This window comes from Actinoplanes sp. CA-252034, assembly GCF_050956125.1.
Lineage (GTDB): Bacteria > Actinomycetota > Actinomycetes > Mycobacteriales > Micromonosporaceae > Actinoplanes.
Window position 1 is genome coordinate 57,672 of sequence record NZ_CP191846.1, and the last position, 57,430, is coordinate 115,101.

The window sequence follows — 57,430 nt, forward strand, 5'->3', positions numbered from 1 at the left end:
TGCACAACTCGCGGCCGACGAGCGCGCCGCCGAACCGTCCCCAGTCGGGTGGGCCCACTTCGGGCGCCGCGCGTGCGGCGGTGCCACGGCCGGTCTCCGGTGCTCGGGGTGCGGCGTCGGTGCCGTCCGCTCCGCCGGTCGCTCAGCCGATGTCGCCGGCGCCTCCGCCGTACCGCCCGCAGTCGGGGCCGCCGGCGAACGCCTACCACCCGCAGCCGCCGGCCGCCAAGCCGGAAAGCTCCTTCGGACGTCAGGTGCTGGTGGTCCTCGCCGTGGTGCTGGCTCTGCTGGTGTTGCTCTGCGCCGGGGTCATCTCTTTCCTGTTACGACATGGCAACAGCAACGCCGCCCCAAGCAGCACGCTGGGTCATCACAGCAGCTCTGGGGCTATCCTCCGCTCGGACGTGGTCGTCGACCCTGTGTCGGTGGCGTCGTACCGTCTAACAAAGGCCGATGCCCAGCTCGGCTGGATCCGACCGAACGAAGGACGACAGACGCTATGACGGCTCAGGCCCGCCTGCTCGGTGGCAGGTATCAGGTCGGCGAGCTGCTCGGCTACGGCGGCATGGCTGAAGTGCACAAGGGTCGCGATCTGCGCCTCGGCCGTGACGTCGCGATCAAGATGCTGCGCACTGATCTTGCCCGTGATGCCACGTTCCAGGAACGGTTCCGTCGCGAAGCACAGAACTCGGCCGCACTGAACCACCCAGCGATCGTCGCCGTCTACGACACCGGCGAGGAGATCTCGTCCACCGGCGAGAAGCTTCCGTTCATCGTGATGGAGTTCGTCAACGGACGGACCCTCAAGGAGGTCCTCGCCCAGGAGCAGCGGCTGCAGCCACGCCGCGCCCTCGAGATCATCGCCGACATCTGCGCCGCCCTGGAGTTCAGCCACCGGCACGGGATCATCCACCGGGACATCAAGCCCGGCAACGTGATGATCACGCAGAACGGCCAGGTCAAGGTGATGGACTTCGGTATCGCCCGGGCCCTGGCCAGCGGCGCCACCACCATGACACAGACCAGCGCGGTCATCGGCACCGCTCAGTATCTCTCACCCGAGCAGGCGCGTGGCGAGTCCGTCGACGCCCGGTCGGATGTGTACGCGGCGGGCTGTGTCCTCTTCGAACTCGTCATCGGGCACCCGCCGTTCGTCGGCGACAGCCCGGTCAGCGTCGCCTACCAGCACGTCCGTGAGGAGCCGCGCGTTCCGAGCTCGGTCAACCGCGAGGTCCCGGCGGACATCGACGCGATCGTGCTGAAGGCCCTCGCCAAGAACCCGCTGAACCGTTACCAGAGCTCCCAGGAGATGCGCGCCGACGCGCTGCGTGCCGTCTCCGGCCGCCCGGTGATGGCGACCCCGGTGATGAACCAGGCCGAGACCGTGGCGATGCAGGGCGGCCCCCGCCAGTGGCAGCCGCAGGCCGCCACCACCATGCAGCGGCCGATCCCGGCGTCGATGGGCGCCCCACAGAAGCCGGAGAGCCGGTCGTCGTGGGTGATGGCCGTGGTCGCCGGTCTGGCCGTCTTGGTCGTGGTCGTCCTCGGCGTCGCCCTGGCGATGTCCAAATCCGGCAACAACGACAACAAGACCAACACGCCCGACGTCGTCGCCATGCCGAACCTCGACGGCATGAAACCGGCGGAAGCCGAGGCCGAGCTCACCCGGTTGGGTCTGACCAACTTCACCGCACAGACCCCGGATACGAAGAACGACTGCGATGGCACCGTCGTCGACCAGGACCCGGAGAAGGGCGCGACGGTCGAGAAGACCGCGAAGGTCAGCTACAAGGTCTGCAACGCGCCGGACCCTGTGGAGGTTCCGGGAGACCTGGTCGGTGGGCCCGCCAGCACCGCCGAGTCGCGTCTGACCAGTCTCGGTCTGAAGGCCGACATCCAGCCGGTGAACAGTTCTGCCGAGAAAGACCGGGTGCTCAGCGTCGAGAAGGCCGGCTCCCAGGTCGACCCGGGCACCACGATCACCGTGAAAGTCTCCAACAACGCGCTGGTCAAGGTGCCGGACGTCGAGAACAAGCCGTTCGACGGCGCGCAGGCTCTCCTGGAGGCCCAGGACCTGATCGCCGAGCCGAGCTTCGTGCAGGCCGATGGCGTGCCCGGCACTGTGATCAGCCAGGACGTCAAAGCCGGCAAAGAGGTCAAGCGGAACACGAAGGTCAAGCTGACCGTGATCGGCGAGCCGGACCCGAACCCGAGCACCTCGACCTCCACCGGTACAGGTGAGGGCGGCGGCGAGGAAGAGCCCTGATCGACTGATACGACGAAGGCCGGTGACCCGCGAGGGGCACCGGCCTTTCTCGTACGGTCGGGGCGTTACGCCGTGGCGAAAGCGGCCCGGCGGCGGCTCTCCACCTCGGCGGCCAGCGGCGGCGCCTTCTCCAGAGCCGACGGCAGACCGCAGGACGCCAGCCAGTTCGCCAGCATGGTGTGACCGCCTTCGGTCAGTACCGACTCGGGGTGGAACTGGACGCCCTCGATCGGCAACTCGCGGTGCCGCATCGCCATGACGACACCCGAGTCGGTCGTCCCGGTCACCTCGATCTCGGCCGGCAGCGTCTCCGGCAGCACGGCCAGCGAGTGGTAGCGGGTCGCCGTGAACGGATCCGGCAGCCCGGCCAGCACACCGGTGCCCTTGTGGTGCACCTCGGACGTCTTTCCGTGCAGCAGTTCGGGGGCACGGGCCACGGTCGCGCCGAACGCCGCCCCGATCGCCTGGTGGCCGAGGCAGACGCCGAACATCGGGATCCTCCCGGCATACTCCTTGATCACGTCCATCATGATCCCGGCGCGGGTGGGCTCGCCCGGCCCCGGCGAGAGCAGGATGCCGGCCGCACCGAACCCGGCCACGTCGGCGACCGAGATCTCGTCGTTGCGCCGCACCTCGCACTCGGCACCGAGTTGACCGAGGTACTGCACGAGGTTGAAGACGAACGAGTCGTAGTTGTCGATCACGAGAATGCGCACGTCGTCACCTGCTGGGGCTCGGATGGGGCTGGTTGGTGGTGGTGTCGTAGGGCACCTCGTCGGGCCCCTCGTCACCCGGGACGGTGGAGCCGGCGTCCTCCCCGGTGCCGGCCTCGACCTGGACGTCGTCGAACGGCAGCAGCGGGGTCGCCCACGGGAAGACCTGATACCAGAGCAGGGCGCCGGTCGCGGTGATCAGCACGAGCGAGATGGCCAGCTTGCTCCAGACGCCGCCCGGCAGCTTGCGCCAGATCCACGCGTACATCGTCGTCAGGACGCTTTCATCTCGGCCGGCATGCCGGCGTCGGGCAGGGTCTGGTCGCGAGGGACCGTCTTGACCAGCTCGGCGTGGATGATCAGGCGCTCGTAGTTGTTGAACTTCGGGTTGCACGTGGTGAGGGTGAGCAGCGCCTGGGTCGGCTTGGCCTTCGGCTTGCCCGGGACCGGGGCGACCACCTCGACCTGGTTCGGCTTCACCACTTCCTGCTTGTAGACGTGGTAGATGTACCAACTCTCCCGGGTCTCGACACCGATGACGTCGCCGTCCTTCAGCTCGTCGAGCCGCCAGAAGATCTTGCGGACCCGGTGGCCGGCCACCGAGAAGTTGCCGACCTGGCCGGGCTTCGCGGTGTCCGGGTAGTGGCCCGGCGCGTACCGGATGTCGTCGGGCTGGACGCCGTCGACGACCACCCACTTCTTGTCCAGCTTCGGGATGTAGAGGCGGCCCACCAGGTCGGCGCCGGGAGCCTTCGGGCCCTTCACCGAGCCCGCGGTCGGTGCCACCGTCGGATCGGCCCACGCCTGGTCCAGCTCCGAGCCGAGAGTGTCCTGCTCGGCGTCGACCGCGGCCGAGTTGCCGAAGACCTGGTAACCGGCGAACAGCAACACCACGAGACCGAAAGTGATCATCAGTTCGCCTGAGGTGCGGATGCCGGTGCGGATCCGGGAGCCGATGGTCGGCCGGGTCAGTTCGGAGTAGACGCTCTTGTAACCCTCGTCGGTCTGCTCCGGGCGCAGCTTGACCACGCGCTCCCCGCGCTTCGCCGACGTGTCCTCGGCCGAGTCGTCCTCGCTCTCCGCCGGCACGCCGCCGGAGCGAGCCGCGGCCGGCGACACCGACGCGGCACCCAGCACGACATCCGGTCCGGCCGCCTCACGCGCGGCCTGCGCCGCGGCGCCCGGCGGGGGAGGTGCGGGCGAGGCCGGACGGGCGGGGGTCACCGCGGGCAACAAACCGGTCGGAGCATCGATGGTACGGATGACAGCGGTCACGCTCGGATCCCGCGTGGGCCCGGCCGTCCATGCCGGAGCCGACTCGACGTGCCTGTCACCGGCCTGCCTGTCACCGGCCAGCCAATCGGCCGGAGCGGCTGGATTGCCGGAGTGCTCCGGGGGTGGCCAGGCCGTTCCGGTCCCGTGGTCGGCGCGCGACCAGCCCTCCTGGGTGCGGGCCTGATGGTCGGTGGTGGGCGCCCACGCGGTCGTCGCGCCGTCATAGGAGCCGGACAACGCCCCGGCCGCCTGATGCTGAGCGATCTCGGGCGCTGCCAGAGAGTCCGGCGCCGAGGACGGCGCCGACGCGACCTGGCTCCGCGACGGAGCGGGAACCGGCATGCTCAGCGCGCCATGAGCCGCCGACGCCCCCGAATGTCCGTTGGCGGCGACCAGCCCCGGATGACCGTTGGCAGCGGCAGAGGTCGAGAAACCTACCGGCCCGCCCGAAACCGGGGGCCCGTAAGCGATCGAAGCCGGGGACCCGTGAGCGATCGAAGCCTGCGCCCCGTGAGCGGCGATCGAAGCCGGGGACCCGTGAGCGATCGAAGCCGGGGACCCGTGAGCGGTGGCCGAAGCCTGCGACCCGTGAGAGATCGAAGCCGGGGACCCGTGAGCGGCGATCGAAGCCGGGGATCCGTGAGCGGTGGCCGAAGCCAGTGGGCCTGGCGCCGAGGATGAGAGCGGAAGCGCCTGCGTGGCGGCCGAGACAGCGGAACCGTGAGCACCGCCGGATGCCGGGGGCCCGGACGCCGCGGAGGCGGCCGCGAATCCGTGAGCGCCGGCGGAGGCCGACGGTCCGGCCGTCGCAGACGTGGCTGGGAATCCATGAGCGCCGCCGGTAGCCGGGAGACCGGCCGCGGCAGTCGGGGCAGGGAAGCCGGGAGCAGCGGCAGCCGGGGCCGCGAATCCGTGCGTGGCGGCCGGAGCGGAAGACCCGGCCGCGGCGGTTGGACCCGAAAAGCCGTTGGCTGCCGACCCCGAGGTGACCTGCTGGTCAGGGGCGCTGGACCGGAGTGACGCGGCGGCGACCGAGGTGTCGATCCGCGCCGTCGGGGTCGCGTTCCATGAGGGCTGCGGAGTGGACGGCGACACCGGCTCGGAGTGCGGCGCGGCTCGACGTGGCGTGTACCGACCCGCCTGCGCCCCGCTCAGCGGCTCGCTGACCGGCGCGGACGGCCGAGGTGGGGTAGCTGGAGGGCCGGCGACCACAGGGCCGCTCAGATCGTCTCTGGGGGCCGTCGAGCCGACGGCCTCCTCGGCCGCCCGCCGCCGGGCCGCAGCTGCCGCAGCGCTGATCTCATTCCCGCCGGACGACGGGGTCGGGGAGGGACGCGTGGCCGGCCCCAGAGCGGGGGGCGGCGCTGGACGCGAGACCCTGCCGGGTGAAGGAGACGGCGCGGCAGGCCCGAAGGGCGGAGACGGCGCGGACGGCGCGGCAGGCCCGAAGGACAGAGGTGGCGCGGACGGCGTGGCGGGCCCGAAGGATGGTGACGGCGCGGAGAACTGATCCGGTGCGGTCAAAGGTGACGGTGACGGTGACGGCGATGGCGTGGACGACGGCGATGGCGCGGACGAGGTCGCCGAATGGGGATCGACGTTGCCGCCGGGCCCGACCGGCGACGCGAGCGGCCCACCGGGGACACCGTCGGGTGCGGCGTCGGTGATCCGCGGGATGTACGCGGTCTGGGCGTCGCCGTCGGGCGCGCGGTGCCGGCCCGAGCCGGACGGGTTCGCGGGGTACTCCGGAGGAACCATCACCGGGCAGCCTGCGCCGATCGGAGGTCGGTCGATCCGTCGTACGCCTGCACTGTCACGTTCTTCTCCACCTTTTCCGTGTAACCGAGCCCGAAGTCGGCGACGGCCTCCCGGAACTGCCTGACTCCCTCTGACGAGTCCAACGCGCGATCAAGCGCTGTGGGTTCGCCGATCGCGGTGATCTTGAAAGGCGGTGAGAAGACCTGGCCGTGAAGGAGCAGCGTGTTGCCGACACAGCGTACCGCGCTCGTGGAGATCACACGGAGATCCATGATCGTCATGGCTTCGGCCCCGCCGGCCCACAACGCGTTCACCACGGCCTGGACATCGCCCTGGTGAACGACCAGATCGTCGTTGTCCGGGGCGTTGTCGCCGAAGTCCGTGCCGCGGCGGGGCGAATCGTTGAGCGTCACTGTCATGCCGGGTCCCTGCAGCTCCGAGAATCCGGCCGTCTGGCGTAACGCGTTCGCCTGGTCGAGGGCCGGCGGATCGAGCGCGGCGAGACGGCTGGTCCGCTCGTCGACCTCGGTGAGCAGGCGGGCGGCCTTCTTCTCGTTGGTGGCCAGCCGGTCCCGTTTCTCGGCGATCAGTTGAGTCAGTTGCGGGCGGCGGTCGTCGCGCAGTGCCGTACCGTCCGCGGTGGTCGCCGACGTCGTGAACAGCAGACCCGCCGCCAGCGCGATCAGTGGCACCCCCGCGGACCAGATCGATCTGCGGCGGTCACGCCGTGGCCGGAGGCCGCGTGCGACGCGCCGGAGCACCAGTCGCCAGGAGGCCCCACCGGCGTCGTTCTGAACGCCGCCAACCCCTCGAAAAGCCACCCAGCCCCCTCAAGAACAGACGCTCGGGGTATTTTCTCGCCCCGGCGGGTGCCTGTCTGCGTACCGCCTTGACTACGCTAGCGGTCGAACAGTATTCGCCACGGGCAGCATTCGGGAGTTCCGGAGCCGCTCAGCGGTGGGTTGTTCACCACTTGTTGCCCTCAGGAGAGCACCGTGCCCAAGTCAGTGGTTCGCAAGAAGAAGGTCTACACCCCGCCGTCGGACATCAACCCGGCGGTGAAGGGTGCGTCCAACAAGCCGAGTCCGTTGTGGGTGCCCGTCAGCGCGGTGGCCCTGATCGTCGTCGGCATCGCCTGGCTCGTCGTCTACTACCTGTCATCACAGCAGTGGCCGGTCGCGAGCTGGGAGTACTGGAATCTAGCGGTCGGCTTCGGCTGCATGGTGGCGTCGCTGGGCCTGCTCTCTCGCTGGCGTTGAAACGCTGTTCCATTCTTACCGCGGATACATGAAAATCTCCGAAAGTTAGCGCACCCCCGCCTGCCGTGGGGTGCGCTTTCGGCGTGGGGCGCTTCCCCTTGACCGGTTGGCGCGCACCCTCTATTACTCGTGGGTAACATGGGTTGGCGCACCGCCGACCGAGGAGGCACCACATGGGCATCGCGCAGATAGTCGCCACCGTCTTAGCGGGGGCCATCACGGTGGTGGCCGTCTACCTGGCGGTCCGCGCCGTCATGACCATCACCGCGGTGATCCGTCAGGGCCAGCCCGATCCGGCCCGGTTCACCGAGCCGAAGACACGGACGAAGACCATGCTGGTGGAGACCGTCGGTCACACCAGGATGCTGAAGTGGTCCGCGATCGGAGCGGCCCACTGGTTCGTGATGTTCTCGTTCCTGATCCTGTCGTTGCTGGTGCTCGAGGCCTATTTCGAGGTCGCGGCGCCGGCGATGGGCCTGCCGATCATCGGGCACTGGACGATTTTCGGGCTGGTCACCGAGTGGTTCGGGATCCTGGGCACGATCGGCATCCTCTACCTGATCTTCGTACGTCAGCGGAACAAGCCGGGGGCGGTCAAACGGAGCCGGTTCCTGGGCTCGACGATGTGGCAGGCGTACTTCGTCGAGGCCGTCATCGTCGGCGTGCTGATCTTCGGCTTCCTGATCCGGGGCTTCAAGGTCGCCACCGACCACTTCGAGTACCCGCTGTGGGCCACCCCGGTGAGCCACGCGGTCGGCTCGATCCTCCCGGCCTGGGAGGACGGCGCCACCTGGATGGCGCTCATCAAGATCTGCATCTCGATGACCTGGCTGATCACCATCTCGCTGAACCCGACGATGGGCGTGGCCTGGCACCGCTTCCTGGCGTTCTTCAACATCTACTTCAAGCGCAGCCCGGAGAAGCCGGCCGGGTCCGGTCTCGGCGCGCTGAAGCCGATGATGAGCGACGGCAAGCCACTGGACTTCGAGGAGGCCGACCCGGAGAAGGACCTCTTCGGTGTCAACCAGGTCGAGCAGTTCACCTGGAAGGGCCTGCTCGACTTCTCCACCTGCACCGAGTGCGGCCGCTGCCAGTCGCAGTGCCCGGCGTGGAACACTGCCAAGCCGCTGTCGCCGAAGCTCCTGGTGCTGTCGCTGCGCGATCACGCGTACGCCAAGGCTCCCTATCTTCTCGCCGGCGGCGGCAAGGACCTGATGGGTGAGGAGAAGGCCACCGAGGCCCAGCTCGCGCACATGGACGTCCTAGCGCTCGCCGAGGCCGGCCGTCCGCTGATCGGCACCGCCGAGGAGCAGGGTGTCATCGACCCGGACGTGCTCTGGTCCTGCACCACCTGCGGCGCCTGCGTCGAGCAGTGCCCGGTCGACATCGAGCACATCGACCACATCGTCGACATGCGCCGTTACCAGGTGCTGATCGAGTCGAGCTTCCCCTCCGAGGCCGGCGTCATGCTGCGCAACCTGGAGAACAAGGGCAACCCGTGGGGTGCCCCGCAGAACACCCGGGAGGACTGGACCAAGGGCCTGGACTTCGAGGTGCCGCGGGTCGGCGAGGTCGACGACTTCGAGTACCTCTTCTGGGTGGGTTGCGCCGGTGCCTTCGAGGACCGGGCGAAGAAGACCACCCGCGCGGTTGCCACGCTGCTCAACGAGGCCGGTGTCTCCTACGCCATCCTCGGTGAGGGCGAGACCTGCTCCGGCGACCCGGCCCGGCGTATCGGCAACGAGTTCATCTTCCAGATGCTGGCTCAGCAGAACGTCGAGACGCTGCAGGAAGCCAACGTGAAGAAGATCGTGGCCACCTGCCCGCACTGCTTCAACACCCTGGGCAACGAGTACGAGCAGCTCGGCCTCGAGGTCGAGGTGGTACACCACACCCAGCTGCTGGCCCACCTGGTCAAGCAGGGCAAGCTCACCCCGGTCCAGCCGATCGACGGTGACGTGACCTACCACGACCCCTGCTACCTGGGCCGGCACAACCGGGTCTTCGACGCGCCCCGCGAGGTGCTCGGCGAAACCGCGAACCTGATCGAGATGCCCCGCAACCAGGAGCGCTCCTTCTGCTGCGGCGCCGGCGGCGCCCGGATGTGGATGGAGGAGCGGATCGGCAAGCGGATCAACGTCGAGCGCACCGAGGAGGCCCTGGCCACCGGGGCGAAGACGATCGCGGTCGGCTGCCCGTTCTGCTACACGATGATCGGCGACGGGGTCACCGGCAAGGGCAAGCAGGAAGAGGTCGAGGTGGTCGACGTGGCCACGGTCCTGCTCCGCTCGCTGAAACAGGAAGTCTGATCGACATCTCGTCCGTGGCCGGCAGCCCCGCTGCCGGCCACGCCTGTCTCCGCCGGACCGGTGACGGCACGGTTGGTGGCGAATGGCCCCAGTCCGGCACAATGAGGTCCGAGGTGAAGCGATCATGGACGGCCTGTTCCTGACCGCGGTGCTCCCGTTGGTGGCCTTTGCGCTGCTCACGGCGGGCAACGCGTTCTTCGTGGCGGCCGAGTTCGGGTTGGTCACCGTCGATCGGGTGGAGATCGACACCAGGGCCACGGCGGGTGACCGTCGGGCCCGCCGGGTCCGGACGGCGCTGCAGGAGCTCTCCTTCCAGCTCTCCGGCGCGCAGTTGGGCATCACGCTCACCGCGCTGCTCACCGGATATCTGGCCGAGCCGGCGCTCTCGGAGCTGTTCATCCCCCTGGTCGAGCCCATTGCCGGCGACTCCACCGACACCGTCACGCATGTGCTCGCCCTGGTGGTGGCGACCCTGATCTCGATGCTCTTCGGCGAGTTGGTGCCCAAGAACGCGGCGCTGGCCCAGCCGATGGGCGTCGCCCTGCGCACCGCCGCGCCCCTGCGTGGCTTCTCCATCGTCTTCAAATGGCTGATCGCCGCGCTCAACGGCACGGCGAACTGGCTGGTCCGCCGCCTCGGCATCGAGCCGCAGGAGGAGCTGGCCAGCGCCCGCTCGCCGGAGGAGCTCGGCCTGCTCGCCGCGATCAGCGCCTCGGCCGGTGCGCTGCCCACCGAGACCGCCATCCTGCTGCGCCGGACGATCCGGTTCGGCGAGAAACGGGCGGCCAAGGCGATGACCCCGCGCGTCGACGTCGTCGGCCTCAAGACCACCGCGACCGTCGCGGACCTCATCACGGTGGCGCGCGAGACCGGCCACACCCGTTTCCCGGTGTACGAGAGCACGCTCGACGTGGTCACCGGAGTGGTCGGCGTGAACGACGCTCTCGGCGTGCCACCCGAGCGGCGGGCCGTGACGCGGGTCTCCACCCTCGCCCGGGAACCGGTCTGGGTGCCGGAGAGCCTCAACCTCGACAAGGTGCTCGAGGTGCTGCGGACGGCCGGGGCCGACCTTGCCATCGTGGTCGACGAGTACGGCGGCACCGACGGCGTCGTCACCATCGAGGACCTGGTCGAGGAGCTGGTGGGCGAGATCGCCGACGAGTACGACACCGACCTCGACGAGACCGGCACTCAGGAGCTGACCGCCCCCGGTGGGGAGAAGTCGTTCCTGGTCGACGGGCTGCTCCGCGAGGACGAGGTGCACGAGCAGACCGGGTTCCGGCTGCCCGAGGGGCCGTACGAGACGCTCGCCGGGTTCCTGCTGGCCCGCCTCGGTCACATCCCGGTCGCCGGGGAATCGCTGGAGGAACACGGGTGGGAGTTCACCGTGCTGGAGGTCGACCGGCACCGCATCGAGCAGGTGCGTGTGGTCGCGCCGCCGGAGCCGTCCGATGACTGAGCTGCTGTTCGTCGCGGTTCTCCTGATCGGCAACGGGCTTTTCGTGGGTGGCGAGTTCGCCCTGATCGCGAGTCGGCGTACCGCGCTGGAGCCGTTGGCGGAGACCTCGCAGGCCGCCCGCTGGGCACTGTCGGCGATGAGCCAGATCCCGCTGATGATCGCCGGCGCGCAGCTCGGCATCACCATCTGCACGCTGGTGCTCGGCGCGATCGCCGAGCCGACCGTCGCACACCTGCTGGAGGGTCCGTTCCATGCGATCGGGCTGCCCGACAACGCGATCCACCCGATCTCCTTCGTGCTCGCTCTGATGGTCGTGACGTTCCTGCACACGGTCGTCGGCGAGATGGTGCCGAAGAACATCACGCTGGCCGGCCCGGAGAAGTCCGCGCTCGTCCTCGGCCCGTTCATGCTGGCCTTCTGCACCGCCACCAAGCCGCTGCTCAACGCGATGCGCTGGGCCTCCCGCAACATCCTGAAGCTGTGGAAGATCGAGACGACCGACGCGGTCAAGACGGTCTTCACCGCCGAGGAGCTGGCCGGCATGGTCACGCAGGCCCGCAGCGAGGGCCTGCTCGGCTCCGAGCAGTACGCCCGGATCCACGCCGCGCTCGGCCTCAGCAACCGCACCGCCGCCGACACCCTGCTGCCGTGGTCACGGGTCACCACGGTGGCCGCCGACGTGTCACCGGCGACGCTCGAGGCGGTCGCCACCCGCAGTGGCCGCTCCCGGTTTCCGGTGGTTCAGCGTGACACCCGGCGGGTGCTGGGATTCGTGCACGTCAAAGACATCCTGGGGTATGGGGGCGCCCAGCGCCGCCTTCCGGTGCCACCCGAGGTGATCCGTCCCCTGGCCGTGGTCCCGCCGGATCGCAGCCTCGCCGACCTGCTGCTCACCATGCGCCGCGACCGGCTGCACATCGTGCTGGTCAGCGATGGGCGGCACCCGCTCGGGGTGATCACGCTGGACGATGTGCTGCACGCGGTGATCGGGGAACCCTATGGGGCCGCGCATCCGGCGTCACGGATGCGGTGATCTGCGTTACCCCGTATCGGATTCGGTGGTTCGGTCTACCGCGTTCGAGTGCTTTTTCGCCGTTGCGGTGCGCCAGTTCGCGACTTAGGCATCATTCCGGACAATTGGCACATGCTTCACTTTCGGCGGCGTTTACCGCTCGGTGTCCTGTGGGCGGCCCTCATCCTGGCCGGGGTGTCCCTGATCCTTCAACACACCCCGTCCGTCGCCGGGCCACCCGTCGAGGCCAGAGCCTCCGAGCCACCGAGCCCGGCCGTGCCGTGGCACACCTCACCGACGCCCACCCCCGCGACCACCCCGAGCCGGCCCGCGCCCGGCTTCCTCAACAATGTGAGCGCCTTCTCGGCACCGGTCACGCCTGGGCAGATCCGTATCGCCGGGGCGCCGTACGACGTCCGGTACGACTTCGACGGCGGTGTCGGCCGGCCGATCGCCGACAGCCGGGGCGGGCACGAGCTGCGGCCCCTCGGGCAGAACGGGGGCGCGCTCCGACTCGTACCCCAGGGGTCCGGTCTTGCCGTCGCCTATCCGGACCGATGCACCCTGCCGCGAGAACGGGATTGCCCCCGGGCGATCCTCGAAGGCCTGCGTGACGACAGCCTCAACCCCGGCCGCCGCACCCTGCACTACGGCGCCTCCATCCGGATGACGCACGCCGACCTCGCCGACGGGGCGAACGTGCTGCAGAAGGGCTACTCGGTCGGCGGCGTCAGCCAGTACAAGCTGCAGGTCGACCACCGGCAGGGCCATCCCAGCTGCGTGATCGCCGGGCCCCGCGGAGGCATCTACCGGGCCGAGCCGTGGATCAACGTCGCCGACGGCCAGTGGCACGACCTGGAATGCCGCCGGACCCTCACCCGCCTGATCATGATCGTCGACGGCGTGCCGCGCGCCTGGGTGCCGGTCCCGTCGCAGCTCTCCATCGCCAACGCCGAGCCCCTCCGCATCGGCGGAAAGGGCCCGGCCCCCGGCAACGACCAGTTCGCCGGGGCGATCGACGACGTCTTCGTGACGATCGGCAGCTGAGCGCGTGATCAGGCGCGAACGCTCACCGTGACACTGGTCGCACGGCCGTCCAGATGGCCGGCCTTACGGGCGATCACCGTGACGGTCAGCTTCTTGCCGCGCATCGACGACTTCAGCTTCAGCGTCGCCGCGGTCGCGCCCTTGATCAGCTTGCCGTTCAGTCGCCATTCGTAGCGGTAGGAGTCGGCCTTCGGCGACCACGAACCGGCCGCCGCTCGCACGGTCCGGCCCACCTTCGCCTTGCCGGTGACCTTCGGACGGGCGGTGGCCTTCGCGGCCGGGCCGCGGGCGACGACAGCCGACGAAGCCGACGAAGAAGACCCCGACGGATGCCCGGCGCGACTCGCGGTCACCCGAACGGTGAGACGTTTGCCCAGCACACCAGCAGTGATCTGGTACGCCGTACCGGTCGCGCCCTTGATCGCCGCCCCGTTGGCGTACCACTGGTAGGCGTACCCGGTGGCCGCCGGAGACCAGGTGCCCGCCGCCACCCGGACCGTCGAGCCGACCCGGACCGTCCCGCTGACCGACGGTGCCTTGGTAGCCCGCAGCACGGCCGCCGGGGCCGGGTCGCCGACGGTCAGCGCCGCACCCTGCCCGTCCGCGGGCTGCGCGGTGAGCCCCCAGGTGAAGGTGCCGTCGGCGACCGGCTTCCCGGCCGAGTCCTTTCCGTCCCAGGTGGCCCGGATCTGGCCGGTGGCCGCCGATCCGGACAGTGTCCGCAGCGTCGCGCCGGCCCGGTCCCGGATGGTGACCTGCCACGACGCGGCCGGCTTCGACAGCCACCAGGTGCCCGCCCAGCTCGCGGCGGCCGTGGACACCTCGGAGTCGATCACGGTCAGCGGTGACGCCACGATGCCGGTCGGCACCACGTGCACCCGCTGGGCGTCGTCGGCGTAGGCGACTCCGCCCCCGAACCGGTCCACCGTCCAGCTCGTTCCCGCCTCGTGGTGGGCGCCCAGCGCCGCCTCGGTGACCAGGGTCCGTGCCGGTGTGCCGGCGACCAGATCGGTCAGCTGGAGACCGGCTCCGGCCACGTAGGCGACCAGGAAACCGTCACCGAGCATGACCTGACCGGCCGGAGCGGCGACGGCCTTGCGAACGACCCGGTCGTAGACGCCGGAGCCGTGGTGATCTCCCCAGTAGTCGACACAGGTCCAGTACACCCACCGGCCCACCGCCTGCAGCTTCGACGGAATGCAGCCGTTGGCCGTCTGGAAGCTCTCCCCCGCCGTGCCGGACGGCAGACTGACGGCCTGGATCGTGCCGTCCTCGGTCGACGCGTTCCACAGCGTCGAACCCCACACCGCGGAGCCGGTCCCGTTGCGCTGCTGGAGCACGGAGCCGGCGCCGGTGGCGGGGAACCGGACGATGTGCTGCCCCGGCCCGACGCGGCTGTTGACCACGCCGTAACGGCCGGACAGATCAGCGAGGTACGGGCTGCTGGTCCCGGTCTCGACGCTGGGGCCCCAGACGGTGCTGCCGTTGGTCATCAGCATGGTCAGACCCTGCTCGGTGGCGTCCTCCCGCCCGTGCAGCCCGGTCCCGTCGGCGAACATCCGGATGCACCGGACCCGGTCGCTGTCCGCCGAACAGAACCCGTCCCGGCCACTGGCGTAACCGTCCACGGTGCTCCGGACGACGCTCGGCGCGCTCCCCGGCGCCGGAGTGGTCAGCCAGGTGCTCCGGTACGCACCGATGATCGTCGCCGGCGCGTAGGCGGTGCTGTCCGCGACCGTGGTGAGCACGCCGGAACCCAGCGAGAGACCGTGGACCTGGGCCGGCATGGGCTGCACATCGGTCAGCCGCTCGCGTACCACCGAACCGTCCGCGGTCTGGCGCACCCGGTAGATGCCCAGGTCGGTGTCACCGTGCCACACGTCCTCCTCGGCGCCCGCCACCAGCACCGAGCCGTCCGGGGCCTGCACCAGCCCGTGCGCGCCGATGGCCAGGACCTGGAACATGTCCGGGTCGTCGACGGTCGTCGGGACGGCCCAGACCGGCTCACCACGGAACCGGCTGTTGCCGATCGCCATCCGGTCCATGGCCAGCAGATGGGTGCCGACCACCGCATACGAGGAGTCGTACGCGAACGCGCCGGCCTCCACCGCACGGGGCTCCGCGCCCAGACCGTCCCGCGCATAGACGTCGATCGCGCCGCGGCCCATGCGGAGCCGGAGCACCGAGTCCGGGGCGAGCTTGAAGCCGGAGACCTCCCACGACTCGCCCGAGGGCAGCCGGTCGGGCAGCGCCACCGCGACACCGTTCGCCAGCCCGGCGAGCGACCAGTGCGGCCCGTCCCCGGTCTCGTAGCGCAGGATCAGTGACGTGCCGTCGCCGTCCTCCACGGTGATGCTCGTGGCGTCCGCCGGAAGCCCGGTGACCGGCGTGCCGGTGACGCCTCCGTTGGTCGAGCGCCACAGGTGGTACGCCGCCGGAGTCGCGCCGTCGTTCGCGGTGACGACGACACCGCCGTACGTGCCCCGGTAGGAGTGGCCGTCGGGAATCGGCACCTCACCGACCGGTCCCGCTCCCGCGGTGAGCAGTGTCACCTTCGGCGAGGGAGAGGCGTAGTAGAGCGCCACGGTGTCCGACCCGGTCCCACCGATCTCGAAGTCGGAGTCGATGTTCCGGAAGTACCCGGTGTTGATGTCATAGCCGAGCGGCGACCGAAGCCGCTGCTCCAGAGCCGTGGTACGCCCGGTCGAGTAATCCGTCCACAGCAGCCGGTCGTCGCCCTCCTGCAGCCAGAGGAACCCGGTCGTGCCGGCCGTGAAGATCTGTGTGGCCCGGGGCACCGCCCGCGCCGACGCCGGGATCACCAGCTGTGCGTCACCGGCCGCGGCGAATGCCGGCGGGACCGGCAGCACCGGCGAGATCCCGAGCGCCCCGCCCATCCCCGCCGCGGCCACCATGGCCACCGCGACCCGAACCCGCAGATATCGATCGATCGTCCTCAAGGCGCGGCCTTTCCTGCCCCCGGAAGCGCGGCCCCGGCCCGGCACCTCACGACGCTACAGACCCGTCCCCACGCAAAGATGCGCGCAGCTTATCCGACATAGACAGCCGGCGCTGCCCCGTTTCCCGCCCCGCCGATCATGTCCGACGCGAGGCGGGAAGAACCCGGGACGATCGATGATCATGACCGGATCATTCCGCCGGCAGTGGCCCGATCTCGTCGACTCGGCCCCATGTGTCCGACGGCGGGAAATCGGGGGGACACGGGATGACCTCGACCTGCGGTGCCGGGTCCGGAGACGGTACTCCGGTCAGGGACGCGCACGTCACCCAGGAGAACTCCTCGTACGTGCCGCCACCACCGCCCGAGCCCCGCCCGTTCACGGCGAACTGCGCGGTGATCTGGCGTCCGTCCGCCGTGATCGCGAGCAACCGGGAATCCCTGCCGCGGTCCCGCAGGCCGGGCTCGATCTCATCACGAAGCTTCTGACCGGTCCATGTCTCCCCGGCCGCCTGACGCAACTGGTGCCTGAACTCGCCACGGAAGTCGTCCAGGTGCTGACGAGCCGACTGGACGGCCGCGGTGCGAGCGTCATCCTTCGCGTCGGGGAAGTCGCACCCGGCACCGGCCACCATCAGCCCGACCGCCAGAGCCGCCAGGCCGTACCGTCGTCCGGTAGCTCTCATTCCCATCGTTTCCTGTCCTGGGTGTGGCACGAGGCGCCGGCCCGGCGCCTCGTGCCCATCGTCCTAGAGGCCCATCTGACGCAGCGACGCGCTGGCGACCTGAGAGTAGATGGTCGCCCCCTCGAGCTTCGGGTGGAAGCTCTGGGCGGACATCAGCGCGCCCGGCGTATCGCTCGCGGTCAGTCCCCTGACGATCCCGTGAATGCGTTCGGGTTCGCCGCAGATGCCCTTACCGTCGAACGCCTGCTCCGGGTTCGCGAACGTCACCGGGATGCCGGCGCCCACACTCTGGTCCGCCCCCAGCTGCATCTGCTCGTTCAGCAGTCTGCCGGTGTCCGCCAACCACTGCGTCTCGTCGTCATCGATGCCGGCGATGCAGTAGTTCCATCCGTTGGTCTCCAGCAGTTGCGGGTACCCCATCAAGAGGATCTTCGCGTGCGGCGCCAATGCGTGGATCTCCTCCAAGGTTCTGTTGATCGATGCGCGCACCTCGTTCCTGATGCGGGCCGGCTCTGCGATGCCCAACGGGTCGTTGTCGCCATCCATGGTGCTGTCCTGGCAGTCCTTGACGCCCGCCCACAGCACGCATTGCGTGACGACCTTGGTGAACTTCGCGTCGTTGCCCCCGATGGAGAGGGTCACCAGGGTGGTGTCCGCGTCGACCCAACCGCTGTCCAACTGCGCGGGCTCGGTGTACTGGCCGTCCTCGCCCGTCGTCGACGCCGACCGGACGTCTTTCGTCGTGGCGCCGGAACAGGCCGTCATGTGGTAGTCGATGTCGGCGGACCAGCCGCCGCTACGGATACCGACCGATTGGGTGCTGTCACTGAGCTGCATCTGCCGCGACCAGGCATGCCTCGATCGGTGGCAGGCGTTACGCCACGGGCCGCCGCCGTCGACGTTGCTCTCCGGGAAATAGTCGACGCCGGCGTTCGCGGTCGCGCCCTCACCCGAGGAGTAGGAGTCACCGAGCGCCGCGACGATCTGCTTCGGCTTCGCGTTCAGCGGCAGAACCGCCGCGGCGTCCCACGCGATGTCCTCGTCGCCGTTACCGTTCAGGCCCGTGGTGCTCAGGGAGATCACCGGTTTGCCGGCGAACTTGAACGAGCCGAGCGAGACCCAGCTGTTGGTTCGGATCCGCTGCTGCACGGTCCGGTGCCGGGTCCCTTGACCGGTGTCGATGACGTATTTCGCCTCTCGGGTGTGCGCACCGTGGTCGGGAATGTGCACGTACACCCGGGCCCACTGGTCCAGGGACTGGTTGAATCGCCATGTCCCCGTGATCTTCATCTTCTGGAGGCCCGGGTCGTCCTTGCGGGTGTGCCCGAACCAGAAGTGCGAGCCGAAACCGCTGCCGAGCTGGTGGAGATCCACCTTGGACGTCTCGTTGCCCTTGGCGTCCTTGCCGAAGCTGAGGTCGAACGTCCCGGCATTGGCAGGCCGCGCGCAGTCCTGCCGTACCGGCTCCATGCTGTTCGGCAGGTCGTCGACCACCAGCAGCCCGGAGGGCTTGTCGGTGATGCTGCAGACCGGTGGGTTGCTGTTCCCGTCCTCGGGCTCCTTGCTCGCGTACGTCGAGTCGTACCGGATGAACTCGTTGCCGCACGTGGTCGCACAGTCGGATTTCCACGTGACCGGCTTGTGCCACCAGCACTTCAGGTCGAACTTGCCGTTCGTGGCCCTGTGCGCGCAGGGCCCGGCCTCCTCCCCCAGGACGTTCGTACCGGGCATGCCGTTGCCCTCATAGGTCGGCAGGTGCTCGGCGCCCCACTCACAGTCGTTGTCGGCGGTGCAGAAAGTGTCCGTCGCCGGGGTGGCGTGCTCACGGCGGTAGGACGCCCGCTCCGACGGGATCGGCCAGATGTCGTCCCTGCCGTTCCACCAGGCCGGGCGGAAGAGCGGAACGTACACGTCGGTGGGGTTGTTGCTCTCCAGCACGGACGGCGGGAGGGCGGCGAACCCGATGATCTTCTCCGGGTAGCCCCAGTCCTGCGGATCGGCGAAGTCCTTCGGGTCCAGCCCGAAAAGCTTGCGGTTCGCCCGGTAGCGCGGGTTGGCCGGATTGTTGCCCCAGCCCAGCCCGTATGCGCCGTTGGTGTCGGCCTCACCCGCCGGGTGGTATCCGGCGTTGTACGCCCAGGCCGCGAGGAACCAGTTCTCGATCTTGGAGGGGTCGTTGTTGTTGACCCGCAGACCCTCCGCCTGCATCTGGTTCCACTTGGAGATCAGAATCTGCAGACCGGCGGCGGCGTTGGCGACGTAGTCGGTGGCCACGGCGACCTGCTTGTCGTGGCTCAGGATCTTCTCGTTCGGCTTGGGGTGCGAGGCCTTGCGCATGCCATCGGTCGTCTGGGAGACGCCATAACCACAGTCCGCCTTGTCCCAGGTGATGTCCCAGTCGACGGCGCCCTTCTCCCGGTCGACACCGTAGTAGTTGCCGATCAGCGGGTTCCCGTACTCACCGGGCAGGGTGTTCCCACTGGCCTGCCACAGGTTGGACTCCTGGCCCATGATTCCGAGCATCACCTGGGCCGGCACCTTGCCACCACCGGTCAGCGCAGGCGTCGGGAACATGGTCACCGGGTTGTAGGCGTCCAAGCCGTTGTGGTGCCAGCCCGCCTTACGGGTGATCGCCAGGGTGCCCTTCACCAGCTGGTTCGCCGCCCACTCGATCTGCTTGGGCTTGGGCTGGTAGACCTGCAGCTCGGGGTTGTTGCGCTCGACCGAGCAGTACCCGTTCGGGTCCCAGGTCGGCTCAGCGTCGGACGCCGCGGCGGTCGCGGCCGCCGCGTCGACCGTGAAGGACAGTGCCTTGCCGGTCTTGGTGCTGAGCGCGTCGATGCTGACCGGCACCGCCGTCTCCGGGTCGACCGGAGCCGTCCGCGGGTCGGCCCCGTCGGCACGCTCCTGCGACGTCACCACGGTCTCCCCGCGGGTGGAGACCGTCGTGTCGGTCGGTGCGGTCAGCCGGCCGACCGTGGCCGGCAGCCCCTTGACCTTGGCCGGCTCGCCGACGATGAACACCTTGCCGCTGGCGGCCCGGGCGATCCCGAAGTCGGCCGCCCCGCCGGTGGCCAGCGTGCGGACGTCCACCTTCCGCTTGGCGCCGGATCCGCTGACCGTAGCCCGCCGGACCTGTGCCTGCGTTCCGGCCTTCTCCTGGTAGACGACACCACCGGAGGCATCGGCGCTCAGGCTGAACGGAACGCCGCTGGTCTCAGCCAGCTTGCGTCGCGCGCCCTTGCGGTCGATCGTCACCACCGCCCCCGCATCCGCGCCGACCAGCCCGAAATCAGTGGGGACCACCGAGGTCAGCTGGCCGGGGACGTCGATCGGCGCGGCCGTCTCACCGGTCGCCGCGTCGAGGGTCAGAATCCGGGTCTGGCCCAGGTCGAGGTCGCCTTCCTGAGTCAGCGCCACCTGCTCGCCCGAGCCGCAACCCGGGTTGAAGTAGGCCAAGCTGGTCCGCACGTCGAGGTTCCGCACCGCACCGGTGGCCAGGTCGACGATGGCGGTGTAGCCGCCACGACCGGCGAGCACCTCACGGTTGGTGAAGTTGCGGGGCGCGTACACGACCACGGCACGGTTGCCGGACTCGGTCACACAGGCGTTGCCGATCCAGCGGTCCGATTCCAGGCCGGGAACATTGAGAGTGGCCGCACTACGCCACTGGTATCCGGTTCGCGCCTCGGCCACCAGGACGTGGAAGCCGGTCGCGTCACCTGACGTGGTCCAGAGCCGGTCGCCGGAGGCCTGCCATCCCGCGCCGAGGAGCTCCGCGCGCTTGTCCGGCTCGACGACCGAGGGATCCGGTGCGGACGGTGCCGCGGCCGCGGGTGCGCCAGTGCTCGGAACCGGCGCCGGCTCGGCATGCGCGACGGTGGTTGGACCGGCCACCGCCACGGTCACTACTGATGTCAGGCACATGGCATGCCTGAAGGTCCATCTCACGATTTGCTTCCCCCGAAGTTTTGATCTGCCTTGCAGAGTTGCCGTCCCGGCGGCGTGACCTTTCAGCCGTCCGAGCCGAGCGTCGCTGAATATAGATCAAGATGAGAATGTCCACTGCCCGGTCACTGCGCCGGACTCCTCGCCCGCGTGGATCCGATCGATCGTCTCGATCAACTCGCGGTCACGCGCCGTCCTGATGACGGCCGTCGAGGAAGGCGAACTCGTCAGGATCAGCCGGGGGTGAGAGACCGGCCGTCGAGGCGAGCTGATGGCCCGCTAGTGGCCCGTGCCTGTTTCGGCAGGCCCTGAAAGCACGGAAGCCCTGGCGGGACCATTGGTCCTGACCAGGGCTTCCGTATGTGGAGCGGGTGACGGGAATCGAACCCGCGCTGTCAGCTTGGGAAGCTGATGTTCTGCCATTGAACTACACCCGCAAGCTGCCTCACTGTACCTGATTATCCGAGTCGGTGGCGGCGGTGCCCCCCGATCCGGGAGTGCGGCCGGGGCCGGGGCGACGGGGCCCCCGAGCCGGACGCACTCCCAGGGCGGTGGGTCAGCTGGCGACGGCCATCAGGTTGGGTTTCTGGCGGGGGGCGCGCCACGTCTGGGCATACGCCGGGAGGAACGGGGTGGCGGCCAGCGGGAGTGCGCCGGCCGGGCCGTGACGGCGGAGCATGGCGCTGTCGATGGTCAGCTCGAACAGGCGCCAGTCGACGTCGGGGGAGGCGTGCAGCGTGCCGGCCAAGTGGGCGATCACCCGTGGGTCGCGGACCGGGACGGCACGGCCGGTGAGGGTGGCCTCGTCGTCGTTGTCCTCCGGTGGGTAGGCGTGCAGGGCGTAACGCCCATCGCGCTCCAGGTCGCGGCGTTTCGGCGAGTCGACGATGAAGCAGAAGAGGCCGTCGGCGGTGAAGACCGGGGAGACCGGGTGGACGCGCGGACCGCCGTCGGCGCGGATGGTCGCCAGGTAGCCCATGCCGGGACCGTACTGCTGCAGGAGCGCACGGATGCCGTCGGCGAGCGCCGGCTCGGCGGCGGCGAGATCGGACCAGGAAGCCATGACCGCATCCTATCGAACATATGTACGAGTCGACCACCGAACACGCCGATCCGGGTGACTTCGGCCTGGTCGGTGCGGCTGCGAGGAGAGCCGTCGGGGGCGGTCGGTATGGTGTTGCGATGCTTCTCTCCGACCGTGACCTGGTCTCCGAGATCAAGTCGGGCGGGCTCTCGCTGGAGCCGTTCGAGCCGTCGCTCCTGCAGCCGTCCAGCGTCGACGTCCGCCTGGACCGGTTCTTCCGGGTGTTCAACAACCACCTGTACACGCACATCGACCCGGCCGAGCAGCAGGACGAGCTGACCGCCCCGGTCGAGGTGGAGGACGGTCAGCCGTTCGTGTTGCATCCGGGTGAGTTCGTGCTGGCGTCCACGCTCGAGGTGATCACTCTCGGGCACGACCTGGCGGCACGGCTGGAGGGCAAGAGCAGTCTGGGGCGGCTCGGTCTGCTCACCCACTCGACGGCGGGGTTCATCGACCCGGGGTTCTCCGGGCACGTGACGCTGGAGCTCTCCAACGTGGCCAACCTGCCGATCAAGCTCTGGCCGGGGATGAAGATCGGGCAGCTGTGCATCTTCCGGCTGTCGAGCCCTGCCGAGCACCCGTACGGCTCGGCGGTCTACGGCTCCCGCTACCAGGGGCAGCGCGGCCCGACCGCCAGCCGCTCGGCACAGAATTTCCGGACCTGGCCGACGCGCTGAGAGCCGGCGCCTACCAGAGCGCGTCGGCCGTACCCCGAAGGATCAGGCGAACCGTCGGACCTGCAACCCGCGGGCCGACGCCGTGCCGAGGACCTGCTCGATCTGTGCCGGGCTCAGCCCGGCCGTCGGGACCGGCAGGAACCGCGCGCCGCGCAGCCGGAAGACCAGCTGCCCGGAGAGATGTTCGACGGAGCGGACGGCCCGCCAGGCGTACGCGTGCCGGGCCTCCGCGTCGGAGCTGGCGACGCCGCCCTCGCTGATCTCGTAGGTGGTGAGCCCGCCGGCCCGCAGGCCGCGCGCGGTGTGGTTGAGAAGCGCCACCGGGACGATCACGGCAAGCGCCGCCCCGCCGGCCAGCAGCCCCGCGCTGAGGTCGCCGGTGACGCCCAGCAGAAGTACCGCCACCAGCAGGAACGCCCAACCGGTGACGCGGGCCACGAGGACCGGGCGACGGAGGCCGTGCCGGGTGGCCGCGGCGATCAGCGCCGGATCGGCAACCGCGGTGATCTGGATCTGCACTCCAGAAAAGTACCTTTTGCCCGACGGTGATCGACACCGTCCAGGTGGTCGGCCGGGGATCTACGATTGGCGCGTGTATCTCATGATTTCGACGTACCTGAAGCCGCTCGACGAGGTCGACGCGGCGCGTGCCGACCACCTGGCCTTCGTCGACGAGTTGGAGAAGACGGGCTACGCGGTCACCGCGGGCCGGATGGACCCGCCGACCGGCGGCATCATCCTGCTGGACGTGGACACCGAGGCCGAGGCGCACGAGCTGATCGCCAAGGACCCGTATGTGGTTCGGGGCCTGGCGTCCTACACGGCGACCGGCTGGCACCCGACCCGGGGTGCGCTCGCCGGCTACCAGCGCGCCCGATAGTCCATCTTGTTTACGGGTCGAGGTCCATTCCGGTCAGCAGCGTCCTGATCGTCAGCTCGGCCGACACCTCGGGCGGGCACTCGTCGACGATCACCGCCGTGCCGAGGTATCGCGATCCGAGAAGTTCACGCAGGCCACGAGCCTGAGCCCCGGTGGCCGCCCAGTCGTCGACGACGAGGGCGCGGTCGCCGGGGCCGATCAGGCTCTCCCGCACGCCGAGGCGCTGCACGTCGCCGCGGTGGTCGGTGGGCACGTCGGCCCAGATCATCGGCTCGGCGATGGCCCGGCGCGCCCCGGCCCGGTACGCCTCGACGAATCCCACTCCGAGCGCCCGCGCCACCAGCGGCCCGACCATGAACCCGGTGACCTCGGGCGAGACCACGACGGTCGGCCGGTCGCCGCGGAACAGGTCGGCGAGGGCCGGCCCGAGTCCGTCCAGGATGCGCGGGTCACGCCACCATCCGGAGCGGTCACTGACCATGTAGTCGTGGTCGGGGCCCAGGTCGGTCCAGCGGAAGGCGGATCGGAGAAGATCACGGAGATCGTCGGTCACGCAGACATCCTGTCACCGGCCGCGGTTCTCGTTGGACCGACCGAATGACTGCGGTACCTACGTCGGGTCAGAACCGACTCAGCCTACGGGTCAAGTTGATGCCCGACGTCAGGTCGATCGGGCATGCTGTTCGGCGGAACCATGCCTACTTTCATGGCGGGACGACACCCGCTGAGCCCAGGGAACCGCGCCGGGATCGGCGCGGCCCTCGTGCTGCTCGCGATCGTGTCCGCCGTGGAGCTGGCCGAGCGGCCCGGCGTGGACTATGTCGGCCTGCTGGCGGCGGCGCCGTTCCTGGCCGCGGTGTTCGCGGTCTGGCAGCTGGTCCTCGGGACCGGGGTCCTGGCGACCGCGGTCGGAGCGGCCTTCGTCGGCATGGCGCCGGCCGATCAGCGACTGGCCGGGCTGATCAATCTGATGGGCGTCGTGCTGGCCACCGGCGTGGCGGCGGCCGGGGCCACCATCCGCCAGCGACAGGCCGAGAAGATCGCCGAGCTGCTGCGGCTGGCGGCGGTGGCCCAGCAGGCGGTGCTCCGGCCGATCGGGCCGCAGGTGGGCGCCCTCGCGGTGGCCGGCCGGTACATCTCGGCGACGGCCGCGGCGGACATCGGTGGAGACCTCTACGAGGCCCTCAACACGCCCTACGGCGTCCGGATCATCATCGGGGACGTACGGGGTAAGGGCCTCGACGCGGTCCGCCTGGCGAGCATCGTGCTGGGCTCGTACCGGCATGTGGCGTACGAGCGGGCCGACCTGAAGTCGATGGTGCAGGACCTGGACCGGGCGGTGGCCCGCAGTGTCGGCGACGAGGACTTCGTGACCGCGGCCCTGGTCGAGGAGCGGGGCGGCACCCTGACGATCGTCAACTGTGGACATCCGGCGCCGTTGCTGCTGCGTCGGGGCCAGGTCATCCCGTTGGAGCCGCCCGCGCCGGCGCCGCCGCTCGGGTTCATGCCCGAGGTGAAGGCGCGGGTGGAGCGCCTGGAGCCGGGCGACCGGCTACTGCTGTTCACCGACGGGCTGGGTGAGGCGCGCCGGGACGGTGAGTTCTTCCCGACCGCCGATCGTGCGTGGCGCCTGCTGGGCCACGGCACGGTCGGGGACGGGCTCGCGTCGCTGGAGACGGCCCTGGTCGACTGGGTCCACGGGCGTCTCGAGGACGACATCGCGCTGGTGCTGCTGGAGTACGCCGGCCCGGACGGCGGCGCTGCCGTCTCGGTGCCGAGCTGGGAGGTCGGTGCCGCGGGCAGCTGATCTCAGGCCGCGCTGTCCTCGGTTTCGGCCGGGGCGGCCGGTGAGGTCGGCGCGGGTGCCGGTGGGGCCTGGTCGGGCTGGCGATGCCGCCCGACGTAGTTGCGCGGCTGGTTGGCCTGACGCGGCTCCGGGATCAGGTTCTTGAGCGTGGCGAACATGGCATCCCCCTGTTCGTAGCTGTCTATTCCCTAGAACGAGCCGTGCCTCCCTTCGATACGTGATCAGCGTGTCGAAGTAGGCAAATGGCCGAACGGCTGTATCGACCGCCACCCGATCGGTGACGTTTGACCCACGAACCGTCGGACAGGGGCCCCTTCCTGGTGGGTTTGCCGGGAAACCCTGGCCGGGTTGTCGCTGGCTACCGATGAGTAATAGAGTGGGGGTTACTGACGGGTAACTCGCGTCCGGAGAGCGGGGCCAAGCACCATGACGCACTACAAGAGCAACCTTCGTGACCTCCAGTTCAACCTGTTCGAGGTCTTCGGAGCGGAGAAGTCGCTCGGCCAGGCGCCGTTCGACGAGTTCGACCTGGAGTCCGCGCGTGACGTGCTCTCCGAGGTCGACCGGCTGGCCCGCGAGGATCTCGCCGCCAGCTACACCGATGCCGACCGCAACCCACCGGTCTTCGACCCCGCGACCAACACCGCGCCGCTGCCGGAGTCGTTCAAGAAGTCCTACGAGACGTTCATGGCGTCCGAGTTCTGGCGGCTCGACCTGCCGTCCGGTCTCGGCGGCACCCCGGCGCCGCGCAGCCTCGTCTGGGCCGTCGCGGAGCAGATCCTCGGCGCCAACGCCCCGGTCTGGATGTATTCGTCCGGTCCGTCCTTCGCCCACGTCGTCTGGATCGAGGGCACCGAGGAGCAGAAGGAGTGGGCCAAGCTCTTCGTCGAGAAGCAGTGGGGCTCCACCATGGTCCTCACCGAGCCGGACGCCGGCTCGGACGTCGGCGCCGGCCGCGCCCGTGCGATCCCGCAGCCGGACGGCTCGTGGCACATCGAGGGCGTCAAGCGCTTCATCACCTCGGGTGAGCACGACCTGAGCGACAACATCATCCACTACGTCCTGGCCCGCCCGGTGGGCGTCGAGGGCGTGGGCGGTCCCGGCACCAAGGGCCTGTCGCTCTTCATCGTGCCGAAGTACCACTTCGACCCGGCGACCGGCGAGCTTGGCGAGCGCAACGGCGTCTACGCCACCAACGTCGAGCACAAGATGGGCCTCAAGGTCTCCAACACGTGCGAGATGACCTTCGGCGAGCACGGCACCCCCGCCAAGGGCTGGCTGCTCGGCGAGGTGCACCAGGGCATCCGGCAGATGTTCATGATCATTGAGAACGCCCGGATGATGGTCGGCACCAAGGCCATCGCCACCCTGTCCACCGGTTACCTCAACGCGCTGGAGTATGCGAAGAACCGCGTACAGGGCGCCGACCTGGTGCAGAACACCGACAAGGCCGCGCCGCGGGTGACCATCACCCACCACCCGGACGTCCGTCGTTCGCTGATGCTCCAGAAGTCGTACGCCGAGGCTCTCCGCGCCCTGGTCATCTACACCGCGACCTGGCAGGACAAGGTCGCCATCGCGCAGGCGGCCGGCGACGAGAAGGCCGCGAAGATCGCGAGCCACATCAACGACTTCCTGCTCCCGCTGGTCAAGGGCGTCGGGTCGGAGCGGGCGTACGAGCTGCTCGGAGCCGAGTCGCTGCAGACCTTCGGCGGCTCCGGCTTCCTCCAGGACTACCCGCTGGAGCAGTACGTCCGGGACGCGAAGATCGACACCCTCTACGAGGGCACCACCGCGATCCAGAGCCTCGACCTGATCTTCCGCAAGATCGTCAAGGACGGCGGGCGTACGCTCGGCACCATCGCCGCCGAGATCCAGGGCTTCATCGAGAGCGAGGCCGGCAACGGTCAGCTCAAGAACGAGCGGCTCGCCCTCGGCAAGGCGCTCACCGAGATGCAGAACATCCTGGGCGTGACCCTGGGCTGGCTGCAGGCCGTGCAGAACGGCGAGGCCCGTGAGCTCTACAAGATCGGCCTGAGCTCGCGCCGGATCCTGCTCGCCCTCGGTGACGTGATCCTCGCCTGGCTGCTGCTGCGCCAGGCCGACGTGGCCCTGACCGCGCTGAACGGCGAGGTCTCCGAGTCGGACAAGAAGTTCTACACCGGCAAGGTGGCCGCGGCCCGCTTCTTCGTCGCGGAGATCCTGCCGCGGATCGGCGCCGACCGCCGGATCATCGAGAACACCACCCTCGACCTGATGGACCTGGACGAGGACGCGTTCTGATCAACGAGCTTTTCCCACTCTCCTGAAAAAGACGGAGGCCCGGCGGACAACGACGTCCGCCGGGCCTCCGTCTTTTTCGGCGTTACGCAAACGTATCGACGCACAGTATGATCTCGCTCAATACTCATGGTCATCGTCGCGGGGGCATCGGTGCGCGTCATCGCTTCCTGTCTTTCCTCCCTTCTCCTGGTCGGCTTGGCGGCGACTCCCGCCCTGGCCGACCCCGACGTCACACCGGTCCGGATCAACGTCGGCCTCACCGACCTAGCCGACGTGCCGCCCGCGCTGGTGGCCGCCGGTGGCAAGCCGGTGACCGGTCTCTCCGCGGTCACCGCCGAGGTCCCGGCCGACAGGGCGGACGCCCTGCTGGCCACGCTGGCGGCCGACACCGCCCGAGTGCGGTATGCCGAGCGTGACGGTGTCGTCCACGCCGACAGCGACCCGTTCGACAGGAACCATCGCGGCCAGTACGAGTACGACCGGATCCCCGAGGCGCAGACCTGGGGCACCGGCGGCTCGGACATCACCGTCGCGGTCGTCGACACCGGCGTCTCCCCGAACGCCGACCTGCCGAAGTCGCGGTTGACCGCCGGCCACGACTTCGTCGACGACGACGCCGATCCGGCCGACGACGACGATCACGGCACGATGGTCGCGACGCTGATCGCCGGCGAGGCGGGGAACGGCGTCGGCGCCTCGGGTGTCTGCTCCCGATGTGCGGTCATGCCGGTCCGGGTGCTCGGTCATCGTGCCGCCGGCCCGGCCGAGGGGTCCTCCGCCGACGTGGCGGCCGGCATCGCCTGGGCCGCCGACCACGGCGCACAGGTGATCAACGTGTCGGCGAGCACCCCGACCCCGAGCAGGCTGCTGACCGACGCCGTGACCCACGCGGCGGCGAAGGGCTCGCTGGTGGTGGCCGCGGCGGGCAACGCGGGCGGGACCACGCGGGAGTTCCCGGCCGCGATCGAGCCGGCCCTCGCCGTCGGCACGGAGCTGTTCGGTCAGACGTGGAACCGGACCAACCTGAACACCTCCGCCGACCGCTGGATCGACATCGCCGCGGCCGGAACGGTGTACACGATGGACCGCGCGTCCGGGAACCGCTACCTCTACGACACCTCGGCCTCGTCGGCCGTGCTCTCCGGGATAGCGGCGCTCGGCTTCGCCGCGAAGTCGTCCAACACCGCAGCGGACGTACGGGCCGCGCTACTGGGTGGTGCACTGCCACCGAGCTCCCGGAAGACGTGGTTCGACCCGCCGGTCGTGGACGCGGCCTACACCGTGCACCGGCTCGGCGGTGAGGACACCACGGATCCGGTGGTGACGAGCACCGGTCTGACCGCGGGGGCCACCCTCACCCACGTGTCGGTGGTGGTCACACCCGAGGTGACCGACGACCACGCGATCCAGCGGCTCGAGCAGATCGTCGACGGCCAGGTCGTGTCCAGCTCGTCCGGGCCGGACTGGAAGTCGCTCTACGTGAAGGCGCCGTGGAACGTCCGGGGCGATCTTCCGGTCACCATCCGGGCCTACGACTACGCCGGCCGGCACCACGAGATGACGACCGTCATGCGGACGGACACCACCGACCCGGTCGCGTCGATCGTCTCGCCGGTCGCCGGAGCGCGCGTGCGCAGCGGGCCGATCCAGGTGCGGGTGCGCGTGGCGGAGGGGAGCACCCCGGTCGGAGAGGTCGTCAGCGGGTCGCATGACGGGCCGCGCCACGACTTCACCCGGGTGGCGGGCACGAACGACTGGGTGGGCACGGCTTCGCCGTACCCCCAGGGGAGTTTCCAGGTCGATGTGCGGGGCGTGAACGGGAACACGATCGTCCTGCCGATGAAGCTGGTGATCGACGACAGCGGGCCGACCGGGACCAGCCTGGCACCGTCGCAGAACAGCCGGGTGCGGGGCACGTTCACCAGCACGATCGGCGGGGTGACCGACGGCGCCGGCGTCGCGCGGGCCGAGTTGTGGGCGAACGGGAAGTACGTCGGGTCGGACACCACGGCGCCCTACTCGCTGGCCGTGAGGACCGGGACCGCCAACGGACACGTCGACCTGACCTGGAAGCTGACCGACCGGCTCGGCAACACTCGCGGCTACAGCCGCCGGGTGACCGCTGACAACGCCGCGCCGGCTCTGTCGATCACCAAGGCGCCGGCGAACAAGGCGAAGATCAAGGGCACGACCAGGGTGTACGTGAAAGCCTCCGACCCGAGTGGCATCTCGCGGGTGGAGCTGATCGTCAACGGGAAGGTCGTGGCCCGGGACTACGCCGCGGGCTACGTGCTCGCCTTCGACGCCGGGACGCAGAAGAAGACGATGAAGATCCAGGTCCGGGCGTACGACAAGCTCGGCAATGTGAAGTACACCACTACCCGGACCTGGTATCGGAAGTAGAAGTCAGCCGCGGGCGGTGTGGGACCGGGTCAGGCGCATCGCTCCCGGTTCCACCGAGGACCACGGCTTCTCCCCGGTGTGAACGGCGATGCCGGAGGTCTTCATCTCGACGACCGTGCCGGTGTACTGGTCGTCCGGCAGTAGCAGAGCGGACACTTCGGACATAGTCGGATTGTGGCCGACGACGAGAACCGTGCGCACGGTCTCCGGGACCTCGTGCAGGAGATCGAAGACCTCGCCGCTCCGACCCAGGTACAGCGATTCCGGATAGTGAACCTCGGGCGCGTACTGCCCGGACCGGCCCTGGGCCAGCGCGATCGCGGCATTCTGCCAGGTCTGTCGCGTGCGCTTGGCCGGCGAGCAGATGACCAGGTCGGGATGCAGTCGCTCATCGACGAGCCACGCACCGGCGGCGTCGGCGTCGAGCCCGCCGCGGTCGGTGAGGGCGCGGTCGTGGTCGTCGAAGTCGCCGGGTGTCTCCGCCTTGGCGTGGCGCAGCAGGATGAGCGTCCGCGTGGTCATCGGTACAGCTTGCCTGATTGGGATTGGACCCGTGCGGGTAAACGCCCGATCAACGCATTCATCACGGTCGAGCGGGCTCGCACGGCCGGGCGGACACCCGAGGAGGGTCCGATGGGCATCGGTGCAAGCATTTTCCTGCTCGCTCTGGGGGCGATCCTGGCGTTCGCCGTGGAGGCGGACATCAGCGGATTGGACATCGGCGTGATCGGCTGGATCCTGATGCTGGCCGGCCTGGTCGGCCTGGTCATCACGCTGTCGTTCTGGAGCACCCGTCGCCGTACCGTGGTGACCCGGGCACAGCAGCCGGTCGCCGGCACCGGCTACACCGAAGTTCGCGAAGTCCGTCGGGACGACGTCCCGCCGCCGCCTCCCCCGGCGTACTCCTGACGAAATGCCCCGGGCGTGAGCCCGGGGCATTTCTCATCGCGGGAGATATCGCAGAAGATCAGGCGTACAGAGCGAAGTAGACGGCGATGTGGTGGCAGATCGCCGCGACCAGCGTGCAGGCGTGGAAGAACTCGTGGTGACCGAAGACGGTGGGCCACGGATTGGGCCGCCGCAGAGCGTAGAAGACCGCGCCGATCGTGTAGATGGCACCGCCCACGAGCAGCAGCACCAGGCAGGTCACGCCGCCGACGTGCAGCACCTCGGGAATGATCGCGACCGCGACCCAGCCGAGCGCCACGTAGAGGGGTGCGCCCGCCCACCGGGGCAGGTTCGGCCAGACCATCTTCAGCGCGACACCGCCGAGGGCGCCGCCCCAGACCAGGCTGAGCAGGACGATCTGCTGGGTGCCCTCGAGCAGCAGGGCGCAGAACGGCGTGTAGCTGCCGGCGATGAAGATGAAGATCATCGAGTGGTCGGCGCGTCGCATGATCTGATAGCCGCGCTCGCTCCACACCCTGCGGTGGTAGAGCGCGCTGATGCCGAACAGGCCGCACACCGTGATGCTGTAGAGCAGACAGCTGACGAACGGCGCGATGCCGGGGCGGCTCAGCGCTATCGAGCTGAGCACGATGCCGCAGACGAGTGCGACGAAGAACGCGTACTGATGCAACCGGCCGCGTAGTCGCGGCTTGCCGATGTCGGTCGGCTTCATCCGAAACGGGGCTGAGGTCGTCACGCGTTCTAGGTTACGGCACCGTAGGTTACTGGAGGGTAGTGACGCCGGATACGGTTGACGCTGCCGGATGATTTCCACATGAAGATACGACGGGTGGGCGCAGCCGGGCTACTGATCGAGTGCGACGATGCCGACCGGGTCGAGGACTGGCGGGCCGAGCTGTGGCGACGCCGCGAAACGGGCGAGCTGCAGGCCACCGAGATCGTGCCCGGCGCCCGCACGATCCTGATCGACGGAGTGCCCCCCGGCACCGCGGAGCTGCTGCCGCGATGGGAGCCGGCGCCCGGCGGAACCCGGTCCGAAGGGCCCCTCGTGGAGATCCGCACGGTCTTCGACGGCGAGGATCTCAAACCGGTCGCCGAGCTCTGGGGCGTCTCTGCCGACGAGGTGGTGCGCCGGTTGGTGGAGACGCCACTGCATGTCGCCTTCTCCGGATTCGCACCCGGTTTCGCCTATCTGCGTGGTCTTCCGGACGACTGGGCGGTCCCCCGGCTCGCCGCTCCGCGGCCCCGCGTCCCGGCCGGTGCGGTCGCCCTGGCCGGCGGCTACGCGGGCATCTACCCCACGGCCTCCCCGGGCGGGTGGCGGCTCGTCGGTCACACCGATCAAGACCTCTTCGACGTACGGCGGGAGCAGCCCGCACTCCTCACCCCCGGGACTCGCGTCCGGCTGGTGGCGGCATGATCACCGTGATGCGGGCCGGGCCGCTGACCACCGTGCAGGACCTGGGCCGGCCGGGATACGCGCACCTCGGTGTCCCCCGCTCCGGTGCTCTCGACGAGTCGGCCCTGCGGCTCGCCAACCGGTTCGTCGGCAACCCCGACGACGCCGCCGCCCTGGAGACCACCCTGCTCGGCTGCGCGCTTCGCTTCGACGAGGCGGCTCTCGTGGCCGTCACCGGCGCCGTCGCCCGCGTCGACGTCAACGGCCGCCCGGTCGAGCGTCCGCACGGGCACCAGCTCTTCGAGGTGCCGGCCGGCGGGATCGTCGACGTCGGACGCGCCGGCCGCGGGGTGCGCTCCTACCTCGCCGTGGCCGGCGGGATCGCCGTCGAACCGGTGCTCGGCAGCCGGTCCACCGACACCCTCTCCGGGCTCGGGCCGGCCCGGCTCACCGACGGCGCCACACTGCCCGTCGGCGTTCCCACCGGCGCCGCCCCACTCGTCGGCGAGGCGGCGCGGATCGGCGGTGAGCTGGTGCTCGGGATCCGGCTCGGGCCGCGCGACGACTGGTTCGCGTCACACGGGCTGTTCGGCTCCGCGTACCGGATCGGCCCATTGAGCAACCGGGTCGGCGCGCGGCTCGCCGGCAACGCCCTGACCCGCATGAAGGCCGGCGAATTGCCCTCCGAGGGCGTCGCCCTCGGCGCCGTGCAGGTGCCGGCCGACGGGCAGCCGATCATCTTCCTCGCCGACCACCCGACGACCGGCGGCTACCCGGTGATCGGCGTGGTCGACGACGTGACACCCCTCGCGCAGGCGCGCCCGGGCACTACGGTGAGGTTCCGTGAACTCGATTGACCTGAACGCCGACCTGGGCGAGGGCTTCGGCGCCTGGCGACTGGGCGACGACGAAGCGCTCCTCGACGTGGTGACCTCGGCCAACGTGGCCTGCGGCTTCCACGCCGGCGATCCGTCCACGATGGCCTCCGTCTGCCGGCGGGCGGTGGAGAAGGGCGTCGCTGTCGGCGCGCAGGTCGGATACCGGGACCTCGCCGGGTTCGGGCGGCGCCGGATCGACTACGCCCACGACGAGCTGCGCGACGACATCGTCTACCAGATCGGGGCGCTCGAGGCGTTCTGCCGGATCGCCGGCGACCGGGTGCGGTACGTGAAGCCGCACGGCGCCCTCTACAACACCGCGGCGGTCGACGAGCTCCAGGCCTCCGCCGTGGTGGCGGCCGTCGTCACCTACGACCGGGCGCTTCCCGTCCTCTGCCAGCCGGGATCGGTGCTCGCCGTACAGGCTGCCGAGGCCGGCCTGACCGTGATCGGTGAGGGGTTCGCCGACCGTGGCTACCTGCCGGACGGGCGCCTCGTGCCGCGATCCCGGCCGGACGCGCTGGTGCACGACCCGGACGAGGTGGTCGCCCGAGTCGTGCAAATGGCCGTGGACGGGTCCGTCACGGCGGTCGACGGCACCACCCTGCAGTGCCGGGTGCAGTCGATCTGCCTGCACGGCGACACCCCGGGAGCGGTGCGCCTGGCCCGCGCGGTCCGGGACGGGCTCGCGGACCGCCTGACGGTTCAGGCCTTCTGACGGACCCGGTCCACCAGCGCGATCTCGTCGATGCTCGAGTCCGGCGTACCCAGCATCCGGAAGGTCTTCGGGTCGAAGACCCAGACCACGCTCTCCCTCGTCTGACCGGTGGGCACCCAGGCCACGCCGACGCCCTCGCGGCCTCGGGAGTCCTTCACACCCTCGACCAGCCGGACGCCGTCGATCAGACCGATCGCCCGGTAGAGCGCCGCCCGCTGTGCCGGCCGCATCCAGAACCGGGTGGACGTGGTGCCGAGGAACTTGGTGACCGCGTCGAGGCTGTCCGAGCCGGAACCGGTCCGGGCCGTCTTACGGAGCCACCCGACCATCGCCTCCGGATCGGTCGGCATGTCGGCCCGGTAGCGCACGACCGCGTCGCAGTCGCCGCCGGCCGCGCAGCCCGGAATCGTCGCGTACTTCCCGTCCTGGTCGCGGCCCCAGCCGTCGTGCCGGCCGTCGATCGAGAGCCAGGCCTCGTCAGCGGTGCCATCCCACTCGATGAATCGCAGGTAGAGGAACTGGTCACCGCGAGGGACGACATCGGGCTCGTTCTCGGCGGCGGTGGCGGCCCGGTCCAGGAAGGCCGCGACCGGCGTCAGCTTCGGCGCCGGCGCCCCGCTCAGCGCCGGGGCGGGCGGCTGCGCGCTCGGCGTCACGATCTGCGGGACGGTGACCGCCGCGATGACCGCGGCAGCCGCCGCGGCCAGGAGGGGCGCCCACCGCCGGTTCCGCTTCGGCGGGTCGATCTCCGACATCAATCGGGTACGCGACGCGGCGAGACGTTCCGGCGACGGCAGCGCGGTCTCCTCGCCCAGTGCCCGGACCAGCGTGATCTCATCCATGACGAACCCCCTCCTCGATGCTGTGCAACGGGTTGCTGCCGCCCAGCGCGGCACGCAGGACGTTCCGGGCCCGGTGCAGCCGGGAACGGACCGTTCCCACCGGGATGTCGAGCGCGGCCGCGACCTGCTCGTAGGTCAACTCCTCCTGCACCACCAGGAGCAGGACATCGCGGTCACCGTCGGCGAGATCGGCCAGCGCCGAGGTGAGCACGTCGCGCAGCGCGGCCGCGGTGACGTCGGCGGCCACCCGATCGGCGTGGCAGAAGGTGTCCAACTCGGCGGGGACGGCCCGGTGCAGGCGCAGCCGCCGGACCTCGTCACGGCGATGCTGGGCCACCAGGAGAGTGGCGATCCCGTAGAGCCACGGGCGGGCGTCGCGCTGGTCCGCCCGGAACGTGTCACGGCGGCGGAACGCGGTCAGGAACGTCTCGGCGACCAGATCGTCGGCCGCCTCATCGCCGAGACGTCGGGCCAGGTAGCGGTGGATGTGTGGGGCATGACGGTCGAACAACGCCGCGAAGTCCTCTCGGAGCAACCCGGCGTCATCCGGCTCGCTGTCACTTCTCATGCCCGTTATCCGTCACTCGACGGCTGAGGGTTCACGCATCCAGGCCGCGCAGGATCAGCGGAAGACGGTCGGGCCCGGCGGGGTCGATCACGATCGGCACACCCCAGTCCTGACGGGTCAGGTGGCAGGCGCCGAACTCGGCGTCCACATCGCACGTCGCCGCCTGCGCCACGACCTGAAGGACACCCTTCGGAACATCCGGATTGAGAACGATCCTCCGCGTCAAGTCGGTGGTGGTGCCCTCGCCCTCCAGGAGCAACTCGGCCGGCGACGCCGACACCACCAGCCGCACCGGCGAACCGAACTGGCTGTCCAGTTTCTGCCCCGGAGCGGGCGTGAAGATCACGTCGAGGGTCACCTCACCGGGGGCCAGACGTGACGGCGGGCGCTCGGTCCTGTGCCGCTCGCCGTCGACCCGCTTGACCACGCCGGGCGCGAGCCGGGTCAGCCGGTGCGCGGCCGACTCCACCACGACGACCGTCCCGTCCGCCAGAGCCAGGACGTCGCTCGGCTCGGCCAGACCCGAATCCACCGTGGACACCTCGCCCGACGCCGGATCGAAACGCCGGACGGCGCCGTTGTACGTGTCCGCCACCAGCACCGAGCCGTCCGTCAGCGCCGCCACCCCGAGCGGGTGCTGGAACAGCGCCTCAGCCGCCGCGCCGTCCACGTGACCGAAGTCGAACAGACCCTGGCCGACCGCGGTGTGCATCATCCCGTCCTCGACGTAGCGCAGCGCCGACGTCTCACTGTCGGCGATCCACAACCGCCGCTGATCCGGGCTGACCGACAGGCCGGACGGCTGAGCCATCCACACGTCCGGGATCGGGCCGTCCCGTAGCGCCTCGACCGTCGTTCCGGCGTACACCCCGACGGTGCGCTTGATCGGATCGAACCACCACAGCTGGTGAATGCCCGCCATGGCGATGACGACCTTGTCGTCGAACCAGGCCAGATCCCACGGCGAGGACAGGTCGGCGGCCAGCGCGTCGTGCGCGTGATCGTCGACCGCGGACCGCCACGGCCGGCCCGAACCGGCCACCAGCGTGACCTCGCCCGTCGCCGTATCGAGCCCGCGCAGCTGGTGATTGACCGTGTCGGCGACCACCACGTCGTAGCCGGCGACCTCGGCCACCGGCGGCGGCAGCAGCACCAGGCCCTGCGGCTCGCTGAACGGCTCACCCCGGACACCACTGCCGATCCGGCGGACCAGGGTCTCCCCGTCGGGAGTCAGCTCCACCAGCGAATGCCGGGCCGAGTCGGAGACCAGCAGATTGCCGCCCGGCAGCTCGATCACCTTGCCGGGAAAACGCAGCAGGCCCTCCGGAGCGGGCGGCGGAACATACGGCCCGTCGCCACGGTGCAGCGTGCCGTTCGCCTCGTGCTTGGTGATCAGCTCGTCGATCAACCGGGACAGGCCCTCCGCGTGCCCCTCACCGGCCATCGACGCCACCAGGTAACCCTCCGGGTCCACCACCGCCAGGGTCGGCCACGCCTTCGCCGCATACTGCTGCCACACGTGCATGTCGCCGTCGTCGACGACCGGGTGGTGCACGCCGTAACGCTCCACGGCCGCGGCCAGCGCCACCGGGTCACGCTCGTGCTCGAACTTCGGCGAGTGCACGCCGATCACGACGAGCGCGTCACCGTACTTCTCCTCCAGCGGCCGCAGCTCGTCCAGGACGTGCAGGCAATTAATGCAGCAGAAGGTCCAGAAATCCAGTATTAGGATCTTTCCGCGCAGATCGGCCAAAGTGAGGGCCTTACCGCCGGTGTTGAGCCAACCGCGACCCTTGAGTTCGGGCGCACGCACGCGAAATTCCATCCCGCCATGGTGCCTCGCCGGGTCATCCAAAACTGAACGGCCTCACCATCCGGTGAGGCCGTTCACGAAAAACGTCGATCAGCCGTTCTTCTTCAGGCAGAGGACCTGGTCACCATCGTCCTTCGGGACCACGATGTACGGCTGGGAGACGTCACCGCACTGCTCCTTCGCCGTCACGATCGAGACGACCTGGAACGTGTCCGGCTCGGTGCACGCCGCCACCACCGGAGTGGTGCCGTTGCGCTTGACGCAGTCACCCTGCGACACGCTGAAGTCGTCGCCCGAGATCAGGTAGACCAGACCGAACACCAGGCTCAGCAGCAGCGCCGCACCCAGCACGACGGCCAGGGCCACCGGGATCGTCCGCACGTTCACCTTCCCCGACGGGGCCGGCGACGACGCGGGCGGATCGGCCTTGAACTGGTCGAACTTACCCTGCTCCTCAGGCGGGCCGGGCCAGCTCGTGGTGTCCTCCGGCCCCGGCGGGGTCACCGTGGCACGGGCCGCCGGCCCACCCGGGTACACCCCGCCACCAGGCTGCTCACCGGGCATCGGCGGCAGAGCGGGCGCCGGGACGTACGGCGAGTTGCCCCGGCCGGACACGTCGGTGGTGTGCTCGTTGTACTGGTCCGGGAAACCACCCGGCATCGGACCGCGGCCGGCGGAGTCCGTGGTGAACTCGCTGTACGGCGGGCCGGACGGGTCGCCCGAAGCACCGAACCGGCCGGGGAACTGCGGCGAACCCGGCATGGCGGGACCGCTGCCCGGGAACGGCGCGGCACCGGAGCCGTCGGCGCCCGGGAACGGCTGGCCGCCCCGCGGGTCACCGCCCGGGAACTGCGGCGAACCCGGCATCGCGAACGGCGAACCGCCACCCGGCGGTGTCTCCGGCGGAGCGACCCGGGCGCTGGCCGTGGCACGGGCGGTGGCCCGGCCCGGCGACGTGGAGGCGGCACCGGGCGTGCCCGGGGCGCCGGAACCATCCGGGCCGCCCAGGGCGCTGAGGTTCCCCTGCCCGCCGGGACCGTCACCCGACGGCGGCTGGAACCGGTCGTCGTTGGCCGGCGCACCCGAGAACGGGGACGCGGAGCCGAACGTGGTCGACGGGCGCGGGAAACCACCCGACGGCGACTCACCCTCGGGGAGACCACGGCCGTCGGCGCCTCGCTGCGGCAGGCCGAAACCACCGGACTGCGGCCCGCCGAACGGTGACGTCGGCGCGGACGGGTTGTCACCGTGTCCGCGAGCGGGGTTGTCACCCTGCGGTCCGCCATACGGCGAGGTGGGAGCGGGCGGGAAACCGCCGGACGGGTTGTCGCCCTGCGGTGTGCCGTAGGGGGAGGCTGGTCCTGGCGGGAACCCACCGGGTCCGTTGTCGCCCTGTGGTCCGCCGAACGGCGAGGTCGGGGCGGGCGGGAAGCCGCCGGACGGGTTGTCGCCCTGCGGTGTGCCGTAGGGGGAGGCTGGTCCTGGCGGGAACCCACCGGGTCCGTTGTCGCCCTGTGGTCCGCCATACGGCGAGGTCGGAGCGGGCGGGAAGCCGCCGGACGGGCTGTCGCCCTGCGAAGAGCGGCTACCGAGCGGGTCACCCGGACGGCCGGGCCCTCCGAAGGGAGCACCCGACTGCGACGAGCCGAACGGGTCGTTCGGCTGCGAAGCGCCGTACGGGCCGCTCTGCGACGAAGGACCGAGCGGATCGCTCGACTGAGAAGGGCCGCCGAAGGGGTCGCTCGACTGCGAGGAGCCGTAGGGGCCGTAGGGGCCGCCACTCGACTGCGATGGCCGGCCGGCGTTGTCGCCCGGTTGTGAGGAACCGCCGAAGCCGTCGCCCGCCTGCGAAGCGCCACCGAACTGGTTGCCCTGCTGAGAAGGCGCACCGAACTGGTCGCCCTGCGGGGCGGCGCTGCCGTAGGGGCTGTCGCTCCGCGGCGCCGGCCCACCGAACGGCGAGGTCGGGGCGAGGGGGAAACCACCGGACGGGCTCTCGTCGCGCTGCGGTAGACCACCCGGCTGGCTCGGGGCGAACGGCGAGGCCGAACCGCCCTCTCCCCGTTGCGGGAGGCTGCCGGGCTGCCCGCCGAACTGCGATGCCGCGAAACCGCCGGATGGCGACCCGGTGGAACCGCCGGATGGCGACCCGGCGAAGCCGCCTGATAGCGACGCGGTGGAGCCGCCTGATGGCGATGCGGTGGAGCCGCCGAAACCACCGGACGGCGACTCGTCGGCCGAGGACTCGTCCGGGCTGTCCGGCGCCGGGGCGGCGGCTGGACGGCCGTAGACCCGGGCCTGCGGTGCGGCGCTGGACGGCGGAGGGAGCTCGGCGGCTTCGGCCGCGGTGACCCGGACCCCGGGGACCGACGCGCTGGCGGTCACCGGACGGGCCGAGCCGACCGCGGGCTTCTTCGCCGGGTCACGTGGCTGCGGGACTGCGGAGCCACCCTGTGGGTCGTCGGCCGAGGCGGACGGCGGGAGAGCACCACCGGAAGAGAGCGCCGCACCCGGGACACGCTGCGGATAGCCGGCAGCGGACAGGGGTGGCTCGTCACCGTCGCGCGGGCCGGCGGAGGCCTCCGGGGCGAACGGCTCGCGGCGATCTCCCGCGGGCGGGAACGATCCACCACCGAACGAACCGCCGTCTCCGGGCGGCGGGAACGATCCGCCGGCCGAAGCGGCTCCTGGGTTCGGGAAGGACCCGCCGGTCGAAGCGTCTCCTGGGTTCGGGAAGGACCCGCCGGTCGAAGCGTCTCCAGGGTTCGGGAAGGACCCGCCGAAAGCAGGCCTGTCACCCGGAGGCGGGAAGGACCCGGCGCCGTCGGACGGGGCGGACCCACCGAAGGGCGAGTTGTCACCAGCCGGCGCGAAGGACCCGCTGGGGTTGCCGACCTGCGGGTTGTCAGCCGGTGGCGGGAAGGACCCGTTGGGGCTGCCGAAGGGCGAGTTGTCACCAGCGGGCGCGAAGGACCCGCTGGGGTTGCCGAAGGGCGCGCTGTCACCAGCCGGCGGGAAGGACCCGTTGGGGCTGCCGAACGACGGGTTGTCGGCGGGCGGCGCGAAGGAGCTGCCGAAAGGAGAACCGGAGCCGCCGAGGGAAGAGTCGGTGCCGCCCGCGGGCGGGCCGTCGGCCGGTGGCGAGAAGCTGCTGAACGGCTGCTGACCGCGAACCGGCAGGTCCAGGCTGGGCTGGCTGCCGGAGGGGGACTCGGTGCCGGGCCCGGCCGGGGCACGCAGCGGGAAACCGCCCCCCTCGCCGCGCCGTGACGGGAAGGTGGTGGACGGCGAAGCGCCGTCGGCGGGGGGCTCCGGAGGACGGACGTTCTGCATCCAGCTGTTCTGCGCGGGGCCGGTGCTGAACGCGCCCGGGGCCGAGTTGTCCGGAAGATCGGAGAGGCTGGCGCCCGGAACCCGGACCGGCTGATCGCCGAACGCGGAGAACGAACGGCCGAGACCGCCGTCCTCGGGCGCGGAGGCGCCCGGAGTACGCGTGGGCAACCCGCTCTGGGTGAGCCGGCCGCCGGACGGATCCGGGGCGGCCGGAGGCGGTGGCGTGGCGGCTGCTGCGCGGCCCGGAGGCGGTGGCGGGGTGGCTGCGGCGCGGCCCGGGGGCGGCGGGAAGCCGGCGCCGCCGAACTGCGGGTCGGAGGGCGGCGGGGCGGCGGAGCCACCCGGAGCCCACGGCTGCTGCGGGGCGGCCGGGTCGAACGGTGCGGAAGCCGGGACGGACGCGGCGCCGGAGGCCGGGGCGGACGGCGCCGAACCGAACGGCGGCGGTGGAGTGCCCGGCTGCCCATACTGCCCGGATGTCGGCGCGACCGAGCCGTAGGGCGACGCGTTACCGGCGGGCTCGGGCGAGACCGAACCGTACGGCGACGCCTCGGGCTGTGGCACGCGGGCCGAACCGTAGCTGGTGCCGCCCTGGCCGGAGCCGGCGCCGAAGGTGGAGACGGCGGGCACGACGAATGGCGAGCCGCCACCGGGTGCGGTGGTCGGCGGTGGCCCGTAGGAGTTCGGGAAGCCCTCAGCGGGTGGCTGGGCCGATGCACGGCCGGCGATCCGCTGTGCGTCGGGGTCGAGCGGGAACCCGCCCGACGTGGGTCCGCCCGACGTGGCCTCGGCCGGCTGACCGGCGTGCTGCCCCTCGGACGTCATACGCGCCTCCTCATCGATGCGGCCGTGCCAGCTTTGCACGGACGCGACTCCACCGACGACCTTCCGCCAGGGGTCGTGCCAGCTTTCCGGCCTGGCCGTGCTGGGGTCGAGGGCGATGTAAACCGCCCGGGTGACCCCGGTCTCCCTCGCCGACCGGCCGTGCCGGTTCGGGGACCGTGCCCACGGTACCGGGCGGGCGCGGCGGTAGGAATCCCGGTGTACGCCCCTTGGGGACCTCTCACTGATCTTCGAGGCCGAGTCGAGACACGACGACCAGCCCGCGAAGGCAACGGCAAGCTCCAGGCGAAGGGAACGGCGAGCGGCCCGTGAAGGGAACGGCGAGCGGCCCGAGAAGGCAACGGCAAGCGCCAGGCGAAGGCAACGGCGAGCGGACCCGTGAAGGCGACGGCGACCGGCCCGCTGGAGAAGCAGTGAGCGGCCCGCGAAGGGTGATGCGGAGGAGGTGAGAAAGGGCACCTCCCGGATCGGTGGCGAGACGCGAAACAGCCCGCCCGGGTGGTCCGGACGGGCTGGGACGTCGTGTGCGAAGAGGCCTGCGGCCTCAGTTGGTCCAGCGGCGCTGGGCGATGACGGCGATCTCGTCGCGCATGGCCTGCGTGGGCGCCGACTGCATCGCGCGCTCGATGGCACGGTTCTGGCGGCTGATCATCCGGTTGCGGCGAATGCGGTCGATCATGTTCATGGCAGTGCTCACTTCCCCCGCGGTGGCGGGTCTGGCTTGACGAGCGTCGCCGGACCGCTTGTGGCGGATCCCCTTGGCGCGCGTCCCGTTGTCGACTCAAGTATCGGTCGACAACGGGGCCGCCGCCAGTGAATCAGGGGGTGAGCTGGGTCATGAACCTAAGGATCGAAGGTCGACTAGCAGAAGTCGCCGAAGTTCCTTAGGTCCAACTGAGCAGTGTCGCCTCCGGGTCGGTCAGGAACGCACCCACGTCACGCAGGAACTTCGAGCCCAGCTCGCCATCGATGATCCGGTGGTCGAAGGAGAGTCCGAGCGTCGTGACCTGGCGCACCTTGATCTTGCCCTTGTGCACCCACGGCGTCGGGCGGATCACACCGAAGGCCAGGATCGCCGACTCGCCCGGGGGCAGGATCGGTGTGCCGGTGTCGATGCCGAACACGCCCACGTTCGTGATCGAGAGCGTGCCGCCGGTCATGTCCGACGGCGGGGTCTTCCCCGACTTGGCCACCTTCACCAGCGTGTCGAGGGCCTCGGCCAACTCCCGGAGGGTGAGGCGGCCGGCGTCCTTGACGTTGGGGACGATCAGTCCGCGCTCGGTCGCGGCCGCGATGCCGAGGTTCACGTAGTCCTTGACCACGATCTCCCCGGTCGCCCCCGACCAGGACGAGTTGACCATCGGGTGCCGTTTCGCCGCGAGCAGCACCGCCTTCGCCACCAGCAGCAGCGGCGACACCCGGGTCTCGGCGAACTCGGGCCGCGACTTCAGCTTCTCCAGCGCCTTCATCGAACGGGTCACGTCCACCGTGAGGAACTCGGTGACGTGCGGCGCCGTGAACGCCGACGCGACCATGTTCTCGGCGGTCAGCTTCCGCACTCCCTTGATCGGGACGCGCTGCTCGCGGGAGCCGTCCGAGACCACGGTCGCCGGGGCGGTCACGGTCTGCGGCCGAGACGCCGAAGCCGCCAGGTGTACGTCGTCCCGCGTCACCGACCCCATCGGCCCCGTCCCGTTGACACCGGCGAGGTCGATGCCGAGATCACGGGCGAGTTTGCGGACGGGCGGCTTGGCGAGCACCGGCCCGGTCCGTCCGACGGGAGCCGGGGAGACGGGCTGAACCACGGGCGCCGGTGCCGGTACGACGGGCGCGGCCACGACCGGGGCGGTAGCCGCCGGAGGCGGGGGAGGCGTGGCCGCGGTTGTGGGAGCGGTGGCCGTACCGCTGCGGGGTCGTCGTTTTGCCGTCGTGGTCCTCGGGCCGTAACCGACGAGCACCGCTGTACGCCCGCCGGGCGCCGGCCCTCCGATGAGGCCGGCTTCGGTCTCACCGCCGGCTTCCGCGGGAGGCGCGGTCGGGTCGGTGTCGATGGCGATGATCGGCTGGCCGACCTCGACCACCACACCGGCCTCGTGGAAGATCCGGGTGACGACGCCGCCCCACTTCGCCGGGATCTCGACGGCCGCCTTGGCGGTCTCCACCTCGACGATCGGCTGGTTGAGCTCGATGGTGTCGCCGACCTTGACCAGCCAGGCCAGGATCTCGCCCTCGGTGAGTCCTTCACCGAGGTCGGGCAGGTTGAACTCCTTGATCCGGGACATCGCGGTCACCAGCCGAACGAGCGGTCGACGGCGTCCAGCACCCGGTCGAGGTCGGGGAGGTACTCCTCCTCGATGCGCGCGGCCGGGTAGGGGATGTCGTATCCGGTCACGCGCAGCACCGGCGCTTCGAGTGAGTAGAAGCACTCCTCGGTGATCCGGGCGGCGACCTCGGCGCCGAGGCCCAGGTTGCCGGGCGCCTCGTGGACGACGACGGCGCGGCCGGTCCGGCGGACCGACTCGAAGATCACCGGATAGTCGATCGGGGAGAGCGAGCGCACGTCGATGACCTCGAGCTCGCGGCCGTCCTCGGCGGCGGCGGAGGCGGCGTCGAGCGCCACCCGGACCATAGGGCCGTACGCGAGCAGCGTCGCGTCCGTCCCGGGCCGAACCACCTTCGCGGCGTGCAGCGGGAACGCCTGGCCGAGCGGTGCGTCGAGGTCGACCTCGCCCTTCTCCCAGTAGCGCCGCTTCGGCTCGAAGAAGATCACCGGGTCGTCGGAGGCGATCGCCTGCTGGATCATCGTGTACGCGTCGGCCGGGTTCGAGCAGCTCACGACCTTGAGGCCGGGGGTGTGCGCGAAATACGCCTCGGGGGACTCGGAGTGGTGCTCGACCGCGCCGATGCCGCCACCGAAGGGGATCCGGATGGTGATCGGCAGGCGCAGCTTGCCCTTGGACCGGTAGTGCATCTTCGCCACCTGGGCGACGATCTGGTTGTACGCCGGGAAGACGAACCCGTCGAACTGGATCTCGCAGACCGGCCGGAACCCGCGGATGGCCAGGCCGACCGCGGTCCCGACGATGCCGGCCTCGGCCAGCGGGGTGTCGATGACCCGGTTCTCGCCGAAGTCCTTCTGCAGGGCGTCGGTGATCCGGAAGACGCCGCCGAGCTTGCCGACGTCCTCTCCCATGATCACGACTTTGGGGTCGTCCTCCAAGGCGCGACGCAGGCCGTGGTTGAGAGCTTTGCCCAGGGTGATCATCAGTGCCCACTCCCCTCGAAGGACGCCTGGTACCGGGTGAACGCGTCACGCTGCGCGTCGAGCTCGGGCGAGCCGTTGGGATAGACGTGATCGAAAAGGGTCACCGGTGCGGGGTCGGGCATCGCCAGCACCCGCTCCCGCAGGTCGAGTGCCCGCTTGTTGGCGTCCTCGTCGACCTGGGCGAAGAAGTCCTTCTTGACGATCTTCTGCTTGGCGAGGAAGGCCCGCAGCCGGCTGATCGGGTCCTTGGCCTTCCACGCCTCGACCTCGCTCGCGATGCGGTAACGGGTCGGGTCGTCCGAGCTGGTGTGCGCGCCCATCCGGTACGTGTACGCCTCGATCAGGGTCGGACCCTGGCCGTTGCGCGCGTTGTCCAGCGCCGCCCGGGTCACCGCGTAGGTGGCCAGCACGTCGTTGCCGTCCACCCGGATGCCGGGGAAGCCGTAGCCGCCGGCCCGCTGGTAGAGCGGGACACGGGTCTGGCGCTCCAGGGGCTCGGAGATCGCGTACTGGTTGTTCTGGCAGAAGAAGACGATCGGGGAGTTGAACACCCCGGACCAGACGAACGCCTCGTTGACCTCGCCCTGGCTGGTCGCGCCGTCGCCGAAGTAGGCGATCACGGCCTCGCCGTCGGAGGAGCCGGTCTTGCCGTCCATGGTGACGCCCATGGCGTAGCCGGTCGCGTGCAGCGTCTGTGAGCCGATGACGATCGTGTACTGGTTGAACTTGAACTCGTTGGCGTCCCAGCCGCCCTGGTCGACTCCGCGGAACAGGCCGAACGGCATGATCGGGTCGATCCCGCGGCAGTAGAGGACGCCGTGCTCGCGATAGGTCGGGAAGGCCATGTCCTGCGGGCGCAGCGCCCGGCCGGAGCCGACCTGCGCCGCCTCCTGGCCCAGCAGGCTGGCCCAGATGCCCAGCTCACCCTGCCTCTGCAGGGCGACCGCCTCGCTGTCGAGGCGGCGGACGGTGACCAGATCCCGGTAGAGCTCGCGGTACTCCTCGTCGGTGAAGTCGACGGCATACGTCGTCCCGTCAGCGGTGGTGACGCTGTCGATGCGCTCGCCGTCGGGGGTCAGCAGTTGGACGAAGCCGCCGGGTGGGATGTCGGTCCCGGCCACGCTCTCGCCTTTCGCCATCCGTGTCTCCTGTTTCCTCGTTTGCGCCCGCGGCGGGTGTCTCCCGGCCACGCGGCGGACCTCTCAGGTGCCGCGCCTGGCCCGGGTGTGGGTTGCCGCGCGGCGAACACCGGCTGGAAGCCGGGACGGACGCCGTGGCCCCGCTGATCGGCGGATGGCGACAGCGGCGATGCCGTCGTCCCCATCCTGACAGAGAGAGTGACCACCGTTACAGCCTGCGTGGATCACGAATCCAGATTTCTTGCCCGGTTATTTGTCCTATTTATATAGTTTTGTACGGTCACTTCGGTACTAATAGCCCGTTCATGCCGCTGCTTACCGGCGTTGTCGTCGTTCATCCCCAATGACCGGGACTGATCCAAGTTGATCTTTTCGTTTGGGGGATCTCGCGTGCCGCACCTACCCGATGACGACGACTTCGCGCGCCCCCTCAAGGTGCTGCGCAGGCGACTCAACGGGGTGTACCGCGAGGACCTCGGCTTCTCCGGCCCGACCCGGCGCTACGTGCTGATGGTGGCGATGCTCGTCGGTCTCGCCTCGCTGCCCACCCTCGCCATCCTCACCACCGGATCCAGCGAGATCACCGGGGACGGCCGCAACGGCGCCATGGACGTGCCGTTCCTGCCGCCGCCCCAGACCGGACCGGTGCGTCCGGGGCCGTTTCCGGCGGCTTCCGGCAGGCCGTCCCTTCCGGCCACTTCCCAGAGCACACGGGGGTACGGGGAAAGCCCGCCCCCGCCGTCCTCCACGGGTGCCGCCTCGCGTCCTTTCCCGAGCGTCGCCGAGCCTTCACGCTCCTTTGCTGGTCCCGTCTCGCCTCCGCCCGCCCCCGCTGGTGCCGGCGCGCCTTCGGGGCCCACCGCGAGCGCTGCCCCGCCTCCACGTTCCGGTCCGGGTGCTGCTCCGTCTCCGAGTCCTGCCGCTTCGTCCCCCACTTCCACGGCGGGCGCAGTCTCGCCTCCGCGTTCCCCGGGAAGTTCCGACGACGCGCGGGAAGGGGAGCGGCGCGGCTCTCCGGGCAAGGCGTCCGGGCCGTCGTCCGATGACGCGCGCCGTGATTCCGGCGACGGCTCTGCGCGGCGTCGATCCGGGGAGCCCGCGCGAAGTCCCGCCGGATCGGTGGGATCGGTGGGGCGCGGGTCGGCGCGGGTCTCGGCTCGCGCGGCGCGGCCGCATGGTGAGCAGCCGCATAGTGGGCGGCCGCATGGTGAGCAGCCGCAAAGTCGGCGATCGCATGGTGAGCAGCCGCAAAGTCGGCGATCGCATGGTGAGCACCCGCGCGGTCAGCACCCGCGCGGTCAGCACCCGCGCGGTCAGCGGCCGCCGTCGGGGCGGAGTCCGATTCCGCACGTGCCGGATCTGCCGCTCGTGCCGGAGGAGGACGTGGTTCCCGAGCCGGTGCTGCGCGATGACTTTCCCGAAGTGCCTGATCTTCCGGACATTCCCGATGAATACCGATCACCAAATGACAATCATGGCGATAATTCCGGTAACTCTGATGAACCGCATAAACCGGATGATCCGGGGGAACCCATCTGTGAGAAGGCCACCACCGCGAACGAACGATCCAGTCGGCGGCATTCCGGTCGCCCGACCCAGAACCCAGCCGGAGATCCACCCCGGCACGACGACCGTTCCACCGTCCACGATCGCCGGTCCGCGGATCGGCCCCGACACAGCCGGAGGTCCGCAGTGGCCGAACGCCCGTACAACATCCGCCCGTCCCGCACCCTCGAGCAGGGCCACAACGACGGCAATCTCAACGTGGTCCGTCGCCTGCTCGCCGATGCGAGCTCGGAGGAGAGCCGGCGCGCGAATCGTCCCTACCGCGGCATGCACCGGGCCGAGCACACCAACTATCCGGACGAGCGGGCCGCCTCCTACGACCGCAGCACCCGGGTCGGCCGTCACCACGCCGACCCGAACCCCGACGCCCACTACATAAATCGCCGCTGACCGGCCGCCGTTGTGGCCGTCACCGGTGTCTCGGCGAGATGGAGACGCCGGTGGGGGTCACCCCGGTCCGTCGTCGCTGTTGGCCTCCAGCCAGGCGTCGATGGCGGCGGTGTCACTGGGGTCCACGCCCTCGGAGATGAGCTGCGCCACCGCCGCGGTCGCCGGGCTGCGCCGCTCGCCGGTCGTGTAGAGCCGGGCGAACTCCGGGATCAGCTCCTCGAGCGAGGCCTCGGTCTCGCGGACGGCGGCCGGCGGCAGGTTGCGCCGGCCGGTCGAATACGCCGACCAGGCCCGCACCACCCGAGGCATCATGGCGGCGTCGTCCAGATCCAGGACGGCCCGTCGGTGCACCCAGTCGAGCAGGAACAGCCCGGCGACCGCGGGGCTCCAGCGCAACGGGTCGCCGCCGGGCAGGCTCGCCGCGTGATCGAGCACCAGGCTGAGGCAGAAGTCCATGGACGCGACGTCGGCCTCGGACCCGGCTCCGGTCGGCAGCTCGAACAGGACCGCCTCCGGCGAGGCCAGGAAGTCACGGATCAGGGCGTGACCGGTCGGGCCGGCCGGCTCGACGAGCGGCGGCGTCGTCACGGTCGGGAGCAGGGCCAGCCGTGCCGACGCGAGCGCCCGGTCGGTGGCCAGCGAACCGTCCGACGGCAGGTCGCTCAGCTCGTCGGTGACCTGCAGGTGACGGCCGACCTCGTCGCGCAGCCGGCCCGGGTCCTCACTGCGGAACCAGGTCAGCTCGTCGGCCTCGCAGATCTCCCGCACCTGGGCGAGCAGCGGCGTGGCCGAGGTGGCCACGAAGACGTCCTTGGTGATGCCGATGTTGTGGTCGACGAGGGCCACCACGGCATGCTCCGGCCCACCGTCGGAACCGTCCTCGTACGCGTACGTCACCAGGTAGGAGGTCTGATCGCCGTACACATCCCCGTATGCCCAGCAACCGGTGGGCCGGACCCGCCCGAGCTGCGTGGCCCACGACGGCGCCTGCGTGCCATGGCCCACCTCGGCCGCGCCGTCGGCGTCGGGCACCAGGGTCGCGAAGACCTCGCGGATGGTCGCGGTGGCCGGGGTGTCCGGATCGGTGGTGGCGGTCAGGAACCGGCCCACGAAGTCGCGGACGGCTGCGGCCCGATCGTCGGCCGCGACCGCGTAGACGCTGCCGAGCAGAGCGGTACCGAGCATCTCGGCATCGAGCGCGCAGCCCAGTTTCGTGACGTCACGGGCTGCTTGCAGCACGGCGTCGTAGACCGTCCGGGGTGCGGGCATGCCGCGAGCCTACGCCCGCGGCACCCACCGGACTACTCCGCTCGGACGATGCTGAGAGCTTCTCGTGCCTGGGCGTAGGCGTTCAGGACCTCACGCACCGGCGCGACCACGTGCGCCCGCCCCACTTCGGTGACCGCCGCCCGCAGCCGCAGTTCGGCCCGGCGACGGGCGCGACGTGCGCCGGCCTCGATGATCGGCCGCAACAGCAGCCACAACAGCAGCCCGCCGCCCAGTCCGGCCAGCAGCAGCAGCGTCGGGAGCGGCACGACACCCACCGTGGGCCCGTCGATGGGGGGCAGGCCGAGAGCGGTCAGCGCATACCCGAGGATCAGCCACCCGAGACCGGCCGCCGCGGTCGCCAGCAGCACCCACTGGAGGACACCGACGACTCGCCACCAGACCGGCGGCCGCTCCAGGCCGAGGTCGGTCCGTGCCACCGCCCGGTCCAGCGCGTCCGGCAGGTCGGCGGCCTTCGAGCGGGCCGCGCTGTTCAGCGCCGGCGACCACACCTCGGGCAACGGCGCCGCGGCGCGCGCCGCGACCGCGCGGACGGTCAGGCCCACCGCCGACTTCTGCGCCGCGTCGGCCTCCGGCACGGAGGTACGCGGCACGACATCGGTGGACACCGAATCGGTCTTGACCGGCTCCGAGAGATGCAGCTTGCGCAGTGGATCCGGCCGCAGTCGCCGCAGCCCGCGGACCAGCGGCCAGCCGGTCGCCGCCGCGGCCCGATGCCGGTACGCCGCCGCGGTCGAGTCGGCCACGCCCGGCACCCCGGCCGACTCGGCCAGCGCGTCGCACAGCTGCCGCACGGTCGCCCGGTCCACCTCGTCCTCGGCGGCCGGAGGGCCCATCATGGCGCCCAGCTCGTCACCGACCACGTCCAGGTCGGCGGCGAGCCGGCGCAGCGAGGCCTGCCGGCCGGCGACCGTGGACTCCAGCGCCGACCGCAGGTCGCTCAGCATGCCGGGCTGCTTGGCCGAGGTGGCGATCACCGGCACGTCGGTGAGCCCGTCCTCTTCCAGGAGCCGGATCAGGTCGTTGCGGACCACCTCGGTGTCGCCGGGGGTGAGCCGGTCGGCCTGGTTGAGGACCACGATGGTGACACCGGCGTGCGTGCTGAACTGCGACAGGTAGGCCCGGTGCAGGACGCGGTCGCCGTACTTCTGCGGGTCGACCACCCACACGATCTGGTCGACCAGCCCGAGCAGCCGGTCCACCTCGAGCTGGTGGGCGCGCTCGATCGAGTCGAAGTCGGGCAGGTCGAGCAGGATCAGCCCCCGCAGCGTGGCCTCGTCGTCGCCGTCCAGAGCGCTCTCCCGGACGAACCGCTGCCGGGGCAGCACCCCGACCCAGTCGAGGAGCCGGTTCGCCGGGTCCAGCGGGCCCCAGACCACGGCGTGCGCGGTGCCGGTGGTCGGCCGTCGCACGCCGACCGGCGACAGCCTGAACCTCGCCAGCGCGTTGAACAGGCTCGACTTGCCGCTGCCGGTGCTCCCGGCGAGCGCGACCACGGTGTGCTCGAGCGAGAGCGTGAGCCGGCCACTGGCCCGTTCGACGAGCGTGTGCGCGGCGACCAGCTCACCGTCCGGCAGGTACGGGTCGGCCACCCGCAGGAATCGGGCCAGCGCTTCCAGCCGTCGTGCCAGGGACTCCGCGTCGACGGACTCGTCGCGCGTCTTCTGTACCAAGTTCATGACCCGGACCCGGTCAAAGCGAGTTCCTTCCTGGCGTTCTCCACCTCGGCGGCGGTCTGGCGCAGAAGCGTGCCATGTGTCGTCTCGAGGCGTGCCGTCGAGGTGCGCTCGGTGAACCGGGCGGCCTCGGTGGCGAGCAGTTTCTCGACCCGGTCGAGCAGTTCGGTGCGGGCCCGGCCGGCCAGGGTGCGGATGGCCTGGTCGCCGAAGACGGCCTCCAGCACCTTCTGGGCGGCGACCGCGCTGCCGGCGCCGGCGGCCACCTCCAAGCCGGTCGGGATGAAGGCGGTGGCGGTGAAGACCGCGATCATGACGGCGAGGCCGGCCCCGTTGACGGCATAGGCGGCGCCCCGGGCCACCGCCCGCTTGTCCGACGCCTCGGTGCGGACCAGCTCGAGCACCCACTGCTGCCAGTCGCGAATCAGGCGATCGGCGCGTTCGGGCAGGTCGGGGGAGGCGTTCTGCAGGTTCGGCGCGAGCAGGGCGGCGCCGGCCGGGTGGGCCTGCCAGGCAGCGTACGCCTGCTCGGCCGCGTCCGTCGCCACGCCGCGCAGCAGGGTGACCAGTTGGGATTCGAGCGCGACCCGCAGGTTGTGGCCGGGGGTGGGCCGGCCGCTGAGGGCCGCGAGGAGGCGGTCTCGCAGGTGGCCCACCCGGGACTCCAGGTTGCGGACCAGGTCGCCGGTCCCCACGTACTCCTGCCAGCGGGCCAGCACCTCGCCACGGAGCAGCCGGCCGTCCCGCAGGCCCTCCTCGGTCACGTGGTGGGCGTTGCGGTAGGCGGACTCGACCCGCTCGTCCAGCGCGTGTGCCGTACGGACCTGCTCGTCGGCGGCCTCGGCGAGCCCGTTGAGAGCCGGGGCGAGAGCGCCGAGCGCCCCGTCCAGGGTCTGCCGGACGACCGTGCCGCGGGCGCCGGCGTCGTGGGCGAGCTGGGCGAACCAGATCCGCATCGGCCCGATCGCCGCGTCCGGAAGCAGACCGCGCTGATCCAGCTCGGTCTCGGGCAGCACGAAGAGGGGCGCCGAGCCGAGGTCCTGGGCGGTCAGCATCTCGCCCAGGTGCGCGGCGACCTCGGCGGCCGCGTCGACCGGCACCCGGTCCAGGACCAGGGCGATCACCGTGCCACGCAGGCGGGCGGTGGTGAGCAGCTCCCACGGGACGGCGTCGGCGTACCGGGCAGCGGTGGTGACGAAGAGCCACAGGTCGGCCGCGGCCAGCAGTTGGGCGGCCAGTTTCCGGTTCTCGTCGACCACCGAGTCGACGTCCGGCGCGTCCAGCAGGGCCAGGCCGGGTCCGATCGTCGGGGTGGCCACCACCTGCAACGTGTCGTGCGTGTTGCTCTGCTGGCCCGTACGGGTCAATCCGGGCAGCAGCCCGCCGCGGCCGAACCACTGCACGTCGTCGGGATGGGTCACGAGCACCGGCGACCTGGTGGTCGGCCGGAGCACTCCGGCCGTGCTCACCGGGGCCTCGACCAGGCTGTTCACCAGGGTCGACTTACCCGCTCCGGTGGACCCGCCGACGACCACCAGGAGCGGGGCGTCGAGGCGGGCCAGCCGTGGGAGCAGATAGTCGTCGAGCTGGGCGACCAGGGCCGAGCCGACTCGCCGGGCCTCGCCCGCGGACGGGAGAACCAGAGGGTACGAAACCGCGCCGAGCGCCGCCCGTAAGCGGCTGAGGGCCGTCGCGAGCCGGCCGACCGCCGGGGAGGCTTCGACCGGTTCAGGGCGGTTTCCATGGTTTTCCGGACGGATCGGGCTCGCCCCCGTACGCTCTGTTGGACCACCTGTGGCCACGCTGACCTGGTCCTTCTCAATCGATTGGGCGGGGACGGCGGAAGGGGCCGACGGACCGACCGCGTCTCCGTGCGTCGTCACGGGTCAAGCGTGCACGATCTATGCATCCAGGACAACCGGGTCCCGGTATGCCGTGACCTGACAGGTATGTGCCAGTGCTCCTACGCGATCACCGGCTTGCGCCCGAGGGGCTCAACTTCGATTTGACGATGTGCGGCGCCGTGGCATCATTGAGTCTGTTCCACTCAACCTTCGTACGCGAACCCAAGCTGTGAAAAGCGAGGAACACCATGGCACGTGCGGTCGGCATCGACCTCGGCACCACGAACTCCTGCGTCAGCGTTCTGGAAGGAGGCGAGCCCACCGTCATCGCCAACGCGGAGGGCTCACGGACGACCCCGTCGATCGTCGCCTTCGCCCGCAACGGCGAGGTGCTCGTCGGTGAGGTCGCCAAGCGTCAGGCGGTGACCAACCCCGACCGGACCATCCGCTCGGTCAAGCGGGAGATCGGCACCAACTGGTCGATGGACATCGACGGTAAGCAGTACAACCCGCAGGAGATCTCCGCGCGGGTGCTGATGAAGCTCAAGCGGGACGCCGAGGCGTACCTGGGCGAGCAGATCACCGACGCGGTCATCACCGTCCCGGCGTACTTCAACGACGCGCAGCGCACCGCGACCAAGGAGGCCGGGGAGGTCGCGGGTCTCAACGTCCTGCGGATCGTCAACGAGCCCACCGCCGCGGCCCTGGCGTACGGGCTGGACAAGGGCTCCAAGGAGCAGACCGTTCTGGTCTTCGACCTCGGCGGCGGCACCTTCGACGTCTCGCTGCTCGAGCTGGGCGACGGCGTCATCGAGGTCAAGTCGACCTCCGGTGACAACCACCTGGGCGGCGACGACTGGGACCAGCGGATCATCGACCACCTGGTCAAGAGCTTCCGCGGCGAGCACGGCATCGATCTCTCCCAGGACAAGATGGCCCTGCAGCGTCTGCGCGAGGCGGCCGAGAAGGCCAAGATCGAGCTGTCCGCGGCCACCACGACCAGCATCAACCTGCCCTACATCACCGCGGGGGCGAACGGCCCGCTGCACCTGGACACGTCGCTGAGCCGCGCCGAGTTCCAGCGGATGACGCAGGACCTGCTGGACCGTTGCAAGGGCCCGTTCGAGGCCGCGATCAACGACGCCGGTGTCAAGCTCGCCGCGATCGACCACGTCATCCTCGTCGGCGGTTCGACGCGTATGCCGGCGGTCACCGAGCTGGTCCAGAGCCTGATCGGCCGCGAGCCGAACAAGGGCGTCAACCCGGACGAGGTCGTCGCCGTCGGTGCCGCGCTCCAGGCCGGTGTGCTCAAGGGCGAGGTCAAGGACGTCCTGCTGCTCGATGTCACCCCGCTGTCGCTTGGCATCGAGACCAAGGGCGGCATCATGCACAAGCTGGTGGAGCGCAACACCACCATCCCGGCGCACCGCTCCGAGGTCTACACCACGGCCGACGACAACCAGCCCTCCGTGCTGATCCAGGTCTACCAGGGTGAGCGCGAGATGGCGGCGAGCAACAAGAAGCTCGGCACCTTCGAGCTCAGCGGCATCGCCCCGGCGCCCCGCGGTGTGCCGCAGATCGAGGTCTCCTTCGACATCGACGCGAACGGCATCGTGCACGTGTCCGCCAAGGACCTGGGCACGGGCAAGGAGCAGAAGATGACGATCACCGGCGGCTCCGCGCTGCCGAAGGAAGACATCGAGCGCATGATGCGCGACGCCCAGGACCACGCGGACGACGACAAGAAGCGCCGCGAGGACGCCGAGACCCGCAACGTGGCCGAGCAGCTGCAGTGGCAGACCGAGAAGTTCCTGGCGGAGAGCGGCGACAAGCTCCCCGAGGACAGCAGGAACAAGATCGGCGAGGCGCTCGGCGAGCTTCGTGGCGCGCTCGGCGGCACCGACATCGAGAAGATCAAGTCGGCCCACGAGCGGCTGTCGCAGGTCTCCCAGGAGGCCGGCTCGCAGCTCTACTCGCAGGGTGAGGCTCCGCAAGCGGCCGCTGGTGGCGCGCCGGGCGGTGCCGGCACGGCCGGTCCGGCGGCCGGTGGTGACGACGTGGTCGACGCCGAGATCGTGGAGGACGACAAGAAGTGAGTGCCAAGGACGACGAGAACGACGGTCCGGCGGCCGAGCGGGACGTCATCCAGGACGAGATCGACGCCACGGCTGACGAGATCTCCACCGAGGAGCCGGTGAAGAAGTCGCAGAAGACGGTCGGTGCGCACCGGGCCCGTGATGAGGACGAGGCCCGCGCGGCCGAGGAGTCCAAGCCCGCGCTCGGAGCCGAGCTGGAGGCCCTGCGGGGCGAGCTGGAGGAGCGGACCCACGACCTCCAGCGCGTGTCGGCGGAGTACGCCAACTACCGCAAGCGGGTCGACCGCGACCGGGGTGCGGCGGCCGAGCAGACCACCGGCAAGGTCCTCACCGACCTCCTTCCGATCCTGGACGACATCGACCGGGCCCGGGAGCACGGCGACCTGGTCGGGCCGTTCGCCTCGGTGGCGGAGCAGCTCACCGTGGCGACCGGGAAGCTCGGACTGGTGGCCTTCGGGGAGAAGGGCGACCCCTTCGACCCGAACCGGCACGAGGCGGTCGCGCATCAGACGTCCGCCGACGTCGACGAGCCGACCTGTGTCGAGGTGATGCGCCGGGGTTACACACTGGGCGAGCGGCTGCTGCGCCCGGCTATGGTCGCGGTCGCAGATCCGGAGTGAGATCAGTGTCTGAGTCCCGCCCGCCGGTTACCGGTGGGCGGGACGTCGCCGACAAGTCGAGGAGGTGGACCGAATGAGCTCGAAGGACTGGCTCGAGAAGGACTTCTACGCCGTGCTCGGTGTGAACCGGTCCGCCTCCCCCGACGAGATCAAGAAGGCGTACCGGAAACTCGCCCGCGATCTGCACCCCGACCGCAATCCGGACAACAAGGAGGCGGAGGAGAAGTTCAAGGCCGCTTCCGAGGCGTACGACGTGCTGGCCGACGACAAGAAGCGCAAAGAGTATGACGAGATGCGCTCCCTGTTCGGCTCGGGCGCGTTCCGGCGTGGGGCACGGGGCGGCGGCGGCACCCAGTTCGATCCGTCCGACCTGTTCGGCGGCTTCTCCGGTGCTGCCGGTGGGCCGGGCGCGGACCGGCGGTTCGGCGGCAGCGGGTTCTCCGACATCTTCAGCTCGATCTTCTCCGGTGGCCAGCCGGGCGCAGGTCCGGCGACTGCCCGGCGTGGTCCGCAGCGCGGGCGTGACGTGGAGACCGAGGTGACCCTCGACTTCGCCCAGGCGGTCCGCGGCACGACCCTGCCGTTGACCTTGCGTACGCCGGGGGCCTGCGACACCTGCCACGGCAGCGGAGCCAAGCCGGGCACCACTCCCCGGTCCTGTCCGAAGTGCCACGGCAGCGGCCTGATCTCCAGCAACCAGGGTTCGTTCAGCTTCTCCGAGCCGTGCCGTGACTGTCAGGGCTCGGGCAGCGTCGTGGACGAGAAGTGCCCGGAGTGCCGGGGCAGTGGTGGGGTCACCAAGACCCGCACGATCAATGTCCGGTTCCCGGCGGGTGTGGCGGACGGCCAGCGGATCCGGCTCAGCGGCCGGGGTGAGCCGGGCGACCGCGGTGGCCCGGCCGGCGACCTGTATGTGCAGGTCAAGGTGCGCCCCGACGACCTGTTCGGGCGCAGCGGCGACGACCTGACGCTGACGGTTCCGATCAGTTTCGCGGAGGCGGTGCTCGGCGCCGACCTGAAGGTGCCCACGCTGGACGGTCCGGTCACGCTGCGGGTGCCACCGGGCACCCCGGGCGGCCGGAAACTGCGGGCCCGCGGCAAGGGCGTGGTCCGCAAGGAGGGCCAGGCCGGCGACCTGATCGTCACGGTGGACGTGCAGATCCCGGCTGGGGTGACCGGCGAGGCCCGGGATCTTCTGGAGAAGTTCACGAAGTTGACCCCGCCGCCGGCGCGGGATCGGATCGAGGCCCGCTTGCGCCGGGCTACCGGTTAGGACCCTCCCCGGGAGGTGGCACATGTATGAAGAGATCAGCATCTCGATGGAACAGGCCTCCGACGCGAAGATCTTGATCATCTCGGTGGCGGCGCGGCTCGCCGGGATGCACCCGCAGACCCTCCGGCAGTACGACCGGCTCGGGCTCGTGCAGCCGGGCCGGGCCGGTGGGGGCGGCCGGCGTTACAGCGAGCGTGATGTGGCGCTGCTCCGCGAGGTGCAGCGGCTGAGCCAGGAGGACGGCGTCAACCTGGCCGGCATCAAACGCATCATCGGGCTGGAGCAGCTGGTCAGCGACCTGCAGCACCGGGTGGCCGAGTTGGAGCAGCAGCTCGATTCGGCGTATGCCCGAATGGCCCAGATGGAGGCGATGACCAATCCGTACGGAAGCCGTGACCTGGTTCGTCAGGAGCGACACTCGACGGCCCTGGTGGTGTGGCGCCCACGGCGCTCTCCGGACAAATGAGTAACGGCGGCTCCCACAGGAGCCGCCGTTACTGCTTGTAGTAGTTGTTCGGATACTCTCCGTGCTCAGCGACGGTTGAACAGGCCCAGCCGGCGCGGGTACCGCACCAGGCCGCCCTCCATCCAGTCGTGGTGGTCGAAGAGCTCCGGCCGCGTCATCAGGACCCGGCAGTTGTGCGCCCAGATCTGCATCGGCTCGTCGCCGACCTCTTCCGCGCGCTCCACATACTTCTTGAGCCGGCGCTTGCGCTGCCCGCTCGCGTTCTGCCGCAGACCGTCCGCGGCGTAGATGTACATGCAGTGCTGAGCGAATCGCCTGGCCGGGCACTGCCTGTCCATGGCGAGCTCGAAAAGGGTCGGTCCGAGCACGTCGCCGGAGATCAGCAGATCCCAATCTTTCGGCATGGCGCTCAGTGGAACCGACTCAGGGTTGTACGCCCAGGTCTGCAACTCGTCGGGTCGAGGGTCGACCGGGTTGCCGAAACCGAGGAATGTAGCTTCACGCACGCTCACGTCGCCGCCTCACTCAACCGTCCGCATACGGCAAGCGTCACCCGCTGGCCATAGTGGCGAACGTCCCAATACTCAGAGTCGTCGCCGCGCAACGGTAGCGTGCTGCGTCCACTGACGGAAGTGTCAAGGCTTCACATTCAGATACTGGACAGTAACTTTGGGCTTGCT

General features: G+C 70.3%; 47 protein-coding genes and 1 tRNA gene (1 of these 48 running past the window's edge). 22 read left to right on the top strand and 26 right to left on the bottom strand.

The window, feature by feature from the left end; translation table 11 throughout:
- Positions 1–503: the 3' end of a protein kinase domain-containing protein gene (locus ACQPZW_RS00270; RefSeq protein WP_433792858.1), read on the top strand. 859 nt of this gene lie to the left of the window's left edge; 503 of the gene's 1,362 nt are visible here — the last part of the coding sequence; the start codon falls outside the window, past its left edge; the stop codon is at positions 501–503.
- Positions 500–2,266, top strand: a complete 1,767-nt coding sequence (pknB, locus tag ACQPZW_RS00275; protein ID WP_433792859.1) for a Stk1 family PASTA domain-containing Ser/Thr kinase — start codon at positions 500–502, stop codon at positions 2,264–2,266. Before ACQPZW_RS00270 ends, pknB begins: the two co-directional genes overlap by 4 nt.
- Before the next feature lie 65 nt (positions 2,267–2,331).
- Here pknB and ACQPZW_RS00280 read toward each other — a convergent pair whose 3' ends face one another.
- The 4 genes from ACQPZW_RS00280 to ACQPZW_RS00295 form a co-directional block, all read right to left on the bottom strand.
- Positions 2,332–2,982: an aminodeoxychorismate/anthranilate synthase component II gene (locus ACQPZW_RS00280; RefSeq protein ID WP_433792860.1), complete on the bottom strand. Its 651-nt coding sequence runs from the start codon at positions 2,980–2,982 to the stop codon at positions 2,332–2,334.
- A gap of 4 nt (positions 2,983–2,986) precedes the next feature.
- Complete coding sequence (locus ACQPZW_RS00285; RefSeq protein WP_433792861.1) at positions 2,987–3,247, bottom strand: hypothetical protein; 261 nt, start codon at positions 3,245–3,247, stop codon at positions 2,987–2,989.
- 5 nt (positions 3,248–3,252) lie between these two features.
- Positions 3,253–4,596, bottom strand: coding sequence for a class E sortase (locus ACQPZW_RS00290; protein WP_433792862.1), 1,344 nt, complete (start codon positions 4,594–4,596; stop codon positions 3,253–3,255).
- 1,415 nt (positions 4,597–6,011) lie between these two features.
- Complete coding sequence (locus tag ACQPZW_RS00295) at positions 6,012–6,833, bottom strand: DUF881 domain-containing protein (RefSeq protein WP_433792863.1); 822 nt, start codon at positions 6,831–6,833, stop codon at positions 6,012–6,014.
- Between the two features lie 174 nt (positions 6,834–7,007).
- On the opposite strand from ACQPZW_RS00295, the gene ACQPZW_RS00300 reads away from it, so the two are divergent.
- From ACQPZW_RS00300 to ACQPZW_RS00320, 5 genes are all read left to right on the top strand, one after another.
- On the top strand, positions 7,008–7,271 hold the full coding sequence (locus ACQPZW_RS00300) for a cell division protein CrgA (protein ID WP_433792864.1): 264 nt from the start codon (positions 7,008–7,010) through the stop codon (positions 7,269–7,271).
- Between the two features lie 173 nt (positions 7,272–7,444).
- Entirely contained in the window at positions 7,445–9,580 is a 2,136-nt protein-coding gene (locus ACQPZW_RS00305) for a heterodisulfide reductase-related iron-sulfur binding cluster (protein ID WP_433792865.1), read from the top strand.
- Between the two features lie 124 nt (positions 9,581–9,704).
- On the top strand, positions 9,705–11,039 hold the full coding sequence (locus tag ACQPZW_RS00310) for a hemolysin family protein (RefSeq protein ID WP_433792866.1): 1,335 nt from the start codon (positions 9,705–9,707) through the stop codon (positions 11,037–11,039).
- Positions 11,032–12,072 carry a hemolysin family protein gene (locus ACQPZW_RS00315; protein WP_433792867.1) on the top strand — a complete coding sequence of 347 codons (1,041 nt, stop codon included), beginning with the start codon at positions 11,032–11,034 and terminating at the stop codon, positions 12,070–12,072. Before ACQPZW_RS00310 ends, ACQPZW_RS00315 begins: the two co-directional genes overlap by 8 nt.
- 111 nt (positions 12,073–12,183) lie before the next feature.
- Entirely contained in the window at positions 12,184–13,098 is a 915-nt protein-coding gene (locus ACQPZW_RS00320; RefSeq protein ID WP_433792868.1) for a LamG-like jellyroll fold domain-containing protein, read from the top strand.
- A gap of 8 nt (positions 13,099–13,106) precedes the next feature.
- On the opposite strand, the gene ACQPZW_RS00325 is transcribed toward ACQPZW_RS00320, so the two are convergent.
- The 5 genes from ACQPZW_RS00325 to ACQPZW_RS00345 all read right to left on the bottom strand — a co-directional run bounded on the left by ACQPZW_RS00325 (position 13,107) and on the right by ACQPZW_RS00345 (position 21,754).
- A complete protein-coding gene (locus ACQPZW_RS00325) occupies positions 13,107–16,058 on the bottom strand; it encodes a FlgD immunoglobulin-like domain containing protein (RefSeq protein ID WP_433792869.1) in 2,952 nt (983 codons plus the stop codon).
- 190 nt (positions 16,059–16,248) lie between these two features.
- Complete coding sequence (locus tag ACQPZW_RS00330) at positions 16,249–16,743, bottom strand: hypothetical protein (RefSeq protein ID WP_433792870.1); 495 nt, start codon at positions 16,741–16,743, stop codon at positions 16,249–16,251.
- Between the two features lie 63 nt (positions 16,744–16,806).
- A complete protein-coding gene (locus ACQPZW_RS00335) occupies positions 16,807–20,640 on the bottom strand; it encodes a GDSL-type esterase/lipase family protein (RefSeq protein WP_433792871.1) in 3,834 nt (1,277 codons plus the stop codon).
- A gap of 414 nt (positions 20,641–21,054) precedes the next feature.
- Positions 21,055–21,128: transfer RNA gene (locus ACQPZW_RS00340), tRNA-Gly, on the bottom strand.
- 119 nt (positions 21,129–21,247) lie between these two features.
- Positions 21,248–21,754, bottom strand: coding sequence for a pyridoxamine 5'-phosphate oxidase family protein (locus ACQPZW_RS00345; protein WP_433792872.1), 507 nt, complete (start codon positions 21,752–21,754; stop codon positions 21,248–21,250).
- 119 nt (positions 21,755–21,873) lie between these two features.
- Here ACQPZW_RS00345 and dcd point away from each other — a divergent pair, with 119 nt between their 5' ends.
- The gene (gene dcd / locus ACQPZW_RS00350; protein WP_433792873.1) at positions 21,874–22,452 is read left to right on the top strand and encodes a dCTP deaminase; all 579 of its coding nucleotides are present in this window, start codon (positions 21,874–21,876) and stop codon (positions 22,450–22,452) included.
- 42 nt (positions 22,453–22,494) lie between these two features.
- On the opposite strand, the gene ACQPZW_RS00355 is transcribed toward dcd, so the two are convergent.
- Positions 22,495–22,971, bottom strand: a complete 477-nt coding sequence (locus tag ACQPZW_RS00355) for a YcxB family protein (RefSeq protein ID WP_433792874.1) — start codon at positions 22,969–22,971, stop codon at positions 22,495–22,497.
- A gap of 82 nt (positions 22,972–23,053) precedes the next feature.
- Between ACQPZW_RS00355 and ACQPZW_RS00360 the strand changes: the two genes are divergently transcribed.
- A complete protein-coding gene (locus ACQPZW_RS00360) occupies positions 23,054–23,332 on the top strand; it encodes a YciI family protein (RefSeq protein WP_433797881.1) in 279 nt (92 codons plus the stop codon).
- Positions 23,333–23,342: 10 nt separating this feature from the next.
- Here ACQPZW_RS00360 and ACQPZW_RS00365 read toward each other — a convergent pair whose 3' ends face one another.
- Positions 23,343–23,885: a phosphoribosyltransferase gene (locus tag ACQPZW_RS00365; RefSeq protein ID WP_433792875.1), complete on the bottom strand. Its 543-nt coding sequence runs from the start codon at positions 23,883–23,885 to the stop codon at positions 23,343–23,345.
- Positions 23,886–24,008: 123 nt separating this feature from the next.
- Here ACQPZW_RS00365 and ACQPZW_RS00370 point away from each other — a divergent pair, with 123 nt between their 5' ends.
- The gene (locus tag ACQPZW_RS00370) at positions 24,009–25,139 is read left to right on the top strand and encodes a PP2C family protein-serine/threonine phosphatase (RefSeq protein WP_433792876.1); all 1,131 of its coding nucleotides are present in this window, start codon (positions 24,009–24,011) and stop codon (positions 25,137–25,139) included.
- 2 nt (positions 25,140–25,141) lie between these two features.
- Here the strand turns inward: ACQPZW_RS00370 and ACQPZW_RS00375 are convergent, their stop codons facing one another.
- Complete coding sequence (locus ACQPZW_RS00375; RefSeq protein ID WP_433792877.1) at positions 25,142–25,297, bottom strand: hypothetical protein; 156 nt, start codon at positions 25,295–25,297, stop codon at positions 25,142–25,144.
- 268 nt (positions 25,298–25,565) lie between these two features.
- On the opposite strand from ACQPZW_RS00375, the gene ACQPZW_RS00380 reads away from it, so the two are divergent.
- Complete coding sequence (locus ACQPZW_RS00380; protein WP_433792878.1) at positions 25,566–27,422, top strand: acyl-CoA dehydrogenase; 1,857 nt, start codon at positions 25,566–25,568, stop codon at positions 27,420–27,422.
- A 195-nt stretch (positions 27,423–27,617) separates the two neighbouring features.
- Positions 27,618–29,825 carry a S8 family serine peptidase gene (locus tag ACQPZW_RS00385; RefSeq protein WP_433792879.1) on the top strand — a complete coding sequence of 736 codons (2,208 nt, stop codon included), beginning with the start codon at positions 27,618–27,620 and terminating at the stop codon, positions 29,823–29,825.
- Positions 29,826–29,828: 3 nt separating this feature from the next.
- Here the strand turns inward: ACQPZW_RS00385 and ACQPZW_RS00390 are convergent, their stop codons facing one another.
- Positions 29,829–30,347 carry a SixA phosphatase family protein gene (locus ACQPZW_RS00390; protein WP_433792880.1) on the bottom strand — a complete coding sequence of 173 codons (519 nt, stop codon included), beginning with the start codon at positions 30,345–30,347 and terminating at the stop codon, positions 29,829–29,831.
- Between the two features lie 111 nt (positions 30,348–30,458).
- Between ACQPZW_RS00390 and ACQPZW_RS00395 the strand changes: the two genes are divergently transcribed.
- Complete coding sequence (locus ACQPZW_RS00395) at positions 30,459–30,734, top strand: DUF6458 family protein (protein ID WP_433792881.1); 276 nt, start codon at positions 30,459–30,461, stop codon at positions 30,732–30,734.
- Between the two features lie 58 nt (positions 30,735–30,792).
- On the opposite strand, the gene trhA is transcribed toward ACQPZW_RS00395, so the two are convergent.
- Positions 30,793–31,470, bottom strand: coding sequence for a PAQR family membrane homeostasis protein TrhA (trhA, locus tag ACQPZW_RS00400; RefSeq protein ID WP_433792882.1), 678 nt, complete (start codon positions 31,468–31,470; stop codon positions 30,793–30,795).
- 78 nt (positions 31,471–31,548) lie between these two features.
- Between trhA and ACQPZW_RS00405 the strand changes: the two genes are divergently transcribed.
- The 3 genes from ACQPZW_RS00405 to ACQPZW_RS00415 are packed head-to-tail and all read left to right on the top strand — an operon-like array spanning position 31,549 to position 33,729.
- Positions 31,549–32,154: a 5-oxoprolinase subunit B family protein gene (locus tag ACQPZW_RS00405; protein ID WP_433792883.1), complete on the top strand. Its 606-nt coding sequence runs from the start codon at positions 31,549–31,551 to the stop codon at positions 32,152–32,154.
- Positions 32,151–32,990, top strand: a complete 840-nt coding sequence (locus ACQPZW_RS00410; protein ID WP_433792884.1) for a biotin-dependent carboxyltransferase family protein — start codon at positions 32,151–32,153, stop codon at positions 32,988–32,990. The genes ACQPZW_RS00405 and ACQPZW_RS00410 overlap by 4 nt, the downstream gene beginning before the upstream one ends.
- Positions 32,986–33,729 (top strand): LamB/YcsF family protein, encoded by a 744-nt coding sequence (locus ACQPZW_RS00415; protein ID WP_433797882.1) that lies wholly within the window; start codon positions 32,986–32,988, stop codon positions 33,727–33,729. The genes ACQPZW_RS00410 and ACQPZW_RS00415 overlap by 5 nt, the downstream gene beginning before the upstream one ends.
- Here ACQPZW_RS00415 and ACQPZW_RS00420 read toward each other — a convergent pair.
- From ACQPZW_RS00420 to ACQPZW_RS00435, 4 genes are all read right to left on the bottom strand, one after another.
- The gene (locus ACQPZW_RS00420) at positions 33,717–34,571 is read right to left on the bottom strand and encodes a CU044_5270 family protein (RefSeq protein ID WP_433792885.1); all 855 of its coding nucleotides are present in this window, start codon (positions 34,569–34,571) and stop codon (positions 33,717–33,719) included. The genes ACQPZW_RS00415 and ACQPZW_RS00420 overlap by 13 nt on opposite strands.
- Positions 34,564–35,139: an RNA polymerase sigma factor gene (locus ACQPZW_RS00425; RefSeq protein ID WP_433792886.1), complete on the bottom strand. Its 576-nt coding sequence runs from the start codon at positions 35,137–35,139 to the stop codon at positions 34,564–34,566. Before ACQPZW_RS00425 ends, ACQPZW_RS00420 begins: the two co-directional genes overlap by 8 nt.
- 31 nt (positions 35,140–35,170) lie before the next feature.
- Complete coding sequence (locus tag ACQPZW_RS00430; protein WP_433792887.1) at positions 35,171–36,964, bottom strand: NHL domain-containing thioredoxin family protein; 1,794 nt, start codon at positions 36,962–36,964, stop codon at positions 35,171–35,173.
- 78 nt (positions 36,965–37,042) lie between these two features.
- A complete protein-coding gene (locus ACQPZW_RS00435) occupies positions 37,043–37,819 on the bottom strand; it encodes an LppU/SCO3897 family protein (protein WP_433792888.1) in 777 nt (258 codons plus the stop codon).
- 2,062 nt (positions 37,820–39,881) lie between these two features.
- Here ACQPZW_RS00435 and ACQPZW_RS00440 point away from each other — a divergent pair.
- A complete protein-coding gene (locus tag ACQPZW_RS00440; protein ID WP_433792889.1) occupies positions 39,882–40,118 on the top strand; it encodes a hypothetical protein in 237 nt (78 codons plus the stop codon).
- A 1,554-nt stretch (positions 40,119–41,672) separates the two neighbouring features.
- On the opposite strand, the gene ACQPZW_RS00445 is transcribed toward ACQPZW_RS00440, so the two are convergent.
- The 4 genes from ACQPZW_RS00445 to pdhA form a co-directional block, all read right to left on the bottom strand.
- Positions 41,673–41,813, bottom strand: a complete 141-nt coding sequence (locus ACQPZW_RS00445; RefSeq protein WP_170167314.1) for a hypothetical protein — start codon at positions 41,811–41,813, stop codon at positions 41,673–41,675.
- A 199-nt stretch (positions 41,814–42,012) separates the two neighbouring features.
- Positions 42,013–43,410 (bottom strand): dihydrolipoamide acetyltransferase family protein, encoded by a 1,398-nt coding sequence (locus ACQPZW_RS00450; RefSeq protein WP_433797883.1) that lies wholly within the window; start codon positions 43,408–43,410, stop codon positions 42,013–42,015.
- 5 nt (positions 43,411–43,415) lie between these two features.
- Positions 43,416–44,393, bottom strand: a complete 978-nt coding sequence (locus tag ACQPZW_RS00455) for an alpha-ketoacid dehydrogenase subunit beta (RefSeq protein WP_433792890.1) — start codon at positions 44,391–44,393, stop codon at positions 43,416–43,418.
- On the bottom strand, positions 44,393–45,532 hold the full coding sequence (gene pdhA / locus ACQPZW_RS00460) for a pyruvate dehydrogenase (acetyl-transferring) E1 component subunit alpha (protein ID WP_433792891.1): 1,140 nt from the start codon (positions 45,530–45,532) through the stop codon (positions 44,393–44,395). The genes ACQPZW_RS00455 and pdhA overlap by 1 nt, the downstream gene beginning before the upstream one ends.
- 1,692 nt (positions 45,533–47,224) lie before the next feature.
- On the opposite strand from pdhA, the gene ACQPZW_RS00465 reads away from it, so the two are divergent.
- The gene (locus ACQPZW_RS00465) at positions 47,225–47,488 is read left to right on the top strand and encodes a hypothetical protein (RefSeq protein ID WP_433792892.1); all 264 of its coding nucleotides are present in this window, start codon (positions 47,225–47,227) and stop codon (positions 47,486–47,488) included.
- Positions 47,489–47,545: 57 nt separating this feature from the next.
- On the opposite strand, the gene ACQPZW_RS00470 is transcribed toward ACQPZW_RS00465, so the two are convergent.
- The 3 genes from ACQPZW_RS00470 to ACQPZW_RS00480 are packed head-to-tail and all read right to left on the bottom strand — an operon-like array spanning position 47,546 to position 52,334.
- Positions 47,546–48,757: a hypothetical protein gene (locus ACQPZW_RS00470; protein WP_433792893.1), complete on the bottom strand. Its 1,212-nt coding sequence runs from the start codon at positions 48,755–48,757 to the stop codon at positions 47,546–47,548.
- Positions 48,758–48,789: 32 nt separating this feature from the next.
- Positions 48,790–50,454: a GTPase family protein gene (locus ACQPZW_RS00475; RefSeq protein ID WP_433792894.1), complete on the bottom strand. Its 1,665-nt coding sequence runs from the start codon at positions 50,452–50,454 to the stop codon at positions 48,790–48,792.
- Positions 50,451–52,334: an ABC transporter gene (locus ACQPZW_RS00480; protein ID WP_433792895.1), complete on the bottom strand. Its 1,884-nt coding sequence runs from the start codon at positions 52,332–52,334 to the stop codon at positions 50,451–50,453. Before ACQPZW_RS00480 ends, ACQPZW_RS00475 begins: the two co-directional genes overlap by 4 nt.
- Positions 52,335–52,543: 209 nt before the next feature.
- Here ACQPZW_RS00480 and dnaK point away from each other — a divergent pair, with 209 nt between their 5' ends.
- From dnaK to ACQPZW_RS00500, 4 genes are all read left to right on the top strand, one after another.
- The gene (gene dnaK / locus ACQPZW_RS00485; protein ID WP_433792896.1) at positions 52,544–54,391 is read left to right on the top strand and encodes a molecular chaperone DnaK; all 1,848 of its coding nucleotides are present in this window, start codon (positions 52,544–52,546) and stop codon (positions 54,389–54,391) included.
- A complete protein-coding gene (gene grpE, locus ACQPZW_RS00490) occupies positions 54,388–55,011 on the top strand; it encodes a nucleotide exchange factor GrpE (protein ID WP_433792897.1) in 624 nt (207 codons plus the stop codon). Before dnaK ends, grpE begins: the two co-directional genes overlap by 4 nt.
- Before the next feature lie 73 nt (positions 55,012–55,084).
- Positions 55,085–56,284, top strand: coding sequence for a molecular chaperone DnaJ (gene dnaJ / locus ACQPZW_RS00495; RefSeq protein ID WP_433792898.1), 1,200 nt, complete (start codon positions 55,085–55,087; stop codon positions 56,282–56,284).
- Between the two features lie 22 nt (positions 56,285–56,306).
- A complete protein-coding gene (locus ACQPZW_RS00500; RefSeq protein ID WP_433792899.1) occupies positions 56,307–56,750 on the top strand; it encodes a heat shock protein transcriptional repressor HspR in 444 nt (147 codons plus the stop codon).
- A gap of 65 nt (positions 56,751–56,815) precedes the next feature.
- On the opposite strand, the gene ACQPZW_RS00505 is transcribed toward ACQPZW_RS00500, so the two are convergent.
- Positions 56,816–57,262, bottom strand: coding sequence for a hypothetical protein (locus ACQPZW_RS00505; RefSeq protein ID WP_433792900.1), 447 nt, complete (start codon positions 57,260–57,262; stop codon positions 56,816–56,818).
- Positions 57,263–57,430: the final 168 nt, after the last annotated feature.

Excerpts from the sequence above, each read along its gene's own strand:
- ACQPZW_RS00445 (WP_170167314.1), bottom strand. The coding sequence starts at position 41,813 with ATGAACATGATCGACCGCATTCGCCGCAACCGGATGATCAGCCGCCAG.
- ACQPZW_RS00370 (WP_433792876.1), top strand. The coding sequence starts at position 24,009 with ATGCTGTTCGGCGGAACCATGCCTACTTTCATGGCGGGACGACACCCG.
- dnaJ (WP_433792898.1), top strand. The coding sequence starts at position 55,085 with ATGAGCTCGAAGGACTGGCTCGAGAAGGACTTCTACGCCGTGCTCGGT.
- pknB (WP_433792859.1), top strand. The coding sequence starts at position 500 with ATGACGGCTCAGGCCCGCCTGCTCGGTGGCAGGTATCAGGTCGGCGAG.
- ACQPZW_RS00430 (WP_433792887.1), bottom strand. The coding sequence starts at position 36,964 with ATGGAATTTCGCGTGCGTGCGCCCGAACTCAAGGGTCGCGGTTGGCTC.
- ACQPZW_RS00330 (WP_433792870.1), bottom strand. The coding sequence starts at position 16,743 with ATGAGAGCTACCGGACGACGGTACGGCCTGGCGGCTCTGGCGGTCGGG.
- pdhA (WP_433792891.1), bottom strand. The coding sequence starts at position 45,532 with ATGGCGAAAGGCGAGAGCGTGGCCGGGACCGACATCCCACCCGGCGGC.
- ACQPZW_RS00315 (WP_433792867.1), top strand. The coding sequence starts at position 11,032 with ATGACTGAGCTGCTGTTCGTCGCGGTTCTCCTGATCGGCAACGGGCTT.
- ACQPZW_RS00310 (WP_433792866.1), top strand. The coding sequence starts at position 9,705 with ATGGACGGCCTGTTCCTGACCGCGGTGCTCCCGTTGGTGGCCTTTGCG.
- ACQPZW_RS00470 (WP_433792893.1), bottom strand. The coding sequence starts at position 48,757 with ATGCCCGCACCCCGGACGGTCTACGACGCCGTGCTGCAAGCAGCCCGT.
- ACQPZW_RS00305 (WP_433792865.1), top strand. The coding sequence starts at position 7,445 with ATGGGCATCGCGCAGATAGTCGCCACCGTCTTAGCGGGGGCCATCACG.
- ACQPZW_RS00360 (WP_433797881.1), top strand. The coding sequence starts at position 23,054 with ATGATTTCGACGTACCTGAAGCCGCTCGACGAGGTCGACGCGGCGCGT.
- ACQPZW_RS00420 (WP_433792885.1), bottom strand. The coding sequence starts at position 34,571 with ATGGATGAGATCACGCTGGTCCGGGCACTGGGCGAGGAGACCGCGCTG.
- ACQPZW_RS00475 (WP_433792894.1), bottom strand. The coding sequence starts at position 50,454 with ATGAACTTGGTACAGAAGACGCGCGACGAGTCCGTCGACGCGGAGTCC.
- ACQPZW_RS00320 (WP_433792868.1), top strand. The coding sequence starts at position 12,184 with ATGCTTCACTTTCGGCGGCGTTTACCGCTCGGTGTCCTGTGGGCGGCC.
- ACQPZW_RS00375 (WP_433792877.1), bottom strand. The coding sequence starts at position 25,297 with ATGTTCGCCACGCTCAAGAACCTGATCCCGGAGCCGCGTCAGGCCAAC.
- ACQPZW_RS00285 (WP_433792861.1), bottom strand. The coding sequence starts at position 3,247 with ATGTACGCGTGGATCTGGCGCAAGCTGCCGGGCGGCGTCTGGAGCAAG.
- ACQPZW_RS00290 (WP_433792862.1), bottom strand. The coding sequence starts at position 4,596 with ATGCCGGTTCCCGCTCCGTCGCGGAGCCAGGTCGCGTCGGCGCCGTCC.
- ACQPZW_RS00390 (WP_433792880.1), bottom strand. The coding sequence starts at position 30,347 with ATGACCACGCGGACGCTCATCCTGCTGCGCCACGCCAAGGCGGAGACA.
- ACQPZW_RS00455 (WP_433792890.1), bottom strand. The coding sequence starts at position 44,393 with ATGATCACCCTGGGCAAAGCTCTCAACCACGGCCTGCGTCGCGCCTTG.
- dcd (WP_433792873.1), top strand. The coding sequence starts at position 21,874 with ATGCTTCTCTCCGACCGTGACCTGGTCTCCGAGATCAAGTCGGGCGGG.
- ACQPZW_RS00395 (WP_433792881.1), top strand. The coding sequence starts at position 30,459 with ATGGGCATCGGTGCAAGCATTTTCCTGCTCGCTCTGGGGGCGATCCTG.
- ACQPZW_RS00500 (WP_433792899.1), top strand. The coding sequence starts at position 56,307 with ATGTATGAAGAGATCAGCATCTCGATGGAACAGGCCTCCGACGCGAAG.
- ACQPZW_RS00435 (WP_433792888.1), bottom strand. The coding sequence starts at position 37,819 with ATGCCGGGTTCGCCGCAGTTCCCGGGCGGTGACCCGCGGGGCGGCCAG.
- ACQPZW_RS00405 (WP_433792883.1), top strand. The coding sequence starts at position 31,549 with ATGAAGATACGACGGGTGGGCGCAGCCGGGCTACTGATCGAGTGCGAC.
- ACQPZW_RS00410 (WP_433792884.1), top strand. The coding sequence starts at position 32,151 with ATGATCACCGTGATGCGGGCCGGGCCGCTGACCACCGTGCAGGACCTG.
- dnaK (WP_433792896.1), top strand. The coding sequence starts at position 52,544 with ATGGCACGTGCGGTCGGCATCGACCTCGGCACCACGAACTCCTGCGTC.
- ACQPZW_RS00425 (WP_433792886.1), bottom strand. The coding sequence starts at position 35,139 with ATGAGAAGTGACAGCGAGCCGGATGACGCCGGGTTGCTCCGAGAGGAC.
- ACQPZW_RS00450 (WP_433797883.1), bottom strand. The coding sequence starts at position 43,410 with ATGTCCCGGATCAAGGAGTTCAACCTGCCCGACCTCGGTGAAGGACTC.
- ACQPZW_RS00380 (WP_433792878.1), top strand. The coding sequence starts at position 25,566 with ATGACGCACTACAAGAGCAACCTTCGTGACCTCCAGTTCAACCTGTTC.
- ACQPZW_RS00345 (WP_433792872.1), bottom strand. The coding sequence starts at position 21,754 with ATGGCTTCCTGGTCCGATCTCGCCGCCGCCGAGCCGGCGCTCGCCGAC.